Raw genomic sequence first — 57,215 nt, 5'->3', positions numbered from 1 at the left:
GTCGAACTGTATCTTCGGCGATTGGCCGATTCCATCTATGTGGCCGGCGCCGAAGTGCTGTTCTACCTGCAGATGGAGTTCGACAAGCTGCTGGTGCTGGCAATCGGCGGCCCGCATCTGGCCGGCATCTACGCCATCATCATGCGGCTGGTAGACCTGACGGCCATTCCGATCCGCACCTTCTCGATGATGCTGGTGCAGCGCATGATGCGCGCACCGGAACTGTTGTCACGGCTGGCGGTCAAGAGCGGCATCGAAGGCGGTGTGTTCGCGGTCTCCACGGCAGCGCTGCTGACGCTTGGCATCGTGCTGCACTTCTTCCCCAACGCACTCGGCAAGAATGTCGCCGAGGCTGCCCCGCTGGTGGTGCTGGCGATCTGCGTGCCGGGACTGCGCAATCTTGTCGAATACCAGGCCGAACTTTTGTTCGCGCGCGGCCAGACGCTGGTACGGGCGCTCAATCTCGGCCTGCTCGCCGCGCTGAAGGCACTGTTGCTGACCTATGTGCTGACGACCATCCTCGACACGCCTAGTCTGGTGCTATCGCTCAATGTCGTCTTCCTGCTTCTGTATCTCGCCTCGACGCTGCTCACCTATTCGGCGATGCGCAAGCCGGCGAAGGCGATTTAGCACTAAGAGCGGTCTAGCCCGATCAGACGGCGGATGCGGCCGATGTCGGTGCCGATGAAGGACTGCATGCCGATCGCCACCTGCTCCGGCGCCATGGCGGCAACGAAGCGGCGGAACTCGTCATCCGAAAGCGCTTCGCCGGCCCAGTGCACACGGCAGAACTCTTCGGAACCGTGGAAGTGGCCGGCTCCGTCCAGCAGATCATCGACATAGCGGCCGTAGATCATGCATTCGGAGAATTTGCGCGCCCAGCCGACGACCTCGACCCAGTCGCGGCCATGGACCTTCTCGATCTCGCCGCACATGGCCAGCACGCTGTCGCGCCGCCACGCGATCAGCGTCGAGATATAATCATGGATCGACGTCCGGGACGGGTCGATGCCGAGTGCCGAGCCCGCATTGCGCGACCAGATGCGATGCTCCTCATGACCTTCGTCCGCCAGCACACCGTCGCGGCGGAACAGGCGCACCTTGCCGTCGCGCCAGAAGGCGCCGCAATCGAAAGGTTTCAGGAAGGCGACATCGGAATCGCAGAAGATGAGCACGTCTTCCCCGGCATGCGCCGAGATGGCGATGCGACGCAACTGCTGCACATGCCAGCCGCGCAGCGGTTGGGTCTTAAGGCTGAGCCACACGCGCCGGCGAAACAGGCTGAGCGGATCGTCGAAAGCGTGCAGCCAGCGCGGCAGCAATTCACGCTCGTCGACGACCGTGCGGCGGCCGGTTTCCAATTGGCGAAACAGACTGACGTCGCGATGTTCGACCAGGATGTAATGGTGCGCCGCGCCCGAAACGTGGCGATCAAGTGTCTCGCACAGCAGACGGCAGCGCTCGAAGTCGGGTGCGTAGCTTGCCGTCACGATTGCCGCCGTCGGTGTCTGCCGCAGCGGGCTCGGCTCGGCAGCGGCACCTGGCACGAACCTGCTGTTCACTTGATATCCCTCGCTGCTTCGGGCGCAAGCGAGAATTTCTGCCTGACGACGCGCAGCAGGAACAGCGGGTTGCCGACCACATAGCGGCGCCACAGGCGGCTCGGTTCGACAGCCAACCGGAACAGCCATTCGAGCCGCAGCCGGCGCATCCACAAGGGCGCGCGGGGCACCGCGCCGCTCAGGAAATCAAGCAACGCGCCGACGGCGATCGGCAGCGTGCAATGGCGCGCGTCGATATGGCGTTCGATCCACAATTCCTGGCGTGGCACGCCCATGGCGACGAGCAGCACGTCGGGCCGAAGCGCGGCAATCCGGTCGACGATTTCCTGCTCCTGCGAAGCGGGGAAATAGCCGTCATGGATCACCACGAATTTGTGCTGCACGGCCAGAGCCGCCAGCTTGACCGACGCCGCTTCGGCATTGACGCGCGTCGCGCCGAGCAGCCCGACGGTCAGCGGCGTCGTCGAGGCCTGCAGGAAGGCCGGGACGAAATCGGTACCGTTGAGATTGTCGGGAAATGGCGCCCCATAGAGGAGTCTCGCCGCCAGATCGATACCGATGCCGTCGGGCAGGATGAGGAAATCATCGAGTGCCTCGGCGAACACCGGGTCGGTATAGGCGATGTTGGCGTTGTGGGCGTTGAGGAAACTGACCTTGGTGAAGCGCCGCTCGGCAATCAACCGGTTCAGCAGGGCGATGGCATCGTTCCAGCGGACCGCTACCACCGGGATGCCAAGGATCGTCTTCAGCGTGTCGAGCCCGAACGCGGCGCGGGCGGAATGCATGTTCATGCAAACGCCTCCTGCCTGACGGGTGCGAGCTTTTCGAGGCCGAGCCGGATGGCTGCGTCGAGCGCCTTGACCTGCGAGCCCCGGAACGCGCTGCCGTCAACATCGCGGATGTCGGCCGCCGCAGCCTCGAGTGCCCTGGCGAAGGCGACGGGATCGTCGGTGATGACGCAGTTGGCCGGACGGTGGTCGATGCCGCGCAGCGAACGGCTGGTGGCGACCGAAGGCAGGCCGAGCTCGAAGGTTTCGATTGTCTTCAACTGGACGCCGCTGCCGGCGGTGCTGATCAGCGGGATGACGGCAGCGCCACGCACGAAAGCCTGCGCGTCGGGCACGCGGCCGACAAATTCCACACCCGGATGCTTCGACGTGACGCCCGAAGGCATGTGGCCGGCGATGCGGATGCGAAAGTCGGGCCGCAGATGCGGCACGACTTTGCCCAGAAACCAGTCGAGGCCGATGCGGTTCGGCTGCCAGGTCCAGGTGCCGATCAGGGCGGCGTCGCAGTCGATGCGGCGCGGGCCTTTCAGGGTTGGCGCGAGGGCACCGGTCACCAGTGGCAGCACCGCCGAGCGGTCGTGCGAGGCGACACCGAGGGCGGCGCGGTCTTCTTCGGCCAGGGTGAAGACGAAGCGCGCCCGGCGGCAGAGACGGTCTTCGATGGTCTTGAGCAGCCTCGCCTCGCGGCGAAACAGCAGGCGCTGGAAGAGGCTGCCGGCGGCAGCGGCATTCTCCCGCGCCGAAAGATGCTCGACATTGTGGGCAACGAAGATCGAAGGCCGGTCGGTGAACAGTTTTTCGAAGGCACCGGCGAACTGCACGGAATTCAAGACATAGCCATCAACCGGTCCAGCGCGCTCAATGGCAGCGAGAACATCGCTGTCGGACACGGCGCGCAGCTTGGCCGAGGCGAAGGTGAGGCCCGAAAGCAGCGCCTTGCCGACCCAGGCCAGCTTTTGCCGCGCGGAGGCATTGTCCGTGCGCACGTCGATGGCACCCAGAACCACGGTGTTTTCGGGGTCGGCCGCGGGTTTTCCCGGCCAGGTGAAGCCGATGACGGTTACGCGCGCGCCAGCGCGCCGCAAGGCAGCGATGATCGCAGCGTTGGCGATCTCGTAGCCCGAGGCGAGAGCGCCGTCAGGCACGATCGATGTGGCGAACAGCAGATGCATCTCACCTATCCTGTGGTGTAGCCGGTAGCAAAGTGCGGTGAACCCTTGATTAAGCCAGCACATTCGACGGCCGAAAGTCCCTGTCTGGCGGGCTTCTCCGTGGAAGGTGATTAACGAAACCTTATCAACCGTGGTGCTACCAGAGCCCAACTCACCATGTGGCTGGACGCGGATGATCCCTTTGCCATCGGACGGTTCGGTATCGATCGCTGGACGCACGCCGCGGCTCGACGTCGAGGCCGTCGAAGCCGTCGTCACCTTGCCGACCTTCAAGCGCCCCGAGCAGGTGCTGGAAACGCTGGCGTCGCTGCGCGCGCAGCAAACCGGCAGGCGCTTTGCCGTGATCGTCATGGAAAACGAAGCCGAGGCGCGGGCCGGCGCCAAGGCAGCGCTGCCGCTGTTCGAGCGGGGCGAAATGTCGGGCTTAGCGATCATCGCGCATGAGCGCGGCAATTGCAGCGCCTACAATGCCGGCTGGCAGACGGCCATCCTGCAATTCCCGAACTTCAGGCATCTGCTGGTCATCGACGATGACGAGATCGCCGATCCGCAATGGCTGGAACGGATGTGCCAGGCTGCCGAAACGCTTGGCGCCGATATTGTCGGCGGCCCGCAGGTGCCCATGTTTGCCGACCCTGCCCATGCGCGATGGGCCGAGCATCCGGTGTTCGCGCCGCCTTATCGGGAAACCGGACGCGTGCCGGCGCTCTATTCGTCCGGCAATCTTCTGGTCGGGCGCAACGTGCTGATCGCCATGGGTCCGCCCTTTCTCGATCTCAGATTCAACTTCATGGGCGGCGGCGATTCCGACTTTCTCAGCCGGTCGGCGCAAAAGGGCTTTGTTCTGGGTTGGTGCGCCGAGGCCAAGGTGCTGGAAACCGTTCCGGCGCGGCGTATCGAAGCCGACTGGATCCGTGCCCGCAGCCTGCGCAACGGCGTGATCTCGACACTGGTCGAAAAGAAGAAGCGTGCCGGCACGCCAATGGCCGGCGCCAAAGTGTTGCTGAAGAGCCTGGCACTGCTTGCCGCTTCGCCCTTTCGCGGCCTGATCCGGCTGGCGCGGACCGGATCGCCTGATATCGCCATCTACCCCGTCCATGTGGCGCTGGGCCGCGTGCTGGCCGAATTCGGATATGCCAATGAGCAATACCGCCAGCCTGAGAAAAACTGAGCACGCGCCGCTCAGCGCCGCGTTCACGCGCGAAGGCGTGGCCACCGCCATTGCCGCGCTGCTGTTCACCGTCATCATGGTGTCCTTCCGGCCGTTCCAGCCGGGCGGCGCAGAACTTACCGGTCAAGGCGGCGACATCGTCAACCAGCTTGGCTTCGGCTCGCTCGGCGCCATGTCGATCTTCTCGCTGATGGCCTTTGCCGATCCGCGCGTCGTGCGCTCGCTGCTCAGCCCATCCTGGGTGCTGATGCTGGGCTTCTTTTTCCTGTCGGTGGTCCTGTCGACCGATCCGCCTTCGGCGATGCGCGCCGCCTCCTTCACCCTGATCGGCATCCTGACGATGGCGACGATCCTGGTGCTGCCGCGCGACGCCGAAGCCTTCTCGAAGGTGATCATCTTCACCGCCGTCGTGGTCATGGGCCTTTCCTATCTCGGCCTCATCGTCTTTCCGCACGAGGCGATGCACACCGCCGACTCGCAGGAGCCCGAGCATGCCGGCCTGTGGCGCGGCGTGTTTACCCACAAGAACATCGCCGGGCCGATCATGGCCTGCCTCAGCTTCGCAGGCCTCTATCTCTACCGGCGCGGACAGCGCTACTGGGGCGCCGGGATCTTCCTCGCAGCAATGATCTTCATGCTGCACACCGGCTCCAAGACGACCGCCGGCCTGGTGCCGTTCTCGATCCTGATCGTGATGTTCCCGAGCCTGATAGGCATGCGGCTCGGCACGCCGATCCTGTTTTCGCTGGCGATCGTCGCGACAGCGGTCGGCACGCTGGGCATCGTCTTCCTGCCGCCTGTAAAACATCTGGCGGCGATCTATTTCCCCGGCATGACCTATACCGGCCGCACGACGCTGTGGGAGTTCGCCGGCAGCATGCTGGCGAAGAAGCCATGGACCGGCTACGGCTATGAGAGCTTCTGGGGCACGCCGCTGCTGCTCAACCAGGATCAGCCTTTCGACCGGCCGTGGGACATCAGGACCATCGTGCACGGCCATGACGGCTATCTCGACATCGCCGTGCTGATGGGCATTCCGGCACTGTGCGTGGCGGTCTACACTTTCCTCATCGCGCCGCTGCGCGACTACATGCGCATTCCGTTGCGCAGGGAAAACATCTTTCTCGGCGACTTCTTCATGATGGTGGTGCTGTTCACGGCGCTGAACGCCTTCCTCGAAAGCTTCTTCTTCCATCGCGGCGACCCGGTCTGGCTGTTCTTCGTGCTCGGCGTGCTTGGCCTCAGGCAAGTGTCGCTGCGGCCAATCGCGGTACGCGATCCCGATCATGGCTCGCGATCCTGACAGGGCTTCCCCAGGGAAGCGCCAGCGTCTATGTGATGGCTTCCTTCGGAGGGCTTTCGATGACGATCAGACTTGTTCTCGCCGGCTGCGGCAATATGGGCTACGCCATGCTCTCGGGCTGGCTGAAATCCGGCAAGCTTGCGCCATCAGCGGTCTTCGTGGTCGAGCCCAATGCCGATCTGCGCAATCGCGCCGCAGCGTTGGGCTGCGGCACATCAGCCGATGCCGGCGATATTCCAGCAGACGCCGTGCCCGATCTCGTCGTCATCGCGGTGAAGCCGCAGGTGATCCGCGAGGTCACCGCCGCCTATAAGCGCTTCGGCGATAGCCGCACCACCTTCGTCAGCATCGCCGCCGGCACGCCTGCCGCCACCTTCGAGGAAATCCTGGGCAGCCGCGCGCCTGTTGTGCGCTGCATGCCCAACACGCCGGCAGCAATCGGCAAGGGCATGATGGTGGTGTTTTCCAACAGACTGGTATCCGACGACACCAAGCGTTTCGTCGCCGACCTTTTGTCGGCGAGCGGCGAAGTGACCACCATCGACGACGAGGGCCTGATGGATGCGGTGACCGCCGTGTCGGGATCGGGGCCGGCCTATATCTTCCATTTCATCGAAGCGCTGACCGTCGCCGCCGAGAAGGCCGGTCTGCCGACGGCGACCGCCAAGTTGCTCGCCATGCAGACCGTCTACGGCGCCGCCTCGCTCGCCGCCGAAAGCGGCGAGGAGCCGGGCGTGCTGCGCCAGCAGGTGACCAGCCCCAAAGGGACGACGGCCGCGGCGCTGGAGGTGCTGATGGGCGAGGACCGGCTGACAAATCTGCTGACGCAGGCGGTGGAGGCGGCGCGGTTGCGGTCTGTCGAGCTCGGGAAGTAAGCCGGTAACTCCTTGCGTTGACGCCTTGGCGGAAACGCCCATCGCTTCGTCATCCTATGGCGGAGCAAGGAGCGAAGCGACGCGGCGCAGACCATAGGATCCATGCCGTGACATCCGAGCGCCGCTACGGCGCAGAATTCTGCTCCGCTGCATTCCTCGATCAAGGTCGCGGCATGGATCCTCGGGTCTGCGCTGCGTCGCTCCGCTCCTTGCTCCACCCGTGGATGACGAAGGGGAAGGCCTCGGTCAATCCCGAATGTTTATGCTGATCAATCCAAACGAACGACGAAATCCGGGCCGCCAATAGGCTGTCCAACCCATCAGCCCCGTGTGCCCCTGGTCAGGCCTCGTTCTGGCTGCCGCCCCACATGTCGTCGATCTCGTTCTTGCTCACGACGCGACCGCCCTCGCCCGCCTTGGTCCTCAAATCGACGGCAATGTCGGCCAACCGCTCCGCCAGAGGCGCGCGGCCTTCAGCCCCGTACAGCATCTCGTCCTGCAGCCGGCGCAAGGCGAACAGCCTAGTCGACTGGTCGGGCGCGGCATTATTCGCCGTCAGCAACTCGCCTTTCCTGATCGGTTTCAGCACCTTGCCGCCCTCGAGCAGGCCGACCGGCACAGCGCGCTGGGCACGAGCGTCGCCGACGGTCATCGTCCAGGAGCGGTAGCAGGTCTCGCCGATCGCATCGAAGGTCTCGCCGGCGCCAAGGTCGCGCTTGGCGACGGCGCAGACTTCGGCGACCGGCCGCGGCAGCGGCACCATGTCGGGCTTGCCGAAAAGCACGATGCGGGCGGCGGTCAGCGGCACCTCCAGCGACGTCAGATGATAGGGCCGGAACAGGCTGTAATAGGGGCCGTGGCCGATATGCAGATCGTCCATGCGCTCAATGATGCGCGGATGCGTCGCCTCGACGATGACGAAGACGCCAGGCGCGACGCCTTTGCCGACCGTGTAGTCGACGACGCCTTTCTTCAACAGCAGACCGCCATCCTCGCGCGGGATCAGCACCTTGGCGAGATCATCGCGGTCGGCCTTGGGGCCGTGCATACCGGGCACGTCGGGCACCAGCCCGGTGGCGTTGGCGATGGCGCACATCTCGACCATGGTCTTGGAACCGTCGACGAACTCGACCAGCATGCGCGGGTTCATGTTGCGGCGGATCGCTTCGGCGCGATAGTCGTCCGGCACGGCATCGTGGTTGAGCGGGTTGTTCTTGCCCTTGCCTGCCGAGACGATGGTCAGCCCGAGCGCCGACGCGAATTCGATCAGTTCCATGCAGCTCGACGGCTCGTCGCCCGCACCTACCGAATAGACGACGCCAAGCCGGTCGGCCTGCTGCTTCAGATAGCAACCGATGGTGACGTCGGCCTCGACGTTCATCATCACCAGATGCTTGCCGTGCTCCATCGCCATGAGGTCGAAGTCGGCGGCGACACCCGGCTTGCCGGTGGCGTCGATGACGACGTCGATCAGCGGATTGGTGACCAGCATCTCGTTCGAGGTGATGGCGATCTTGCCGCTCTCGATGGCGCCGGTGACTTTCGACGCGGTGTCGGCTTCGACCGCCATGGCTTCATCGCCATAGGCGATGCGGATGGCATCGCGCGCGGTGTGCGGGCGGCGCGTCGAGACGGCGCAGATCGAAATGCCTGGCATCAGCATGCCTTGGGTGACCAGATCGGTGCCCATTTCGCCCGAGCCGATGACACCAATGCGCACCGGGCGGCCTTCGGCGGCACGCCTGGCGAGATCACGGGCAAGGCCGGTCAGGGCGACGTTGGTCATGCAGGAATGTCCACAGCTTCGTGATTTGGGATCGGATAGCAGGGAACGGGTTCTATTTGCCAACGAAACCCGGTCGCGACCGGCAATTTCCACGAAATCGCCTCGGAAGGGACGTCCTTCGGGGCTCGATTGGCCGAAGCGCAACCAATTGACATCGCAGCGAACAACCCCAATAAAACATTCGTTTGTCAACAAAGGCAAATGTTCACCGACGCGACAGTCGGGAAGCATTCGCCTCTGGGGCAAATTGGGGAGTGTCTTTGCGCCACGGCGTCAAAGGCTGGATGGAGCATCATTGCGAGGCGTCGAGCGAAGGCTCGCGGCTCCAGGGGAGGAAAAATGGATACTGTTCTCGCGGGCCTCAAAGGGGCCATCGATACGCTTGGCCCGACGATCCTGCTGCCGATCGTCATTTTCATCATCGCCGTGGTTCTGGGCGCCAAAGTGAGCAAGGCTTTTCGCGCCGCCGTCACCATCGGCGTCGCCTTCATCGGCATCAATCTGGTGCTTGGCCTGATGTTCACGTCGATTGGCGACGTCGCCAAGGCCATCGTCACCAACACCGGCATCCATCGCGACATCATCGATGTCGGCTGGCCCTCCGCGGCCGCGATCGCCTTCGGCTCATCGGTCGGCCTTTGGGTCATTCCGGTCGGCATCCTGGTCAATATCGTGCTGCTGCTGACACGCATGACGCGCACGCTCAATGTCGACGTCTGGAATTTCTGGCACTTCGCCTTTGTCGGCTCGCTGGTGGTCGCCGCAACCGACAATCTGGCCTATGGCATCGCCGTCGCGGCACTTGTCGCCGCACTCTCGCTGCTGTTCGCCGACTGGTCGGCGCGCGCGGTGCAGCAGTTCTACGGCGTGCCCGGCATTTCGGTGCCGCATCTCGCCTCGGCACAGATCCTGCCGATCGCCATTGTGCTCAACTGGATCATGGACCGCATTCCCGGGATCAACCGCATCAACATCAACACGGACACGATCGAGCGCAGGTTCGGCGTGTTCGGCGAACCTGTCGTGATGGGCCTCATCATCGGCCTCGTGCTTGGTGCGATCGCCTTCTACAATGCGGGTGATCTCAGCGTGGTGCTGGCAAAGGTTCTGGGCACCGGCATGACGCTGGCCGCGGTGATGCTGCTGCTGCCGCGCATGGTCAAGATCCTGATGGAGGGGCTGATCCCCGTCTCCGACGCCGCACAGGCGTTCGTGCGCAAGCGCACCGGTGACCGAGAGCTTCTCGTTGGTCTCGATTCGGCGATCCTGATCGGCCATCCGGCCGCGATCTCGTCGTCGCTGATCCTGGTGCCGATCGCAATCATCCTGTCCATCATCCTGCCGGGCAACCGCGTCATCCTGTTCGCCGACCTCGCGGTCATCCCCTTCATCGTCGCCATGACCGCGCCGCTGGTCAAAGGCAACGTGTTCCGCATGGTGGTGATCGGCACGGTGACGCTGGCCATCGGCTTCTACGTCGCCAACGCGCTGGCGCCGCTGTTCACAAGCGCTGCTGTCGCATCGGGCTTCAAGCTGCCGGCGGACGCGCTGCAGATCACCTCGGTGGTCGACGGCTTCCTGTGGGTGCCTTACGTGGTCATCGAGGCGATCCAGGGGATGGGGCTTGTCGGCATCATCGTGATCGCGGTGGTCATCGCGGCATTGTTTGTCCTCTACCGCCGCAATCCGCTCGGCTGGGAGCGGGCCGCAGGCGCCGAGGACGAGCCGGCCGAAGAGACGGCCTGACCTGATAGCGTCCACCCTTCAAACCGATCGTGCGCCCTTCCCGGGGCGCACGATTTCATCAACGGAGCAAAGAATGTCCGACGGCCTCATGCAGCTTCTGGACCCCGACGCGATCGTGCTCGGATCCGATGCCTCGACCAATGAGGAGATCATCCGCATCCTGGCGGGCCGGCTGGAGAGACTTGGCTATGTCAAAAGCAGCTATGCCGACGCGGTCGTGCGCCGCGAATTGACCATCCCGACCGGACTGCCGCTGGAACGCTCCGACAATGTCGCGGTGCCGCACACCGATCCGGAGCATGTGCTGAAGCCTGGCATCGCGATGGGCACATTGAAGCAACCAGTCACCTTCGCCAACATGGAGGATCCCGACGAGATGCTGCCGGTCGGCTTCGTCTTCCTGCTTGCCATCAACGACAAGGACAAGCAGATTGAGGCGCTGCAGGCCGTCATGGCCACCATCCAGAACCCGCAAGCCCTGGACGGCTTGAGGTCGGCCAGAACCCTCGAAGACGTGCGAGCCGTACTCGGCTGAAACAAGGAGAAGCAGAGATGTCCAGACAGAAAACCATTCTCTTTGCCTGCGGCACGGGCATCGCCACCTCGACCGCGGTCAATGTCGCCGTCACCGAGGAAATGAAGAAACGCGGCCTCACCTTCAACGCCCAGCAGGCAAAGGCCACCGAAGTGCCCGGACTGGCCGACAATGTCGACTTCATCGTCGCAACCACACCGATCTCCGCTTCGGTGACCAAGCCGGTGATCAAGGGCCTCGCCTTCCTCACCGGCATTGGCAAGGACAAGGTGCTGGACGAGATCGAGGCGCAGTTGCGCAAATGACGGCACAGACGCTACGCGCAGGCTGACGCGGCTTCACACCACCCTGACATAGCTCGTCATTCCCGATTTCTGGTGCTCGATGATATGGCAGTGCAGCAGCCAATCGCCGGGATTGTCGGCGACGAAGCCGAGCTGAACCTTCTCGTTGGGCTGGATGAGATAGGTGTCGGAAATCGCAGGCTGAACCTGGCGCGTCGAGGATGACAGCACCTTGAAGCTCATGCCGTGCAGATGCATCGGATGGGATTGCGGCGTCAGGTTCTCCATGTCGATGACGTAGCTTTGGCCAAGCTTCAGTTCGGCCAGAGGCGCGGTCGGATCCTTGGTGTCGCCGGGCCACGGCACTTTGTTGATGGCCCAGAAACTGTAGCCAAGCGAACCGCAGATGCCATCGCTCGGGACGTTTTCCGCCGTGGCGCTCATTGCCAGGGAAATATGCCTGGCGCTGGCGAGATCCACTTCCGCCACCGGATTGAGCTCCAGCGGCGCGAGATCGCGAATGTCCCGTTTGAGCGAGTTTCCAGTCGCACGCAGGGTCGCCAGGATTTTCGGCTTGGTGCCCCTGACGTCCCTCAGACTGACGATCGCGCCTTCCTCGTCGGGCATGCGTATGGCCAGTTCCATGCGCTGGCCGGGTCCAAGCAGCAAGGCATCGGGCGAAAAACGTTCAGGCACCGGATTGCCGTCGAGCGCCATGACACTCGCCTCCGCACCGTCGATGCGAAAAGCGTAGATACGCGTCACGTCGGTGATGGCGACGCGCAGCCGCGCCAATCCGCCGGCCGGCGCATCATATTGCGGCTGGTCGAGCCAATTGGCGGTGCGCACCGTGCCGTAAGTGCCGGTTCTCGCGGCATCGCGCGGCCGGAACTGGTCGATGAACCGACCGTCGTCGCCGAGGCGCCAGTCGCGCAAATTGAGGACGATTTCGGCATCGAATTTCGGATCGTTGGGATTCTCGACCACGATCACGCCGGTCAGGCCATGGCCCATCTGCTCCAGCGTGTTGCAATGCGGGTGGTACCAGAAGGTGCCGGCATCGGGCGGCGTGAAGGCGTAGTCGAAATGATCGCCGGTGTAGACGTAGGGCTGGACCAGGAACGGGACGCCATCCATCTTGTTGGGAACGCGAATGCCGTGCCAGTGGATCGTCGTCGGATCATCGATCGCGTTGACAAGGCGCGCAGCGAAGGGCTCGCCCTTTTTCATCCTGAGCACCGGCGGCATTCCGGCATTGCCATAGGTCAGCACATCCCTGGTCTGGCCGACATCCATCAGCTTCGCCTGGATCTTTGCCGTCTGCAAAACCACCGGCTCAGGCGTAGCAGCGGCCCAGCCGCCAAGCCGGCCCATGGCCGAAAGCCCGACCCCGCCTGCGCCGGCAATCGCTGCCGTTTTCAAAAGCCCGCGGCGTGTGAGTAAGGTCATTCGGCGCTCCAACTGCAAAGGCGACTGCCCGCGAAGGTGTAACCGCCACGCCATGGATCACAAGCCGGCAACCAGCGCAAATTCTGTGAGGGCATGCCGTCGCTATTCAGCCGCCTCGGCATAGTGTGCCGGCACGTAGTTGAGGATGGGGCCGAGCCAGCGCTCTACCTCGGCCAAGGGCATTGCCTTGCGGCGTGCATAATCCTCGACCTGGTCGCGTTCGACCTTGGCGACGCCGAAATAATAGCTTTCGGGATGCGCCAGATAGATGCCGGAGACCGACGAGCCCGGCCACATCGCATAGCTTTCGGTCAGGCTCACGCCTGCATTGCGCTCACCGTCGAGCAGCCGGAACAAAGTCGCCTTCTCAGTGTGATCCGGCTGCGCCGGATAGCCGGGCGCCGGACGGATGCCGCGATAAGGTTCGCCGATCAGCTCGTCCGGTGCCAGCGCTTCATCTGAAGCATAGCCCCAGAACTCCTTGCGCACCTTCTCATGCATCCGCTCGGCAAAGGCTTCGGCGAAGCGGTCGGCCAGCGCCTTGACCATGATCGAGGAATAATCATCATTCGCCCGCTCGAACCGTTCGGCGATAGCCACCTCCTCGATGCCGGCGGTGACGATAAAGCCGCCGATGTAGTCTGGCTTGCCGCTGTCCGCCGGCGCGACGAAATCCGACAGTGCGACGTTGGCCTTGCCGTCGCGCTTGGTTAGCTGCTGGCGCAAGGTGAAGAACGTCGCCAGTTCCTGCGACCGCTTTTCGTCCGTGAACAACCTGATGTCGTCGCCGACGGCATTGGCCGGCCAGAAGCCGATGACACCGCGCGGGGCGAACCATTTTTCGGCGATGATCTTTTTCAGCATCGCCTGCGCATCCTCGAACAGCTGGCGGGCGGCGGCGCCTTGCGCCCCGTCTTCGAGAATTTTGGGATAACGGCCCTTCAGCTCCCAGGTCTGGAAGAACGGCGTCCAATCGATGTAGCGCGCGAGTTCGGTGAGATCCCAGTTCTCGAAGATTTTCACGCCGGTAAAGGACGGCTTCGGTGGTTGATAGGCGGACCATTCGATCCGGTGCGCATTGGCCCTCGCCTTGGCCAGCGGCAGCCGCTGCTTGTCGGCTTCGGAGCGGGCATGCGCGTCGGCGACCTTCTTATATTCGGCGCGCACCGTATCGACATAGCCGCCCTTGGTCTCGTTCGACAGCAAGGACGAGACCACGCCGACCGACCGGCTGGCGTCGGTGACATAGACCGTCTGGCCCTTGCTGTATCGCGGGTGGATCTTCACCGCCGTGTGCACCCGGCTGGTCGTCGCGCCGCCGATCAGCAGCGGAATGTCGAAGCCTTCACGCTCCATCTCGGCGGCCATGTGCGCCATCTCGTCCAGCGACGGCGTGATCAGGCCTGACAGGCCGATGATGTCGACATTTTTCTCGCGTGCCGTCTGCAGGATCTTGGCCGCCGGCACCATGACGCCGAGGTCGATGATCTCGTAATTGTTGCAGGCCAGTACGACGCCGACAATGTTCTTGCCGATGTCGTGGACATCGCCCTTCACCGTCGCCATCAGGATCTTGCCCGCCGTCTGGCGCTCGCCATTGTCGATGCCATTGGCGGCGTTGGCCAGCTTCTCGGCCTCCATATGCGGCAATAATCCCGCGACAGCCTGCTTCATCACCCGCGCCGATTTCACCACTTGCGGCAGGAACATCTTGCCCGCGCCGAACAGGTCGCCGACGACGTTCATGCCGGCCATCAGCGGGCCTTCGATGACGTGCAGCGGGCGCTCGGCGGCAAGCCGCGCTTCCTCGGTGTCGGCGTCGATGAATTCGGTGATGCCGTTGACCAGCGCATGGCTGATCCGCTGTTCGACAGTCCATTCGCGCCAGGCGAGATCGCGCTCCTGCGCTTCCTTGCCCGCCGTGCCCTTGAAGCGTTCGGCGATCTCCAGCATGCGTTCGGTGGCGGTGCCGCCGGCCTTGGGCACGCGGTTGAGCACGACATCCTCGCAGGCCTCGCGCAGCGCCGGCTCAATCGTGTCGTAGACGGCAAGCTGGCCGGCATTGACGATCCCCATGTCCATGCCGCGCTGGATGGCATGGTAGAGGAACACCGCATGCATGGCCTCGCGCACCGGCTCGTTGCCACGGAACGAGAACGACAGGTTCGACACGCCGCCGGAAATATGGACATGCGGCAGCGTACCGGTGATCTCGCCCGTCGCCTCGATGAAGTCGACGCCATAATTGTCGTGCTCCTCGATGCCGGTAGCGATGGCGAACACGTTCGGATCGAAGACGATATCCTCGGGCGGGAAGCCGGCCTGCTCGGTCAGGAGCTTGTAGGCGCGGGTGCAGATCTCGACCTTGCGCGCCTTGGTGTCGGCCTGGCCGTCCTCGTCGAAGGCCATGACGACCACCGCCGCGCCATAGGCACGCACCAGCCTGGCATGATGCAGGAATGCCGCCTCGCCCTCCTTCATCGATATGGAGTTGACCAGCGGCTTGCCCTGCACGCATTTCAGCCCGGCCTCGATGATCTCCCATTTTGAACTGTCGACCATGACAGGAACGCGGGCGATGTCCGGCTCGGCGGCAATCAGGTTGAGGTATTCGACCATGACCTTCTTCGAATCGATCAGACCCTCATCCATGTTGATGTCGATGATCTGCGCGCCATTGGCGACCTGGTCGCGCGCGACGTCGAGTGCGGCGACATAGTCCCCTGCCGTGATCAGTTTTCGGAATTTGGCCGACCCGGTGACATTGGTGCGCTCGCCGACATTGACGAACGGAATCTCATCGGTCAGCGTGAACGGCTCCAGCCCGGACAGGCGCATCTTGCGCTCGATGTCCGGAATGACGCGCGGCGGATACTTTTTCACCGCCTCGGCGATGGCGCGGATGTGGTCCGGGGTCGAGCCGCAGCAGCCGCCGACGACATTGACCAGCCCTTCCCTGGCGAAATCCTCGATCTGCGCGGCCATGAAGTCCGGGCTCTCGTCATACCGGCCGAATTCATTGGGCAGGCCGGCATTCGGATAGGCGCAGGTGAAGGTGTTGGCGACACCGGATATCTCGGCCAGATGCGCGCGCATGGCGTTGGCACCGAGCGCGCAGTTGAGGCCGATGGTGAAGGGGCTGGCGTGGCGCACCGAATGCCAGAAGGCCGTCGGCGTCTGGCCCGACAGCGTGCGGCCGGAGAGGTCCGTGATGGTGCCCGAAATCATCACCGGCAGGCGCACGCCCTTCTCGATGAAGATCTCTTCCGCTGCGAAGATCGCCGCCTTGGCATTCAGCGTGTCGAAGATGGTCTCTATCAGGATGATGTCGGCGCCGCCGTCGATCAGGCCGCGCAGCTGCTCGCCATAGGCGAGGCGCAGATCGTCGAAGGTCACGGCGCGATAGCCGGGATTGTTGACGTCGGGCGACATCGAGGCGGTGCGGTTGGTCGGCCCGAGTGCACCGGCGACAAAGCGGCGCTTGCCGTCCTGCTGCTCGGCCCGAACAGCGGCGCGCCGCACCAGCCGCGCGCCATCGCGGTTCAGCGCGTAGACGGCATCCTCCATGCCGTAATCGGCCTGGGCGATCGAGGTCGAGGAGAAGGTGTTGGTTTCGAGGATATCGGCGCCTGCGATGGCGTATTGATAGTGAATCTCCTCGATCGCCTTCGGCTGCGTCAGGATCAGAAGATCGTTGTTGCCTTGCTGGTGGCAGGCGCAGCCGGCGAAGGCCTCGCCGCGAAACTGGTCCTCGTCAAAGCCGAGGCCCTGGATCTGCGTGCCCATGGCGCCATCGAGGATGAGGATGCGTTCGCGTGCTGCTGCCGTCAGCGCGGCAAGCACTTCCGAGCCGTCCGGTTTTGCCGCGACGGGGCCGAACAAATCGTCCAGCGATGCAGAATTCTGCGACATTTTTTATCCCTTTGGCGACAGGCCTTTTCATGTCACATAAGGATATCTTTATGTCAATATACGGTAGGTGCGCGTGATTGTCACCCACCTGTCTCGAAGGCGGGGTCTGTGGCGCCGGTTTTCCGACGGACCTACGCTCTGTCGAAGCTTGCCAGGAAGCGGGCGAAGACCGGATTGAAGCGATCCGGCGAATCCCAGAACGGCGCGTGGCCGGATTTGTCGAGCAGATGGGCCTTGCCTTCCCATAGATTGGAGAATTTCACAGCGGAGACGAAATCGATGTTGACGAATGGCTCGTCGATGCCGTTCAGAACGGCGATCGGCGGCGTCTTGCCGGCCACGATCTCGCGCTGGTTCCGCCCGGTGCCGGCCGCGAACTTTTCGAACATCAGGCGCCGCGCCCTTCCATCGGTGCGCGCCACCGTGTCGATGAGAAACGGCTCGAACGGCTCGCCGCAGGTGCTGCGCGCATAGGCCTGGACATCCGCGTCAGTGAAGGTTTCCTGCCCGGCAAGGTGCATATGCGGGCTCGGCTTGAAGCCGTTGCCGACCTCCTCGGGCGAGACGGGCGGCGTGCCGGTGATCATCAGGCCAAGCAGGCCGGGAAAGCGGTCGATCATCTCAAGCCCGATATGGCCGCCGAGCGACCAGCCGAAGACGATGGCCTTGTCGATGCCGAGCAGCCCGAGCACTTCGGTCATGGCGTCGGCATAGCCTTCCATGCTGTAGGAACGCTCCGGATCGATCGCATCGGCGGACGCTCCATGGCCGGGCAAGTCGGGAGCGATGAGATGGTAGCGCTCGCCCAACATGCTGTCCAACTGGTTGCGGAAAACGGCGCTGGAAGATGAATTGCCGTGGATCAGCATGACAGCGGTGCCTTCGCCACCGGTCTGGCGAACCGCGATCTTGCCGTGGCTGGTTTCAAGGGTCTTCTGCGAGATCGTCATTGTCCGCTCCGTCGGGGGAATTGCCCTGGTTTAATGCAGTTGCGCAGCAAAGCGCCACGGCTTCCAAACCTTTGCGGGAACCATCTTCCCGGCCAGGTTGCGTTGAAAAATCCTTTTCAAATAAGAACAATTATGCGTAGATTGTCAATTATCCAACTCCCGATGAACGGGAGGAAAACAGGGAACAGCACGATGAAGCCCAAATCCGCCGCAAGTCGAATCCGCCATATGCTGATGAGCACGACGCTGATCGGCATGTTTGCCGTATCAGGCGCACCCGCCTTTGCCGAAATCGTCAAGATCGGCCTGCTTGCGCCGCTGACCGGCCCTGCCGCGGCGGACGGCCAGGAATTCCAGCGCGGCGTGCAGATGGCCATCGACGAGGCCAACGCAGCCGGCGGCGTTGCCGGGGATACGTTCGAACTGGTGGTCGGCGACGTCAAGGATCAGTCCGCCGGCAACGTCACCAGCGCGGTCGAGCGCCTGCTTGGCGATCCGGGCGTGCACTTCATGCTGACCGGCTATGCCAGCCTGACCAATTTCGAGATCGACAACATGGCCGAAGCGGAAATGCCCTATATGCTCGCGGCCACCTCGCAGCAGACCAGGGACATCATCGCGCCGAGCCCCGATAAATACATGTGCTGCTGGTCGCTGACGCCTTCCTTCGACGCCTACAACACCGACGTCACCCTGTTCGTCGAAAAGCTCGCGGCCGACGGCAAGATCACCTTGCCGACCAAGAAGGTCGCCATCATCTCGTCCGACAACGCCTATTCGAAGACCATCTCCGAAGGCATGAAGAAGACCTTCAAGGAGAAGGGCTGGACCATCACCGTCGACGAGATCGTGCCCTTCGGCGAAGTGACCGACTGGCGTTCGATCCTCGCCAAGGTGCGCGAGAACGTTCCCGATGTCGTCATCAACACCGACTATCTGCCGGGCAATTCGGCGTCGTTCCTGAACCAGTTCCTCGAGCAGCCGACCAAGAGCCTCGTCTTCCTGCAATATGCGCCGAGCGTTCCGGAATTCGTCGAACTGACCGGCAAGAAATCGGATGGTGTCATCTACAATCTGCTCGGCGGCGCGTTGACGACGCCGAAGAACCCGCGCGCCGACGAGGTGGCGGCCAAGTTCAAGGCAAAATACGGCGTCGAGAGCGGCACCTATGGCGTCGGCCTCTACGAAATGACCAATGTCTATTTCGACGCGGTTAAGAAGGTCGGTGGCGCATCCGACCATGCGGCGATCATGAAGGCACTGTCGGAGACCGACAAGCAGGTCGCTGAAGGGCGGCTGAAATTCGATCCCGCCACCCACCTTGCCACACAGGGCGACGACTACATCCCGATCACCTTCTTCCAGATCTGGGACGGCAAGCGCACGCTGATCTCGCCGGAGAAATATGCCACCGGCGCCTTCAAGCTCCAGCCCTGGATGCAATAGGGAATGGCCCTGCTTGAACTGGACGACGTGTCGAAGGCCTTCGGTTCGCTGAAGGCCGTCGACGGTGTGTCGTTCAAGGTCGAGGCCGGCGAGATCTTCGGCATCGCCGGCCCGAACGGCAGCGGCAAGAGCACGCTGTTCAACATCATCACCGGCATACCGTTCGGCCCCGACCGGGGCCAGATCCGCTTTGACGGCATTGCCATAAACGGCAAATCGGGACACGCCATCGCGCGCCTCGGCCTCGCCCGCACGTTTCAGCGCGAGACCAGCTTCGACGGGCTGACCGTGTTCGAGAACGCGCTGATCGGCGCCAGTTATGGCAAGCAGGAAAAGACAGCGGCCACGGCCCGCAATGCCGCCGCCGAGGCGCTGGAGTTCGTCGGCCTGGGATCTCAGTCGTTCGGCCGGCTTGCCGGCGAATTGTCCGTGTTCGAGCGCAAATGCCTGATGCTTGCCACCGCGATTGCCATGCAGCCGCGCATGCTCTTGCTCGACGAGCCGGCATCGAGCCTGACCAAGCCCGAGATCGAGACGTCGATCGGCCTGATCCGCCGCACCGCCGAGCGCGGCATCACCATCCTTCTGATCGAGCACGTGCTGACCTTCCTGATGAGCCTTTCGCAGCATCTGCTGGTGCTCAACAATGGCCGTGTCCTGGCCGCCGGCGATCCGGCAGGCGTAATCGCCGATCCGCGCGTCATCGAAGCCTATCTCGGCACGAGGAGATCGGCGGCGTGAACCCGATTCTCAGCGTCGAAGGCGTCACCGCCGGCTATGGCCGCGTCACCGTGCTGCACGATATCTCGCTGGAGGCCGGCCGTTTCGGCAATGTCGGCCTGTTCGGCCCCAACGGCCATGGCAAGACGACGCTGCTGCGGGCGATCTCCGGGCTGCTGCAGCCGAAGAGCGGCCGCATCCTGTTCGACGGGCAGGACATTGCCGGCCGCAGCGCACGCGCCATCGTCGGCGCCGGCCTGATCCATGTGCCGCAAGGCAACCGGCTGTTTCCCGATCTCTCGATCGCCGACTGCATGGCGCTCGGAGCCTATTCGCCGCGGGCCCGGCCGCATGAGGCGGAGAACCGCGAGAAGGTGATCAAGCTGTTTCCGAAACTGGCGGAACGCTGGCGCCAGCGCGTGCGCACATTGTCGGGCGGCGAGCGCCAGATGGTGTCGATCGGCACCGCGCTGATGAGCCATCCGCGCCTGCTGATCCTCGACGAGCCGACGCTGGGGCTGGCACCCAAGATCAAGGACGAACTCTGCGCCTCCGTCATGGACATTTCGCGCGGCGGCGTGCCGCTGATCGTCGTCGAGCAGGACATCGAATTCCTGCTGGAGCTGACGCAGCAACTCTACCTCGTCAACCATGGCGCCGTGGCGACCGAGATCAAGCCGGGCGAAAGCCTCGACCACGGCGAGATCATGTCGATGTATTTTGGCCATTAGGAAAATCCGAAGATGAGCGCATTGGCGGAAATCCTGTTCGGCGGCCTGTTCCAGGGCTCGCTCTACGCCATGATGGCGGTCGGGCTGGCTCTGGTGTGGACGACGATCGGCGTGTTCAATTTCAGCCATGGCGTATTCATGATGCTGGGCGCCTACATCGCCTGGCAGTTGGTCGAACTCGGCCTGCCGGCGGCGGTCGCCTTTCCGATCGCCGTCGTCGTCATGGCCGGCGTCGGCTGGATCCTGCAGGCGAGCGTCGTGCGGCCGCTGATCGGCCGACCCAACATCGTGCTGGTCGTCGTCATCACCACGCTGGCGGCCGGATCGCTGATCGAGAACGGCGCCTTGACCATCTGGGGACCGCGCTCGAAGCAGATCCCTGCCCTGATCGCCGGCAACACCACCATCGGCGGCGTCGGCGTCTCCCTGCACCAGATCGCCATCATCGTCATCACGCCGCTGATCCTGGCCGCACTTTGGATGTTCCTCAACCGCACGCGGCTCGGGCTGGCGCTGCGCGCCGTGGCGCAAAACGAAGATGCCAGCCATCTTGTCGGGCTGAACGTCACCGCGCTCTATGGGCTGGCCTTCGCCATCGCCGCTTCGCTCGCCGGGCTCGCCGGCATCTTCATGGGCGGCTACCGTTTCATGTCGCCGGTGATGGGCAGCGACCCGCTGCTCAAGGCGCTGATCGTCGTCGTCTTCGGCGGCATATCGAGCATATCGGGCCCGATCTTCGCCGCCTATCTGATCGGCTTCTTCGAGGCCGCCTGCAGCTATTATTTCGGCTTGTACTGGACACCCGCGCTGCTGTTCGGCGTGCTCATCCTGACCCTGATGGTGCGCCCCGAGGGCATCTTCGCCAGCCGCTCCCGAGGCCTAGCATGACCAACACGACATCGCCGATCACCCTTGGCCATGCAGAGGCGGCAACCCCGATCGCTCCCGGCCGCACGCCGTGGGAGCAGGAGGCCATCGGCTTCGTGATCGGCTTCGCCTTGCTGGCATTGCTGCCGCTGATCTTCGGCGACACCTATGCCCGCCACATCCTGATCATGGCCTTCATCTATGCGATCGTCGCCTCGAACTGGGACCTCAGCCTCGGCTATGGCGGCGTCTTCAATTTCGGCCATCTGGCGCTGTTCGGCATCGGCGTCTATGCCTACAGCCTGCTGACCAAGCTGGCCGAATTCGACCCGTGGATCGCGCTGTTTGCCAGCGGTGTCATCGCAACCCTGGCGGCGATCCTGGTGACCATCCCGATCCTGCGGCTGAAGGGCATCTACATCATCCTGGTCACTTTCGGCTTCGCGCAGTTGGTCATGCAGGTGATCATCAGCCAGTCCGCCATCACCGGTGGCACGCAAGGGCTGGTGCGCATTCCCGGACTTTACGTGTTCGACCACAATATGGTCCGTGACGGCAAGTCAGCCTATTTCTACATCGCGCTGGCGCTGCTGGTGGCGAGCACGCTGTTCCTGCGCGTGTTCGTGCGCTCACGCGCCGGGGCCAGTATCGTCGCCTTGCGCGACAATGAGGAATACGCCGTCAGCCGCGGCGTCTCGATCGTCCGCCAGCGCATGCTGACGCTTGCCGCGAGCGCCTTCTTCACCGGCATCGCCGGCGCCTTCTACGCCGCCTACCAGCGCAATGCCTCGATCGACGTCTTCGGCATGAGCCTGGCGACCATCATCCTGTCGATGGTGCTGCTCGGCGGCACCAGCACCATTTACGGCGCCATCATCGCTTCGTTCGTGCTGACGATCTTCGCCGAATGGATGGCCGATTTCGGTGCGTGGCGGCCGATGATCACGGCGGTGCTGATCATCGGCGTGATGCTGGCCTACCCGAGCGGCCTGGTCGGCATGATCAAGGCTTCATGGGGCGCCGTCGCCGGACGCCTGAAACGCCCGGCCTGACCGTTTCGGAATAGCGGCTCCGCCTCAGCGGATGCCGCACCAGTCGATGACCGAAGCAGCGATCACCTTGGCGGTCTCGACCACCGATTCGACCTCGACATATTCGTCGGAACCGTGAAAACCGTCGCCCGACGGGCCGAAGATGACACCGTCGACGCCGGCGCCGGCATAGTGCGCGGCATCGCACACAGCGACGAAGCCGCGCGCCTGCGGCGCCTTGCCGACCATGGCCTTGCGCTTCATCAGCGAGGTCACCAGCGGATGATCGACCGGGGTGTTCATCGGCGGGAAATACAGCCCGCCGAGCTCCCATTGGATCGCAGGCGGGTTGTCGCGCAGCCACGCATCGGTCTGGGCGAAATGGTGGACGAACGTCTCGAAATCGCGGCGGTAGTCGGCCGAGTTCTCATCGGGCAGGAATTTCATGTCGAGATCGAGCACCGCGACGTCGGGAATGATGGCCGGGTTGGTCATGACGGTCGGCAGGCCGTGTTCGCCAAGGCCGGTGCCGCCATGCATGACGCCGATGTTGATGGTGTTCATACCGAGCGGCAGCAATGGATGCGATTTCGCCCGCGTCCGGTCCAGTTCATACTGGCGCACGGCGGCGATGAAGCGAGCGGCGATCTCGATGGCGTTGACGCCCGGCTCGAGCCGGTCCTTGTCGTGGCGCTGCGGATAAATCTCGTTGTAGCGCAGCGCCGAATGGGCGTTGCGGCCGCGGATCGTCACCCGCGCCCATTCGAGCCCGCCTTCGACGGGCAGGACATCGCCCCAGGTCGGCTCGGCGACCAGCACCGCCTTGGCGAGCTTGCCCTTCTTCACCGCGTCCATGGCGCCGAAGCCGCCGGCTTCCTCGTCGACGACCGAGTGGATGGCGAGCCGGCCCTGCAACGTGATGCCCGCCTTGCGGATCGCGCGCGCGGCGGCGATGCAAGCGGCGACGCCGCCCTTCATGTCGACGGCGCCGCGGCCATAGAGGCGGCCATTGGTGATCTCGCCGCCGAACGGATCGACCGACCAGTCCTTCATCGCGCCGACCGGCACGACGTCGATATGGCCGCACAGGATCAGGCTGCGGTCCTCGTCTCCCGCCCATTCGCCGACCAGATTGGGCCGGCCGGGCAAGGCATCCCATTGCTCGGTCTTGAACCCGTCCTGCTTGAGGATCGGTTCGAGCAGCGCCTGGACATCCGCCTCGCGGTTGATCGCCGGGTTGGGCTCGAATTTGGGATTGACCGAAGGGATGCGAACCATGTCGCGGGTCAGGCCGATCAACCAGTCGCGATCGGTCTCGATCTCAGCCTGCACGGCATCGATGATGGTCTGGTTGTCGGACATCGTCGCTTCCTTCTCTGCGTCGCGGCGCTTTGCAATCGCTGCACTGGGCGCAACGACACTATTTTCTTGTGGTTTTGGATTTGGCGGCGTCGTCGGCCGATGACGACAGGGCGGTATCGAGCGTGACCGCATTGGCGCTGCGGATCCTTTCGATGTCCTCGATGCGCTTGCGCACCCCGGCGCCGTGGCCCTCCAGCGCGTGGGCAAACACGGTTTCCATCTGGGCAACGGCCGTCGCCAGCGTGTCGAACGGCGAGTTGGCGTCGATCGCGGCGACCATGGTCAGGTCCGCTATGTCAGATATCGGCGACAGCCAGACATCGGTGAACAGCAGGATGGAGACGCCGCGCTCCTTGGCCTGCTGGGCAAAGCTCACCACGTCCGACTGGTAACGCCGGTAGTCGAACACGACGAGGAGGTCGCGCTTGCCAAGGTCGATCAACAGGTCGAAATCGGCGGGGCTCAACGAACCGATGTCGCGCACGCCGGAGCGGAACTGCAGGAGGTAGCCGGCCAGCATGGAGGCGATATGCCGGCTGAACCGGCCGCCCAGCAGCACGACTTGGCCCTTGCTCTCCAGCAGCATGTTGACGGCGCGCGTGTAGGCCTGCACCGGCACTGCCGTGCGCGTGCGCTCCAGGCTGTCGGAAACCGAATGGAAATAGGCAAGTGCGGTGCCTTCGCTGGAGCCGCCCGGACGCTTGGCCTCCATCATCAAAAGCGGCGAATGCAGCCTGGATTCGACTTCGGTGAGCAGGCGTGCCTGGAAGTCGGCAAAGCCGACATAGCCAAGCTTGGTCATCAGCCGCGTCACGCTCGGGTCGCTGACGCCGGCGCGCCGTGCCAGCCGGGTCGCGGTGCCCAGCCCCGACATCGGATAATCGGCGAGCAGGACCTGGACGATCTTCTCTTCCGCAGAGGTGAACGCCACGGTCGTATTGGCCAGTTCTTCGCGGATCGACATTGTCATCGCCTATCGTCGACGGAAAGACAATTATCTTACAATTTTGCACATGTTTGTCAAATTTGGAACTTCTCTTACAGAGCCAGCGAGAGTTCGGCATGACTTGCAATCCCATGACAGCCAAGCCAGTCGTGCAACACATCCACGTCGGCTCGAACGAGGGCTTGCGTCTATCTGAAGCTGGCGATGGGCAGGAACTTGACCGCTGAACCGGTGAAGCGTCGGTGATCGGAGGTCTGTCCTCGCGGCTGGAATCCATCGAGATAGATGTGCTCCGGCGCTGTGCGGATGAGATTGGCGGCGATGACGGGCGCCGCCGCAGGGCTGGCTCCGCCGGCGATGCCACGACCCGTCTCAATCAGCCGGCCGGACAACGCTGCCGGCACGATGACCGCGGTAGCTTCGGGATCGAGATTTGGCTGGACACGGTCGGCCTTCGGGCTGGTCCTGACGCGATCTTCGGGCTTCGATTGGGCAACCGAGACCCGCTGGCCGGCCAACCCATTGTGGCCGTCATCGGCATGGTTCAAGGCCAGCAAGGCAGCGACCGCATCGCCGGATTTGTCTGCGTCAGGCTGGCGCGTCGGCCTTGTCGGGCTTTCCGGCCGCCATGTCGGCAACGGGATGTTGAGCACCACTAGGTCCGGCGCGCCGCTCGCGGGGCCGGCATCCGACTTGCCCGAGGGAATTTCAGCATCGGTTGCTGCTGGATTGGCCAGCTCGGCCCGCGCCGTGGAAGCGTTGGCTGTTGCAAGTGGCGCGATTTGCGGGGTCGGAATGCTGGCCGTTGACCCGGTGCGCGGGGCGAAAGCTGGCAGCGGCACTGAGCCCGGCGCCATCGCCATGACGATCGCTTCAGGCGTCTTTCCCTCCGCTCCGATCGGCGATTCTTCGGCCCGATCGACGGAAGCCGTCTGGATGTCGGCGCGCTGGGCATCCTGTGGCGGCACGATTGCGATGCCGGCGGGCCTGGGTTCAACGGACTTGGCCGGCTTGCGTGGCGCCGGCACCGCTTCGGCGACATCATCGGTCTCGTCCGCGCCGCGCCCACCCAAAAGCGTCGCCAGCAGGCCGCGCGGCCTGCGTTGGCCGCCGTCGGCACTTGCCAGGTCGATGTTGGGCGTGCCGGCGCCCTTGCGCGATTTGTAGGCGGCAAACGCCTGCCCATAACCGGGCAGCGGTTTGCCGTCGCTCGGCACATGCAGCGTATTGCCGTTCGGGAATACCCTTGCGAGTTCCTGACGGCTGATGCCAGGCCAATGCCGCACATTGCCGACATCCATATGTATGAAAGGCGAACCGGAGGTCGGGTAATAGCCTACGCCGCCGCCCTGCATCTTGAGGCCGATGTCGCGCAGCTTCTTCAGCGGCACATCCGGCAGGAAGAAGTCCATTGCGCGGCCAACCATGTGTTGGCTTTCCCGAGCCACGCCCTTCGAGCGGCTGCGCAGCATGGCGTTCGTCGCTGGCGACCGATAGGCGCTGACCACGTGGATATAGGCTGTCGAGCCGCTGGCGCGATAGGCCTGCCAGACAAGATCGAGCAGGCGCGGATCCATCTTCGTCGGTTCGTTGCGACGCCAGTCGCGCAGCATCAAATTGATCTTCTTCAATCCCGCCGGATCATAGCGCCCATTGCGCTTGAACACGATTTCAGCCTTCTCGCCCGTATGGAGATGTTGAATCTTCAAAGCACGCGTCTCCGCGAACGCGCCGGTAACGAACAGACATAAGAACGCTGCCATGATGGCCGGCAGTGTCCAAAGACGGGAAGCACCGGGGGCGTTTTGCACGTTTTCGCTCACGTTCATGCCTTGCACGTTCTTTTGTTTCGGGCGGTTTTAGGTTCCGCCCAGATCAGGAGCCTTTCGGCCCTCTTCCTGACAAGCATGGACTTGACCGACGCAGACGGGCATCCATGCCACAATACGTCATGTCGATGAACAGCATCTTGGTTAACGAATCGTGTCTTGCCGGGAATGCGCTTCGGTTGGAGTTGCCTGTGGCAGCCATTTTCTGGAGCAATGCACCGCTGATGAGGTCCGCCAGCACGACGGCCGCGCCGTTCCCGTGTAGCCGCCTCGCCCTTGCAAATGCAGAGGACGAATGTACGGCAACAAGGATGTTGGAAACTGGTGCTGCGAGAGAGGATTGAACTCTCGACCTCTCCCTTACCAAGGGAGTGCTCTACCACTGAGCTACCGCAGCCGCTGATGGCGGGGCTTCTGCCATATCGAACCGGCAAGCGCAAGGCCAAGCGCAACGCTTCTGTGAAAGCCTTTGCCGGATAGCTTTTAATGACATGGGGGCGCCACAATGTTGGCTATCCCTGAATGGCGGGCTGGCTGCTCACGGGCCAGAGCGGGACAATGGATGACAAGGCAATTCCAGTGAAAAAGGATGGTCCACCGAATAACAGCGCAACAATCCGCAAGGATCGGCTGGCAGAGCAATTGCGCGCCAATCTGCAGAAGCGCAAGGCGCAGTCACGCTCGCGGCGCACCGGAGATGCAGATCAACGGCCGGACGGGCTCGCTGCATCGAAGGAAATACAAAAAGATTAACTCAAATCGGCCACTCTTGGCCCGGGGTGGGCGAAATCCCATTTCTTGAACCAGCGTAATTCTTGAACCAGATCGGCCAATGGTCTAGACGGGCCGCTACTCAAACGATTGAACCGGCCCTGTTTGGCCGAGAGGGACTTTCTTCCATGGATCGCATCAGAATTGTCGGGGGCAACCAGCTCTCCGGAAGCATTCCGATCTCGGGCGCGAAAAACGCGGCGTTGCCTTTGATGATCGCCTCGCTTTTGACCGACGACACGCTGACGCTGGAAAACGTGCCGCATCTGGCCGATGTCGAGCAACTGATCCGCATCCTGGGCAACCACGGCGTCGATTATTCGGTCAATGGCCGCCGCGAGAAGCAGAATGAGGGCTATTCGCGCACCATCAACTTCTCCGCCCGCAACATCGTCGACACCACAGCGCCCTACGAGCTGGTGTCGAAGATGCGCGCCTCGTTCTGGGTGATCGGCCCGCTGCTGGCCCGCATGGGCGAAGCCAAAGTGTCGCTGCCGGGCGGTTGCGCCATCGGTACGCGGCCGGTCGATCTGTTCCTCGAAGGCCTGCAGGCGCTGGGCGCCGATATCGATGTCGACACCGGCTATGTCATCGCCAAGACAAAGAATGGCCGCCTTGTCGGCAACCGCTACATCTTCCCGAAGGTCTCGGTCGGCGCCACCCATGTGCTGATGATGGCCGCGGCGCTCGCCAAAGGCGAGACGGTGCTGGAAAACGCGGCTTGCGAGCCTGAAATCGTCAACCTCGCCGAGTGCCTCAATGCCATGGGCGCGAAGATTTCCGGCGCCGGCACCCCGACAATCACCATCGACGGTGTCGAATCATTGTCGGGCGCGCGCGTGCGCGTCATTCCCGATCGCATCGAGACCGGCACCTATGCCATGGCCGTCGCCATGACCGGCGGCGACGTCGTGCTCGAAGGTGCGCGTCCGGATCTGCTGCAGACCGCGCTGGACGTGATCGCGCAGACGGGTGCGGAGATCACGCCGACCAATTCCGGCATCCGGGTGAGGCGCAACGGCGCCGGCATTTCGCCGGTCGACGTGACGACGGCGCCGTTCCCGGCCTTCCCGACCGATTTGCAGGCGCAGTTCATGGGCCTGATGACGATGGCCAAGGGCAAGTCGCGGATCACCGAGACGATCTTCGAGAACCGCTTCATGCATGTGCAGGAACTGGCGCGGCTCGGCGCTCACATCACCCTTTCGGGCCAGACGGCGATCGTCGACGGCGTGCCGAAACTGAAGGGCGCGCCGGTCATGGCGACCGATCTTCGCGCCTCTGTCTCGCTGGTCATCGCCGGCCTGGCGGCGGAAGGCGAGACCACGGTCAACCGCGTTTACCACCTCGACCGCGGCTTCGAGCGGCTGGAAGAAAAGCTGTCCAACTGCGGCGCGGTGATCGAGCGGATTTCCGCATAGGCCAATCGCTAGGCCTCGCGGTGCGGTTGCGCGGACGGGAAAGACCGCCTAACAGAAGGTTCAGTTATCAACCTTCAGGTGCGAAATCCGCATGACTGCCCTTAAGCTTATCGCGCTCGACGATCAGGATCTGAGCATCGTTTCGGCCCATGTCCAGGACGCCGTGATGAAGGTCTCAGACCTCGAATTCCTGCCCAGAGCCAAGCGTTTCCTGCTGACCATGAACCGTTTCGTCTGGGAGGCCAAATCCGGCCTGTTTCGCCAGCACAATGAGCGGCGGCAGGCGGTGCTGCATTTCGACCGGGTGCTTGGCGCCAAGACCAACGGCATCGCCCGCGACAAGCCCAATGAGGTCCTGTCGCTGCTGGCGATCAGCTTCATCGAGATCAGCAAGCCGGCCGGCATCGTCGAGCTGATCTTTGCCGGCGGCGGCACGATCATGCTCGACGTCGAGTGCATCGAGGCGCGCCTTGCCGATATTGGCGGGGCGTGGGAAGCCACCTCGCGCCCCATCCACAAGGCCTGAGCGTCCGATGGCCATCACGCTTCGTCAGTCCGACGCCGATTTCGAGCAGCGTTTCGCCGCCTTCCTGTTGACCAAGCGGGAAGTGTCCGCCGACGTTGATGCCGCGGTGCGCGCCATCATCGCGCGCGTGCGCGCCGAGGGCGACGCGGCGCTAATCGACTATTCACGGGAATTCGATCGCGCCGATCTGGCTGGACTGGGCATCGCCGTTTCGAAGGACGACATCGCCCAGGCCTACACGGCCGCCGATCCAAAGACGATCGAGGCGCTGGAATTCGCGCGCGACCGCATCCGCTCGCATCATGAGCGGCAGCGACCAAAGGATGACCGCTATACGGATGCCGCCGGCGTCGAGCTCGGCTGGCGCTGGACGGCGGTCGAGGCGGTCGGGCTCTATGTGCCGGGCGGCACGGCGAGCTATCCAAGCTCGGTGCTGATGAACGCCGTGCCGGCCAAGGTGGCCGGCGTCGAGCGCATCGTCATGGTCGTACCGGCGCCGGGCGGCATCATCAATCCGCTGGTGCTGGTGGCGGCCGACATATCAGGCGTGTCGGAAATCTACCGAGTCGGCGGCGCGCAGGCGATCGCCGCCCTTGCCTACGGCACCCGGACTATAAAGCCGGTCGCCAAGATCGTCGGCCCGGGCAATGCCTATGTCGCGGCGGCCAAGCGCCAGGTATTCGGCACCGTCGGCATCGACATGATCGCCGGTCCCTCGGAAGTGCTCGTCGTGGCCGACGGCAGCAATGATCCGGACTGGATCGCTGCCGACCTGCTCGCCCAGGCCGAGCACGACACATCGGCGCAGTCGATCCTGGTCACCGACGATCCGGCCTTCGGCATCGCTGTCGAACAAGCGGTCGAGCGCCAGTTGCAGAGCCTGCCGCGGGCCGAAACGGCTGCGGCGAGCTGGCGCGATTTTGGCGCCGTGATCCTGGTTCCAACCATTGAATCCGCGCTGCCGCTGGTCGACCGCATCGCCGCCGAACATGTCGAACTGGCCATCGACGATGCCGAGGGTTTCCTGGCGCGGATGCGCAATGCCGGTGCCGTCTTTCTCGGCCGCCACACGCCGGAAGCCATCGGCGACTATGTCGGTGGTTCCAATCATGTGCTGCCGACGGCCAGATCGGCGCGTTTCTCGTCGGGCCTTTCCGTGCTCGATTTCGTCAAGCGCACGTCGATCCTCAAGCTTGGACCGGAGCAGTTGCGTATCTTGGCGCCGGCGGCGATTGCGCTCGCCAAGGCGGAAGGCCTTGAGGCGCATGGACGCTCCGTCGCCATACGGTTGAACATGTAGGCGGCGATGTCTGGCCCCGATCAAACCCGCGCCAGGCTGATCGATGTCGAACTCGATGAATCGATCGGCCGGTCGACACCCGATGTCGAGCATGAACGCGCGGTGGCGATCTTCGACCTGATCGAGGAGAACAGTTTTCAGCCCGTCAATGACAGCGGCGACGGCCCTTACCGGCTGAAACTGTCGCTGGCCGAGCAGCGCCTGGTGTTTGCCGTGGCGCGCGAGGATGGCACCGCCGTCGTCACTCATATCCTGTCGCTGACGCCGCTCAGGCGCATCGTCAAGGATTACTATATGATCTGCGAAAGCTACTACGACGCCATCCGTTCCTCGACGCCGAGCCACATCGAGGCGATCGACATGGGCCGCCGCGGCCTGCACAATGAAGGTTCGCAGACGCTGATGGACCGGCTATCCGGCAAGATCGACATAGACTTCGATACGGCGCGCCGGCTGTTCACGCTGGTCTGCGTACTGCACTGGCGGGGCTAGCCCTGGCACCCGGCGCCCTGCCCCGTTCGATCCTGTTCCTGTGCGGCATGAATGCCGTGCGCTCGCCAATGGCAGAGCAGCTGGCGCGCCGCATGCTGCCCGCCGCCATCTTTGTCGCTTCGGCCGGCGTTCGCGCCGGCGAGCGCGATCCGTTCGTCGATGCGGTGCTTGCCGAGGAAGGCCTGTCGTTGGGCGAGCGTCACCCACGGACCATGGACGATCTCGAGGACGATTATTTCGACCTCATCGTCACGCTGGCGCCGGAAGCGCACCACGCCGCACTTGAACTCACCCGCTCGCTCGCTGTCGAGGTCGAATACTGGCCGACGCCGGACCCGACCGACGCCGCCGGCACGCGCGAACAGATCATGGCGGCCTACCGGGACGTGCGCGAGCGCCTGAAAGCGCGGATCGGGCGTCGATTCACACCTCCGGAGGCCGCCGATTAAGCGTGTTCACAAGCGGACGATTATCATATAGGTTCCGCCGAAATTCCGGCCAGGGCGCTGGAACTACCATCCAAGCAAAGGTATCGAATGCCGAAGGAAGAAGTCCTCGAGTTTCCGGGTGTCGTGACGGAATTGTTGCCGAACGCGATGTTCCGGGTAAAGCTCGAAAACGAACACGAAATCATCGCCCATACGGCCGGCCGCATGCGCAAGAACCGCATCCGCGTGCTGACCGGCGACAAGGTTCTGGTCGAGATGACGCCATACGACCTGACCAAGGGCCGCATCACCTATCGTTTCAAGTAAGCAAAGCCCGACTGGTCCGCGATGAGCATTTTGCAGAAGCTGGTGCTTGCCTCGGGTTCGCCGCGCCGAATCGAGCTCTTGCAGCAGGCCGGCATCGAGCCGGACCGCGTGCTGCCGGCCGATGTCGACGAAACGCCGCTGCGTGCAGAGCATCCGCGCTCGCTGGCCAAGCGGCTGTCGAAGGAAAAGGCCGAGAAGGCGTTCGCGTCGCTGAAAACCGAAGCCGACTACGCGCCGGGCTTCGTGCTGGCCGCGGATACGGTCGTCGCCGTCGGGCGGCGCATCCTGCCCAAGGCAGAAACCCTCGACGACGCCGCCAACTGCCTCGGGCTGTTGTCGGGCCGTTCGCACCGGGTCTATTCCGGCATCTGCCTGATCACCCCGGGCGGCAAGCTGCGTCAGCGGCTGGTCGAGACGCGGGTGCGCTTCAAGCGGCTGCCGCGCGAGGAGATCGACGCCTATGTCGCGTCGGGCGAATGGCGCGGCAAAGCGGGTGGTTACGCCGTCCAGGGCCTCGCTGGTGCCTTCGTCGTCAAGCTGGTCGGTTCCTACACCAATATCGTCGGGCTGCCGCTCTATGAGACCGTGGCGCTATTGAGCGGCGAGGGCTTCAAGGTGCATGGCGGCTGGCTGGCGGGACCCCGGCTGTGAATTCCGACTCCAAGGTCACACCCTTGCGCCCGAAGCGCCCCTGCCCCGAATGCGGCAAGCCCTCGGCGCGCGACACCTTTCCGTTCTGCTCGACGCGCTGCAAGGACATCGACCTCAACCGCTGGCTGAAGGGCGCCTATGTCATCAAGGCCCGCGACGACGAGGAAGAAACGGACCCCGACGATCCGAAATAGGTCGTCAGGCGGCTTCGATCTTGCGCCTCACACGCGCCCAGGCTGGCAGCCAGTCGCCGTGGGCGGCGAGGAGATCGTCGACCAGTGACCAGATCTGATCGAGATCGAGTTCGGCCGCAGTATGCGGATCCATCATCGCCGCATGGTAGATGTGCTCGCGGTTCTCCGTCATCAGCGCCCGCACCGTCAGTTCCTGCACGTTGATGTTGGTGCGGATCAGCGCGGTCAATTGCGGCGGCAGCTCGCCGATATAGGTCGGCTGGATGCCGGAGGCATCGACCAGGCACGGCACTTCGGCGGCACAGTCCCTGGGCAGCGAGGTGATGCAGCCATTGTTGCGGACGTTGCCGTAGATCACCGAAGGTTCGCCGGTCCAGACAGAATTCATGATCGAGGAGGCATATTCCCGGGACTGCTCGACCTCGATGCGGTCGGCCGAGCGATAGGCTTCCGCCTGCCCCTTCCAGCGCTCGATCTGCTCGATGCAGCGCTTGGGATATTCGTCCAGCGGGATGCCGTACTTCTCGATCAGGTCCGGGCGGCCTTCCTTGATGAAATAGGGCGTGTATTCGGCGAAATGTTCCGAGCTCTCGGTGACGAAATAGCCGAGCCTGGTCAGCATCTCGTAGCGCACCTTGTTGGGGCAGCGCGGGTTCCAGCCGGGCTTCGGCGCGCGGCCCTCGCGATAGGCGCGCACGAGATCGGGATAGAGGTCGCGGTAGGAACCGTCCGGCTGGCGATGCTCGAAGCTGAGATAGAAGGCCATGTGGTTGATGCCGGCCGAGCGATAGCGGATCTCTTCGTAGGGAAGGTCGAGATCGTGCGCCAGCTCCATTGCCGTGCCCTGCACGGAATGGCAGAGACCGACCTGCCTGATGTCAGGGTATTTCTCCGCTATCGCCCAGGTGTTGATCGCCATCGGGTTGACATATTGCAGCATGATCGCCTGCGGGCAGACGGCGAGCATGTCCTCGCAGATCTTCCACAGATGCGGCACGGTCCTCAAGCCGCGCATAATGCCGCCGACGCCGAGCGTGTCGGCGATCGTCTGGCGCAGGCCGTATTTCTTCGGCACTTCGAAGTCGGTGACCGTGCAGGGCTCGTAGCCGCCGATCTGGAAGGCGACGACGACGAAATCTGCGCCCGCCAGCGCCTTGCGCTGGTCCGAATGGGTCTCGGCCTTCGCCTTGACGCCGAGCGTCGCGATCAGCTTGTTGACGACGATGGCGCTCTCTTCCAGCCGCTGCGGATTGATGTCCATCAGCGCGATGGTCGCGCCGGAAAGCGACGGGCGCTGCAGCACGTCGCCGACAATGTTCTTCATGAACACCGTCGAGCCTGCGCCGATGAAAGTGATCTTGGGATTTCTTGCCATGCTAACCTCCGGCATATGTTCAGGCCACGTCGAAAGCGGCCCTGACGAGCCGTTCCGTGTAGGCGGTCTTGGGATTGGACAGGACGTCGTCGACGGGGCCCTGCTCGACGATCTTGCCGTTCTGCATGACGATCACGCGATGGCACAGTGCGCGCACCACCTTGAGGTCGTGCGAGATGAAGAGGTAGCTGAGGCCGCGCTCGTCCTGCAGCTTGCGCAACAGGTCGATGATCTGCGCCTGGACGGAGAGATCCAGCGCCGATGTCGGCTCGTCGAGCAGGATGAATTCGGGTTCGAGTGCGATGGCGCGGGCGATCGCGATGCGCTGGCGCTGGCCACCGGAGAATTCGTGCGGAAACCGTGACAGTATATCGCCCGGCATGCCGGCGCTGACCAGCGCGTCGCGCACCCGTTCGACCCGCTCGCGCCGCGTCGCCCCTATGCTGTTGACGATCAGCCCTTCCTCGATGATCTGGCCGATCGTCATGCGCGGGTTGAGCGAGGAGAACGGATCCTGGAAGACGATCTGCATGCGCGAGCGCAACGGCCGCATCTGCGCCCGCGACAGGCCGTGGATCGGCTTGCCGTCGAAACGGATCTCGCCGCGCTTGGCGTCGATCAACCTGAGCAGGGCCTGGCCGAAGGTGGTCTTGCCTGAACCGGACTCGCCGACCAGCCCCAGCGTCTCGTGGCGACAGAGTTTCAGGCCGAGATCGTCGACGGCGACCAGCTCTCGCCAGTCCGGTTTCAGGAAGGTGCCGTGGCGCAGCATGAATGAGACGCGCACGCCGCTGGCCTCCAGGATGGTGCCGCAGCCCTCCGGCAGCGGCTTCGGCTGCCCCTGCGGCTCGGAAGCCAGCAGCCGTCTCGTATAGGGGTGCTGTGGATTGGCGAACAGCCGTTCGGTGACGTTGTGCTCGCACATTTCGCCATGCTGCATGACATAAACGTAGTCGGAGAACTGGCGCACCACGGTCAGGTCGTGGGTGATCAGGATCACCGCCATGCGCAGTTCTTTTTGCAGGCTGCGGATCAGGTTCAGGATCTGCGCCTGGACGGTGACATCGAGCGCTGTGGTCGGCTCATCCGCGATCAGCACATCGGGATTGTTGGCCAGCGCCATGGCGATCATCACCCGCTGGCGTTGCCCGCCCGATAGCTGGTGCGGGTATTGCTTGAGCCGCGCGGCGGGATCGGGAATCTGCACATGCTGCAGAAGTTCCAGTGCGCGCGCCCAGGCCTGCTTGCGGCTGACTTTGCGATGCACCCGGATCGCCTCGACGATCTGGCTGCCGACCGTATAGATCGGGTTGAGCGAGCTCATCGGCTCCTGGAAGATCATCGAGATGCGGTTGCCGCGCAGCTTGCGCCGGGCGCTCTCGGGAAATTTCAGGATGTTTTGCCCGTCATAGCAGACGCTCGATCCGGGGGACACGGTGGCGCGCCGCGACAGAAGGCCCATGACGGTGCGCGCCGTCACCGACTTGCCCGAACCGGATTCGCCAACGATGGCGATCGTCTCGCCGCGATAGAGCTGAAACGAGATGTCCTTGACCGCGTCGACGACGCCATGCTCGACCTTGAAGGCCACGGCGACGTTGCGGGCGTCGATGATCGGCTGGCCCCGGCGTCCGTCATGGTCGTGACGGACGGTTGGTGCGAAGGATTCGGCGAGCGCGACGGACATCTCAGGCACCTCAATAAGGGTCGACGGCGTCGCGCAGGCCATCGCCCAGCGCGTTGAAGGCAAAGACGGTGACGAGCACGAAACCGACCGGCGACAGGATCCAGGGATAGGTGCCGATGACGGAATAGGTCGCGGTGTCCTGCAGCATCAGACCCCACGAGATCAGCGGCGGCTTGACGGCGAAGCCGAGGAAACCGAGGAAGGATTCGAGCAGCACCACCGTCGGGATCGCCAGCGTCACGGCGACAATCACATGGCTCATCACATTGGGGAAGATGTGCTGCATGATGATGCGACGGTCGGTGGCGCCGACCGCCATGGCGGCGCGCACATACTCGATCCGCGCCAGCGCCAAAGTCTTGCCGCGCACCTCGCGAGACATCTGCGCCCAACCCAAGGCCGACATGACGATGATGACGAAAGCGAGGAAGACGTTGGTGGGAGCGGTGACCGGGATCAGCGTCGTCAGCGCCAGATAGAGCGGCAGCTGCGGGAAGGCGAGCACCAGTTCGACGAAGCGCTGCATCCAGACATCGAACCTGCCGCCAAAATAGCCGGAGACCATGCCGACGGTGGTGCCGATGACGGTGATGATGAAGACGACCGTCAGCGCGATCATTAGCGAGACGCGCGAGCCATGGATGGCACGCGACAGCACGTCGCGGCCGAACTTGTCGGTGCCCAGGAAATGCACCGGCTGGCCGTCCAGCGAGCCGAACAGATGCCGGTCCGCCGGCAACAGCCCGAAGAGCTTGTAAGGCGCGCCATGCACGAAGAAACCAAGCAGCCTTGGATGATCGTAGTCGGGACCGACGACGGGCTGGAAAGTGACCGGATCGAGGTCCGCCGAATCGGCCAGCGCATAGACCCTCGGCCGCGCGACGAAACCGCCATCTCTGTCATGGAAAACAGGCACCTGCGGAGGCGCGAAGCCGACATCCGTCACCTTCGGGTCCATTGGCGCGATGAACTCGGCGAACACGGCCATCACCAGCAGCAGCACGACGAGCCAGAGCCCGGCCATGCCGGTCCAGGAGCGCTTCAGCCGGCGCCAGACAAGGGCGAGGTAGCTTTCGTTACCGCGCGCCGGTTTGGCTACGATGCGACCTTCGGCCGGCAGCGGTGGAGGGGATGGATCGCGCGCCAGCATCTCAGCGCTCCCCGAACTGGCGCACGCGCGGATCGAGCAGCACGAGCAGCATGTCGGCGATGATGTTGCCGACGATCAGCGTCGCCGACAGCACCATCATGAAGGTGGCGGTGACATAGACATCGCCGACAGCCATGGAGCCGACGATCGCCGGGCCGACAGTCGGCAGCGCGAAGATGATCGCCGTCTCGATTTCGCCGGTCAACATGTAAGGCAGCACCACACCCTGATACATGATGAGCGGGTGCAGTGCGTTAGGCACGGCGTGGCGCATGACGACGGCGGCGCCGGTCAGCCCCTTGGCCCTTGCCGTCTCGACATATTGCGCGTTCAGCGTATCGAGCAGATTGCCGCGCATGACGCGCATATTGTAGGCGAGCCCGCCGAAAGTCGCGATCGCCACCACCGGCCAGACATGCTTGACCAGATCGACGAATTTGGCCCACGACCACGGCGCGCCCCCATATTGCGGCGAGAAGAATGAGCCGATCTCCGACACGTTGAATTGGAAGACCAGGAGATAGACGATGATCAACGCCATCAGGAAGCGCGGCACCGTCATGCCGAGGAAGGAGATGGCCGACAGCGCCGAGTCGATCCAGGTGTATTGCCGGGTCGCCGCCCATATGCCGAATGTTATGCCCAGCACCGAAGCCAGCAGATGGCAGACCAGCGCCAGGAGAAGCGTGCGCGGCAGGCGCTCGCCGACCACGTCGGCGACCGGTTTGTTGTAATAGAGGCTGTAGCCGAAATCGCCTCGGGTGACGATGCCGCCGATCCAGTTGAGATACTGGAGGGGAAGCGGCTTATCGAGACCATGCTCGATGCGGTAGGCCTTTGCCTGCGCGTCGGCCTCGGCGAAGGAGGCTCCACCCTGGTTGATCGCCTGCGAGCGGATGTAGTCGGCATAATCGCCCGGCGGCGCCTGGATGATGGCAAATGTGGCCAGGCTCAAAATGGCGAGGACCGGGATTGCCGACGCTATTCGCGTGAGCAGGAATCGCAGCATGGACGGTTCGTTTCCTCGTCTCGCCGATCGCGCCCTTGGTTGCGTCCGGAGGTTGGTTTGTCCGGCCGCGCCAGCGGCGCGGCCGGAGGTCTCTCAGTCAGGGAGGTAAACCTAATTCATCGGCCCCTTCTCTCCGGGTTTGCCGGGCAGTTCTTGCGGGAACAATTCGTATTTCGCCTGCTTGTCGGCCGCGACAAAGACCCGTTCGCGGATGATCGAATCCTCGGCCCAGTTGAACATGAAGATCGGCGTGCCCTGTGGGATGTTCGAGAAACGCTTGTTGACGATCAGCGCGCCGGGATACTCCGTCAGGCCGACATTGTAGACGTGCTCCGTCGAGATCTTCTGGAATTGTTTCATCAGGCTGGCGCGCTGGTCATTGTCCTGGGTGGAGACGAACTTGTTGACGATGTCGACGAGGTCCTTTTCGAACGGCATCACATCGACCTCGCCGTTCTCCGGCGCACGATGGTCCCAGCTGGTGCGCGGACCGACCGGGGCAAGCTGCACGGTGTTCTGCACCACCGACGTCAGTTCCTGTTCGTTGCGACGGACCAGCCAATCGAAGCGGCCGGAATATTGCGAAGCGTCGCGTTGGGTCCCGTTGAGGCCGTTGAGCACGACCCGAAGCCCGAGCTTTTCCATCTGGGCGACGACGCCTTCGGCAAGGCTCTTGTCGGTCGTGTAGTCGTTGTTGACCAGCATCACGATCTCGACATTCTTGCCGCCGGCGGTGCCGGAAGGGAAATTCACGAAGCCGTCGCCGTCCGTATCCGTGAGGCCGGCCTTGGCGAGTTCGGCCTTGGCGCCCTCGAGGTCGAAGGGGTAGTAGACCGTCGAAGCGCGGTCGTAGAAGCTGGTTCCTGACGACAGGCCGCCGGGATAGATGGCGGTGAACGGTCCCTTGACCAGCGAGTCGCCGAGCGCCTTGCGGTCGAGCGCCATGGTGACGGCCTTGCGGAAATCCTCGTTGCGGTTCAACTCGCGGATCGCCTGGCCGCGTTCGTCCGGATTGCCCCAGCCATTGGCAGAAAAATTAAAGCGCAGATTGTAGCCGATGAGCCGCGGGCCGAAAGCAAGACGGGCCGGCGCGTTCGCCTCTGCCGCACGCTTCAGCGAGGCGACGAAGTTTTCCGGCTGCTCCAAATTGGAAAAATCGGCCGCGCCGGCCACCGCCTGGACATCGCGGTCGGCCCAGGTCGACAGCTTGTAGTGCAGTTCGTTGAGATAGGGCAGTTGATTGCCCTTTTCGTCGACCTTCCAGTAATAGGGATTGCGGCGCATGACGATGATGTCGTCCGGCCGGTATTCGACCGGCACCCAGCCACCCATCACCGGCATGTTCATGAATTCCGGCGGGAAGGCATTTTTGAACTGATCATAGGTATTCTTCGAGTATTTCGGATGCTGCGGCTTCAGGATGTGCGCGGGGCCCGGACAGAAGGTGCCGTAGGCCATGGCGTACAGGTACTGCTTCGGGAAGGCATCCTTGAAGGTCCATTCGATGGTGTAGTCGTCGATCTTCTTCAGCGTCGTGCCGACGCCGAAGGTTTCCGGCGTCGCACCGTTCAGCGGCGAGACGTTAGGATCGACCACCTCGTCGTCCCAGTAGAACATGACGTCGTCGGCATTGAAGGCACGCCGTCCGACCACTTCGCTCCTTCGATGAGGTGCATGGTCAGCCTGTGGCCATCGCTCGACCAATCCCAGCTCCTGGCCAGGTTCGGCAGCGGCTCGGTGTCCTTGGCCTCGACCTGGAACAGCGGGGCGGTGCGCGTCAGGCATTCGGAGAGGCCGATGTCGATGCCGCCCCAGCCTTGCGTCTGACCGGCGCCGTAGTTCCAGCCTTCCGGCCGCCCGCCGATGACGTGGCGCATCGTATCGCCATAGACGCCGATGCCGTCCTGCATGTTGCCCGTCTTGTAGACCAGCGGATCTTTCGGCAGCCTGTCTTTCACCGGCGGCAGCTTGCCGGTCTTGACGTATTTCTCGGTGACCCAGTCGGGCTCGTGATATTCGGGAAGCGCCTTGAACTCCAGGATCGAGTCTCGCGCGACATAGTTGATCTTGCCCTCGGCGGGAAACGGTGTCGGCGCCGGCGGAACCGTCGGCTCGGAAGCGTAAGCACTGAGTGCCGAGACCGAGACGCTCAGCGTCAGTCCGGCAGCAAGGCCGATATTGCGTAAATTCCTCACGGTCTCTCTCCCTCTTGTTTGTCCGGAGCGTTTGCACCCGCTCCGCCTCTCCTCGAATTCAAACGGCTTCGTGGCAATGAATCCGCCTCCCATGGATCCACCATCACCGCATGAATTTTCAGCCGGCCCGCCTCAGCCGGCTTGCTTCAGCGCGGCTTTTTCGGCGCGCAATTCCTCGATCGAGCGAACGCTGCGCCGTGCGGCGCCCGCCCACTCGCGGGTCTTCACCTGAGATGTCGACAGCCGCTCCCTGGCGGCCGGAACCGCATGGGCATATTGCGGCAGCCAGGCTGCCTGGGCGACGACCATTTCGTCGACCATCTGCCAGACCTCCTCCGGCGTCGAAACCGCGCCGACCAATGGGTCATGCAGCACGGCGAGCTTCAGAAGATCGATCTCGCCTGATATCGCGGCATGCACCGACATGCGCTGGACGTTGATCGAAGCGATGCAGGTGGCGGCGCAGGCTTCCGGCAACGTGATGCCGGCGGCCATGTTGATGCCAAAACGGTCGACGAAGCCCGGCGACTCGATGATGGCGTCCTGCGGCAGGTTGGTAATCACGCCATTGTTCTTGACGTTGAAGTGGCCGCGATAGACCCGGTTGGTCTCCAGCGCCTCCAATATGTGGCTGGCATGCTCGTTGGAGCGCTTCTCCCGGTCGATCGGCTTGGACGCCGCTTCGAGGAACTGCGGATATTCCGTCTCGAACCAGTTGCGGGTTTCGGTGGAGTAACGGAGATAGCCGCCAGTCTCGCCATGGATCCAGTCGGACATATCGATCCAGCGCGTGATCTCGTCGGGACGTTTGCGGTACCAGGGCAGATATTCGGAAAGATGGCCGTTGCTTTCGGTCGAATAGACGCCGAAGCGCTTCAGGACATCGATGCGCAGTTTCTCCTGCCTGGAATAGACGGGATGCGCCTCGAAGGCAGCCACCAGTTCGTCCTTGCCGATGGAGCGGCCGTTCAGGCGCAGGCCGATGAACCAGGTCTGGTGGTTGATGCCGGAACAGACATAGTCGAGCTCCTGCGTGGACTTGGCGCCAAGCACCTCGGCGATCTGCTCGGCGCCGTGCTGGACGCCGTGGCAGAGCCCAACAGTGTCGACCTTGCCGTATTCGATCGCCGCCCAGGTGTTCATCGCCATCGGGTTGGCGTAGTTCAGGAACTTGACGTTCGTCTCGGCGACCTCGCGCATGTCCTTGCAGAAATCCAGGATCACCGGGATGTTGCGCTGGCCATAGAGAATGCCGCCGGCACAGATCGTGTCGCCGACGCATTGGTCGATGCCATATTTCAGGGGAATGCGGATATCGTCGGCATAGGCTTCGAGACCGCCGACCCGCACGCAGCTGATGACGTAGCGAGCGCCTTCGAGAGCCTGGCGGCGGTCGGTCGTCGCCGTCACCCTGGTCGGCAATCTGTTTGCCTCGACGATCTTGTCGAGGATCGCCTTGATCATCTGAAGGTTGTGCTCGCTGACATCGGTCAGCGCGAATTCGATGTCCTCGAATTCGGGCACGCACAGGATGTCGGTGAACAATTTCTTGGTGAAGCCGACGCTGCCCGCGCCGATGATAGCGATTTTGAAACTCATCAGCCGCACCTCATTCCACTTCGAATTGCAGGCAAGGAATGACAATGGGAAGCTGTAGCCACATGCCGACATGTATGCAGGACAAGCCGGAATCGGGCTCGCCAACCTCCCCGTCCGCTCCTCGACTGCGGATCTCTCTCGCTTTTCGACGGGGATTATGCGCTTATTCGCGAGCGCGACCAGAGAAGGATTATGCTTTCGGGGGTAATTTTGTGCTGCAGGATTTGATACAAAACGGACAGTCCATGCGCACGATCTCGCTGCCGCGCGGCCGCCAGCGCCTGCATGCCATGCCGACGAGCACGGGCTATGAAGTGCGCGAGGACGAGATCTACGACTGGGATGGGCGAAAGCGCGGCCAGACGCCGTTCACCGTGCTCCAGCACACGATCAGCGGGACTGGCCGGCTGCGCTACGAGAACCGCAATTACCGCCTGCAGAAGAACGACACATTGCTGGTGCTGGTGCCGCACAACCACCGCTACTGGCTGGCTGAGGACGAGCGCTGGGAGTATTTCTGGATTTCGATGAACGGCGAGGAGGCGTTGCGCATTCACAAGTCGATCCTCAGCGTCTCGGGTCCTGTATTTCGGCTGCAGCCGGCGACGATCGATCATCTTGCCGATTGCAGCCTGCGCCTGATCAAAGGCGCCGCTTCGCCGGGTGCTGCTTCGGCGGTCGCCTACGAGGCTGCGATGGCGCTCTATGACGATGTCTTCGGCTCCCATGCCTTTGCCGAAAAACAGAGCGCCATGCAGCCGGTCATCGATCACATCAACGCAAATCTCGACAAGCCGCTGCCGGTGGCGGACCTTGTCCAGATCAGCGGCCTCAGCCGGGCCCATTTCTCACGCTGTTTTGCTGAAAGCGAAGGCTTGCCGCCTGCCGAGTTCGTGCTGCAGCAGCGTCTGCAACGCGCGGCGAAGCTGCTGACCAAGGCGGATTTTCTGCCGGTGAAGGAGGTCGCCATCCTGTGCGGCTTCGAGGACGCGAACTATTTTTCGAAGGTCTTCCGCCGCTGCTACGGCATCACGCCGAGCCAATTCCGCACCACAGGCATGTACGCCAATTTGCGGACTCCGGCCAGGCGTGGCGTCAGGGCGCCTGATGACGAGACCTGACGCCGCGACCGTTAAGCCGGCAGCCAGCTAGGCAGCGCGCAGACTGCCGCCATCCAGCCATTCGAGATCGGCTTGCGAAAGCGTGATGTCGAGAGCGCGCAGGCTGTCGTCCAACTCATCCAGCGTGCGTGGCCCGATCAGCGGGATGGATGGGAAGGGCTGAGCGAGCACATAGGCCAGCGCAATATGGATCGGGCTCTTGCCCAGTCTCGCGGCAAGTTCGATCGCCCGGTCGCGGCGGCCGAAATTCCGCTCGGAGTACCAGACCCGCACCAGCTCCTCATTGTCTTGCTTGTCCCGACCTGCGCGATCGGTGAAGAAGCCGCGCCCCTGGCTCGACCAGGCGAAATTCGGCATCTGCCTGGATGTCAGCCAGGCCTTCCATGCATCCGTGGAGGACGTGACGCAGCCTGCCCAGATCGGCTCCAGCATTTCAGCCAGCGAGAAATTGTTGGACAGCGCGCCGGGCTTTTGCTTGCCGGTGCGTTCGGCATAGGCAATCGCCTCATCCATGCGTTCCATCGTCCAGTTCGAGCCGCCGAACGGGCCGCGGATGCGGCTTGCCTTCACCTCACGATCCATCGCATCGACGAATTCGCCGACCGGCACATCCGGATTGTCGCGGTGCATGAAGTAGACATCGACATGGTCGGTCTGCAGGCGTTCGAGCGACTGGTCGAGCTGCTTGCCGATCACATCGGGATAGCACAGCGGCGAGTGCGCGCCCTTGGCGATGACCACCGATTGCGCGCGTACGCCACGGTTTTTCAACCACTCGCCAAGCAGCTTCTCGGTATAGCCGCCGCCATAGACATAGCCGGTATCGAAAAGATTGCCGCCGGCCTCGAAAAAGGCATCGAGCAGGATCGAGCCTGAGGAAAAGGTACGGAAATCCTCGAAGCCGAGCGCCACCACCGATGCCGGCTTCGACAGGCCAGGAATGGTGCGCTTGGCGATCGCCGTGCCGCCGGACCGCAAAGGCCGGCCGGAGATGGTATTGATGCGTTGCTGGGCCTTCTCGATCCCGTATTCGAGGCCGGCGGCCGCCCGCCATTTGTCCAGTACACGCAAGGTGCCGAGGCTTTCCGCCCATGCCATGCCGGGCCAGGCGAATTCTTGGCCGCCGGCGCGGATGGCCTCACCGGCTGCGTCGACCTCGAAGGAATAGACATGACGCTTCTCGTTGACGCTGATGGTCTCGCGCGTGCCATCGGATGCGATGACGTCGATCCGGCCGAGACCAACGTCGCGGTTGCCGCCGGCGAACCAGAAGTCCGGCACCTCGATGCGGCCTTTGGTGCCGAGGATGCGCAGAACATTGTCCTGGTTAAGCGAGATGCTGCAGGAGACTTCGGCGACAATGCCACCCGGGAAATGCAGCAGCGCCGAGGCCCATTCGTCGACGCCGGACTGGCCAAGATGGGCAGTACCGACCACCTTGTCAGGCTCGGCGAAGGGTTTTCCGGCCGCGGCGCCGGCAATCAACCGCACCATCGAGACGGGATAGCCGCCGACGTCAAGAATGCCGCCGCCGGCGAGATCGTTGGCGTAGAGCCGGTGCTCCGGCATGAAGCGCGGCATCGCAAAACCAAAGCTCGACTTGATCATTCTGATCTCGCCGATGACGCCCGATCTGATCAGTTCCACCAGCTTCAGCGTCTGCGGATGCAGCCGGTACATGAAGGCTTCGCCGAGAAACGTGCCGGCCTTGCGCGCGGCATGCATCATGGCGTCGGCCTCGAAGGCGGTCAGCGCCAGCGGCTTTTCGCACAGCACATGCTTTCCTGCCTCGGCCGCCTTGATCGCCCATTGCGCATGGCCGGGATGCGGTATCGAAATGTAGACGGCATCGATTTCGGGATCAGCAAGCAGCGCATCGTAGCCATCGACGATGCGGGCGCCGGGGAAACTCTCGGCGAGGCCGGGCTTGGCGGGATTGCGGGCACCGATGGCGACCAGCTTTCCGGTGCGCGAATCGGCCACGCCACCGGCAAAGGACTGGGCGATGCTGCCCGGTCCGAGGATGCCCCAGCGAATGGGCGTGGTTGCGGTCATTGTCATTCTCCTTGAAGGCTGGAAACGGCGGCCGGTCAGCGCAGCCGCAGTCCTTTTTCGTCGAACAGGTAGGATTTGCGGATGGAAACGGTGATCTCTGATGTGTCGGGGACCTTTGTCGCGTCGCGCTGGATCACCACGTCGTCACCATTGGCCGTTCTTGCGTAGAGGAAACTTGTGCCGCCCAGGTGCTCGACCACGTCGATGGCAACCACAAGGTCGGCGTCGCCCTCTCCGGCATTGCCGAAATGTTCGGGCCGCACGCCGACAATGACCTTGCTGCCGATTTTTGGGCTGCCCATTTCGGGTGCAGCGCCGGTCAGCGGTTGCGTGATGCGGGTCTTCTCCTGACCCGCCAGATCGACCACCACGCCACCCGCATCGTGCCCGACAACCCGGCCCTTGATGAAGTTCATCTTCGGCGACCCGACAAAGCCCGCAACGAACTGATTGTCGGGGTTGTCATAGAGATCGAGCGGCCGGCCGATCTGCTCGATATGGCCGGCGCGCATCACGACGATCCTGTCGGCGAGCGTCATCGCCTCGGTCTGGTCGTGCGTGACATAGATCATTGTCGTGCCGAGTTCCTTGTGCAGCCGGGAGATCTCGACGCGCATCTGGACGCGCAATTCGGCGTCGAGGTTGGAGAGCGGCTCGTCGAACAGGAACACCTGCGGTTCGCGCACGATGGCGCGGCCGATGGCGACGCGCTGGCGCTGTCCGCCGGAGAGTTTTTTCGGGCGCCTGTCCATCAATTCGCTGATGCGCAGGATCTCGGCCGCCCGCTTCACCCGCCGTTCGGTGTCGGCCTTTGGATTGCCGGTCATGCGCAAGCCGAAAGAGAGGTTCTGTTCGACGCTCATATGCGGATAGAGCGCGTAGGACTGGAAGACCATGGCGATGCCGCGGTCGGCCGGCTCGACATCGTTGACCACCTTGCCGCCGATGGCGATCTCGCCGCCGCTAATGTCCTCGAGCCCGGCGATCATCCTGAGCAGCGTCGATTTTCCGCAGCCGGAGGGGCCGACGAAGACGACGAACTCGCCGTCCTTGATGTCGATGCTCGCGCCATGGACGACCTCGAAGACGCCGAAGCGCTTGACGACACTGTTAAGCGTGACCGTTGCCATGCTGCCCCTTACTTGACCGCGCCGGCGGCGATGCCGGCGATGAAATGGCGCTGCAGCAGCACGAAGACGACGAGCATCGGCACCGTCAGCATCACCGCACCCGCCATGATGCCGCCCCATGACACCTTGGTGAGGCCGATCAGCGTGCCGAGCGCTACGGGTGCTGTCATCGAACCCGGCTGGCTGTTGATCAAAAGCGGCCACAGATAATTGTTCCAGGAGGCGAGGAACAGGATGATGGCGAGTGCGGCCAGCATCGGCCGCGCCAAAGGCAGCGCGACGAAGAGGAAGATGCGCCATTCCTTGACGCCCTCGACGCGCGCCGCATCGAAGAGATCGTCCGGCATCATCGAAAAACTCTGCCGCATGAACAGCACGCCGAGCGAATTGAACAGCGGCGGGACGATCAGCGCCACCCAGGTGTTGGCGAGCTTGAAGTCGCGCGCCACCATGATGAATTGCGGGATCAGCACGACCGCATAGGGCAGCGTTATGGTGCCGAGGATGATGGCGACAACCACGCCCTTGCCGAAGAACTGGTAGCGGGCCAGCGCCCAGCCGGCCATCGACGTCAGCAGCACCGACAGGAATGTGTAGGTCACCGCCACCGAGACCGAAATGCCTATGGCGCCGACGAAGTTCGTGTCACGCTGCAGATTGTTGAAATTGTCGATGAAATTGCCGTGCGGCAAAAGCTCGATGCCGGGGCTGAAGATGCCGTTGTCCGGCATGGTCGAGAACACGACCATCATCCACAGCGGAAACAGCCAGATCAGCGCCAGCGGCGTCAGGAACAGATGCAGAGCGATGCTGCGTCCCAATCTGGCTGCGGAGCGCGAACTCATTTCGGTTCCCTCGTCAGCCACAGCTGCGCCAGCGTGATGGCGATCGCCAGCCCGGCCATGGTGTAGGCGACGGCCGAGGCGTAGCCGAAATTGAGCGACCGAAAGCCCTGGCGGTAAAGCAGCAGGCCAAGCGTCTCGGTGCCGCCGCCCGGCCCGCCGCGCTCGGTGATCAGGAAGGGCTCGGTGAACAGCTGCATGGTGCCGATGATCGACAGCACGAGGCAGAACACGATGACCGGCTTGAGCAACGGCAGGGTGATGTAGAAGAACTGCTTGAGCTTGCTGACGCGGTCGAGCGTCGCCGCCTCGTAGACATCTTCGGGAATGGACTGCATGCCGGCGAGCAGGATGATGGCGTTGTAACCGGCCCAGCGCCAGGTCACCGCGATCATGATCAGCGCCATCGCCGGAGTGACGTTGGAAAACCAGTCGACCTTGGGCAGGCCGATGCTGTTCAGGAGCTTGTTGATGATGCCGAAATCGAGGTTGAACATCAGCCGGAACACCGCCGAATAGGCAACTTCGCCGACCACCACGGGGGCGAAGAAGGCAAAGCGGTAGAGGCCGCGCGCCTTCAAGAGCGGCGAGTTCAAAAGCACCGCCATGACGAGCGCCAGCGAGATCATCACCGGCACCTGGATGACCAGGATGAGCAGCGTGTTCTTCAGGGCGTTGAAGAAGGCCGGATCGCCGATCAACCGGCCCCAGTTGAAGCCGGGCGCGAACCGCCACGGCACGGTACGCGTCGCCTGGAAGGAAATCATGAAGGAGCTGATGATCGGCCATACCCAGAAGATCGCGAAGATCAGCAGATAGGGCGTGAGGAAGCGATAGGCCGTGGCGTTGCGATTGCGCATCTTCCTCCTCCTTCATTTCGTTGCCGCTTCGGCCATGGCCCGCAGCAGCGGAGCCGGTTTGCCAGCAAATACAGGTCCCGTGGGAGAACCCCACAGGCCGCGACCAGGTCCGGGCGGCGCAAACGCCTGTCCCGGACCCGGCTTGGGAGGTTATGACTTGACGGGCAGTCCGGTTGCCGCCGCGATCTGGCTTGCGGCATCGTCGAGTGCCGTCTTGGCGTCGGGGTAGCCGCCGGCCAGATACTTGGTCTGCACGGCGCGGACGATGATTTCGGCGTCGCTCTGGAACTGCGTGCCGCGGCTCGGAACAACCTTCGGCAAGGTGCCGAGAATGTCCTTCCACACCGCCTGGCCGCCCCAATAAGGCAGGCCTTGCGCGACATAGGGATCGTCAAGCGCCGAGATCAGGGACGGCACCAGGCCGAACTCCTTCAGCATCGTGATCTGGCCTTCATTGGTTCCGAGCGTGTATTTCAGATAGGCGTAGGCGGCCTCCTTGTTCTTCGACGCCGAGGTGATAGCCAGTGAGGAACCGCCGAGATTGGCGGCGCGCGGCCCGTCGGCGGTGAGGCTCGGCATCAGATAGACGCCCCATTTGCCGTTTTCACCGGCAGATTCGGTGCGAATGGTGCCCTCATACCAGCCGCCATAGATCTGGGTGGCGACGGTGCCGGCGGTGTTGTTGGTGATCTTGGTGCCCCAGTCGGCCGACGAGATGATGCCGGCGTCCTTCATCTCCTTGACCTTGGTCATGGCATCGACGCATTTGGGCTGGTTGACCGTGATCGATTGTCCGTCCTCGGAGAAATAGGCGCAGCCCTGTTCGTTGGAGATCATGCGGAAGAATTCCGAGTCACCGTTGAAATCGGCATTGGTCATCGAGACGCCTGGGTTGGCGGCCTGGATTTTCTTGCCGGCGGCGATGAAATCATCCCAGGTCTTGATCGAAGTCGGATCGACGCCGGCCTTTTCGTAGAAGTCGCGGCGATAAAAGGCGGCCACCGGGCCGGAATCCCACGGCATTGCGTAGGCCTTGTCGCCCACTTCCAGCTCGGTGCGCTTGAAATCGGGGAACTTTTTCTGGTCGTCGGCTGTGTAGCCCAGCGTATGCAGGTCGACGAAGCAGTCGGGGAACTGGCTCCAGTAATTCTCGGCCTCACCGTTCTCGACGGTGACGATGTCGGGCAGGCCTACGCCGCCGGCGGCGCAGCCGGCGATCGACTTGTCGTAGGTTGGCTGGTTGCCGAGATCCTGGACCGTGACCTTGACGTCGGGAAATTGCTTGTTAAAGCCGGCAATGGTCGCCTTCAGCGATGAAGCCGCGACATTCCAGCTCCAGATGGTGATTTCGCCGGATTGCGCGAAGGCCGGGGCTGAGCCCAGGGCAAGCGCGAGCGCGGCGCAGGTCATTGTGATGCGCATTGAAATCCTCCCATTCATTTGCTCTCTCACTGTGAGCGTGGCTAGACTATGCAGTGGGCAAGGCCTGTCGCCGTCAAAGGGAATATGAAATTGGCGGAAAGTAAGATGCCTGAACGGCCGTTCTACCAGCCTGGGGCCAGCAGCGTGGAAGGCCTGCCGCTGCTCCTGCAGATGTTTCACACCAATCCGCTGGTGATGCTCAAGCCGCACTGGCACGCCCAGGTCGAGGTTAATTTCATCGTGCGCGGCAGCGTGCATTACCTCATGAACGACCACGAGATTTCGCTTTCGGCCGGCGAGATGTGCCTGTTCTGGGGTGGCCTGCCGCACCAGATGGACGATTTGTCCGACGACGCCATCTATGCCGGGGCGCATCTGCCACTGGTGCACTTCTTCCGGCTGCACCTGCCCACCGATATAAGGCACCGGCTGATGACCGGCGCGACACTGGTGACATCAGCCACCGACCAGTCCGACAACCATAATTTCGAGCGCTGGAACCGCTACGCCCGGTCCGGCGACCAGGCCAAGGCCGAACATGCCGTCAACGAATTGCTGCTGCGGCTGGAGCGGGTGCGGTTCGAGCCCTACCGGCTGGTATCCGCAACTCCGACCGACCAGGAAACAGGCAGCCCCTTCGACCAGCAATCGTCGCGCAATGTCGGACGCATGTGCGATTTCATCGCCGAAAACTTCCTCTACGACATCGATTGCGTGAACATCGCGGCGGCCGCCGACATCCATCCCAAATATGCCATGAGCCTGTTCAAGAAATCCACCGGCATGACGCTCAACGAGTATGTGAATCTGTTGCGGCTGAGCTATGCGCAGGCGCTTTTGATGCATCAGGACGCCAATGTGCTGCGCGTCGCCATGGATTCAGGCTTCGGCTCGCTCAGCGCCTTCAACAAGTCGTTCCGCAAGCTCGCCGGCATGTCGCCCTCCGATTTTCGCCGCGGCGTGACCGGCGTCAGATAGGCGGCGGCGACCAGTGGCGCGTCTGAGCCGCAAATGCATTGGTGCGCCTCGATCGCCGGCTAAAGGCAGTGCCACGGCATGTCAGCCGGCAATAGCGGCACGGACAGGGATGGCGAAGGCCGCATCGTGCCATGCCGTGCCCGATTCCGGCCTGCAAGCGGCATGGAAACCGGGGCACCGCACGGCATCGCTTTTCCTGCCCGAAATCGCCCACTAGGCGCTGGACAGGCCGAATTCCCGTGCTATAACCCACGCGCTTTCAAGGGGCGCCCACGGCGCCTCGATGAAATCCGGTCAACGCGTTTTCGTTTGCCGGAACAGGCCCAGATAGCTCAGTTGGTAGAGCAGCGGACTGAAAATCCGCGTGTCGGTGGTTCGAATCCGCCTCTGGGCACCATCCCCTCTTCTCCCGACACTCCGTTAAGCCGAACCTTCTACGCTGCAGCTTCTGCAAGCCACTGGAATTGTTGATCTTTTTCCGTCGCATTGCGCAATTAAGCGGGACAGAGAGCGCTTCGGGCGCATTTGGTCCAACGAGGCGGGGGGATGGTATTTCCGTTGGTATTCGACATCCTGATGGTATCGAAACAGCCAAGGGAGACCTGACGAATGGCCCTATCCGACGTGAAATGTCGAAACGCCCGCCCTGCTTCCAAACTCGTGAAATTGTCTGACGGGGGCGGGCTGCAGCTATGGGTACAGCCCACGGGCTCTCGCCTCTGGCGGCTCGCCTACCGCTTTGACGGCAAGCAGAAACTGCTCGCGCTGGGGAGCTATCCGCTTATCTCTCTCGCCGAGGCACGGGAGGCGCGCGATGATGCTAAAAGGCTCCTGCTAGCTGGCGTCGACCCTGGAAAGGAACGCAGCTTGCGGAAGGCCGATTCGGCAAAAGACTCCTTTCGCTCAATCGCGGACGAATATGTTGACAAGCTGAAGAAGGAGGGACGTGCCGTCCGGACGATCAGCAAGGTCAAATGGCTGCTCGACTTTGCCTATCCGATAATCGGCGATAAGTGCATTCGGAAGATCGATCCGGCTATCATCCTTACCGCCCTCCGTCGCGTCGAGGTTCGCGGTCGATACGAGTCGGCCAGGCGACTGCGCTCCACCATCGGCAGCGTGTTTCGATACGCAATCGCGACCGCACGCGCCGAGACAGATCCGACCTTCGCCCTCAGAGGCGCACTCATCAGTCCGAAGGTAACGTCTCGCGCCGCGATTACCGATCCGAAGGCCTTGGGCGGTTTGCTGAGGGGGATCGATGCATTTGATGGACAGCCTACAACCCGAGCCGGTCTAAAGCTGATAGCGCTGCTGTTTCCCCGCCCCGGCGAGCTTCGCGCCGCTGAATGGGAAGAGTTCGATTTTGAAAGCTCGGTGTGGACGATCCCTGAAGCACGCATGAAAATGCGACGGCCGCACCGCGTACCCCTATCAAAGCAAGCGATCAGCGTCCTGACTTCACTGAGAGAAATCTCTGGTGATGGATCGCTGCTGTTTCCTAGTGTTCGGTCGGCTTCGCGTCCGATTTCCGACAATACGCTTAACGCCGCACTGCGTCGTATGGGTTACGGCAAGGAAGAAGCTACCGCGCATGGTTTTCGAGCAACGGCATCAACTCTGCTGAACGAATGCGGCAAGTGGCATCCGGACGCCATAGAGCGGCAGCTGGCCCACATTGAGAATAACGACGTTCGGCGCGCCTACGCCCGGGCAGAGCACTGGGACGAGCGCGTCGAGATGATGCAGTGGTGGGCCGATTATCTGGATGAACTCAAGAGCAAAAACCCGCGGGTGATCTCAATCGATGGACGCCGCAAGCCTGCTGTCCATACACCAACGCGACCATCCACTTTGAACCCAACAGCGGTCGTTCATCAAACGCCGATACAAATCTCCAACCGCCGGAAATCATACTGACCGTCGAAAACCGCCGCAACTCGAATTCAATAAGGATGACGGTGTTCGGGCCGAGAAGACTGGCCGCTCTTGGGCAGCAGTTCGGCGGGAAGCTGCCGTTCTGCAGCCGACCCCATTCCCGTTATTCAAGATGCCGATGGCCGGTTCCGAAACCGGCCATCTACCCGGCCCGGGGCCCCGCTATTAGAGCGAGAATCCCGTGGGCAGTGTGTGGTCCGTCCGTTTCGCCGGCATTTAGTTCGTGGATCCGCTATCCCCGCCCGACTTTCACATCCACAACCTCCAGTGGCTCCGCGGCGGCTTCCTCTCCATAGATCCGGGACAGCCCCTCGATGCGCGTCGCGATCGCGTCGACGAGGCGACCAACGATCTCATGGAAGATCCCCTCCTGGCGAAGCTCTTGGGCGCACTCCGATGCCATGTCGGGCATCACTGCGAGCTGATGGCGGATCGTCCGCACCGTATACTCGCCGCCAACCTTTGCTGAGGACGCACAGCGCGCCCAGTGGCGTGGCATGATCTCGTCGATCGGGTAGACTCTGTCGATCTTCATCGCCAGCTTAAGGTCGCGCATCTCAGCTTCGATCTCTCCCTCGCCGAGATGCGGCAGAATGGAGGAGATGTCGTAGAGCGGAGCTAGGCGGGCCTCGCCCTGGGCACCGAGCAACATCGAGTAGTTCTTTGCATGCGCATCCGTGCCGGCGATGATCCAGTTGAAGACGTTCGCGGCCAAGAAGGTCTGACGGTCTCGGATGGGGTCGAGGGAGGCCGACAGCACCGTTTTGGAGATCGTCGTGATACCTGGACCGCCCTGGTTCTCGTATTTGAGCGTCGGCATCACCGATAGGGCCTGGCACATGTCCTCCTGATGGATGCGGATGGTCTTGCCGTCGATGCTGCGGCGGTCGAAGCGCTCGAGAACGATCGCCTTTTCGCCTGCGAAGTCGAGAACCTGGCTGTGTGCAGCGTCCATGCCGAGCTTGCATGCAAGCTTCAGGCAGAAATGCTCGTTCTCTGTATGCCCGTGCAAGTGCGGCAAAGGCGGCTTGAAGATGTGTGTCGTGGGCGTGTCGCCGAGAGGGATCCCCCAGCTTTTGCTGCCCTTGTCGAAATGGAACGCCGTCTTTGCCTGCGCACCAGCGAGACTGAACTGACCAGGATCGCCGATTCGGCGGGTCGCTGCACCATCCTTGCGCAGGTCGCGCAGGCGGTCGCCGATCTGTGCCTCGGTGAGCAACTCCACGTTCTCGCCGCGGGAAACCTGGTGGCCAGGCGGAAGGAACTGGACGGCGCCGGCGCAGTCGCGGCCGACATTCTTGAGCAGGGCAAACGGGTTTCGGGCGGAGACCTGGAACCTCTGCGCCCATCTGCCGAGGGTCTGCTCATTATCCGGCAGCAGGCCCCAGAGGAATGCCTCGACGACCTTGCCCTCGTAGGTCCTGGTGATCGTCGGCATGGACAGGGAGAGCGGGATCCTCACCCGTCCCTCCATCCATGCCTCGTCATAGGAGAACGAAAGCTTGCCGCCCTGCAGGTGGTGGAGCCGCCCAACCGGTCTGCCAGCGATATAGACGTCGAGGGCGTCGATCGGGTTCACCATGATCATCATCACCTTAGAGCTTGTAGGGAATCTCGTCGTCGTAATCCTCGACATGCCGTTCATCGGCATTATGATGATTAGCAGCCGACGTCGGGTCCGGCGTGATCTGAAAGTCCAGCTCCACACCAAGCGTGGTCAGCGCCAGGAGCACGTTGCCGATCTCGGCGCCGGGCTTGCCGTTCTCGATCCACGACACCCACGTCTGGGTGGTGTTGATCATCTTGGCCAAGGCAGCCTGTGAGAGGCCGCGCCGGGTGCGGGCCTCCTTGATCAGGATACCAATGTCGCGAGCTGTTCTGATCTTCATGGCGTATGCGACTCTGAGATGAGCTAGCCTGATATAGGTTGGTATATCGCAACTGTCAATATACGCTGGTATATCAGCCGGCTGCTATATAGGTGCCTGTATCGCAAGTCCCAATTTACGAACCTATGTGAGTTCGCAAACATTTGGCGCGGGACCATCGAGAATGACTGCGCGATGGTCGAGAACTGGAATGACGTAGCCAGAGCAACGGACTGGCCCTTCCCGAGAGGAGCCCAGGAAAGCAGACATCCGTTGCGTTGGAAACAGAAAGTAGTGCCGAGCTTTACACGGAAATGGCGCTCCTGCCGGGGACGATCCTCCGCCAACGGCCGGCCCTTCCAACACATTGCGCCGAGTGCCGTCGTGTCTGCCGATGAAACAGCATGCGAGCGTATTTTGTTGACAATGCTATACGGCTCATCTCTGAATAAGGAACAAATACTTACGTTCGCGGGTGCCGGGGAAATATGGCGAAAAGCAGGGGATTTTCGATCTACCTTCTGAAGGAAGGCTACGACGCAACGAACGCACTGCGGGAGGATCATGTTCTCGACGATGATGTCGGCGCGCAGGGGTTGCCAGAGAATGCGTCTCTTTTTGTATTGGACAGCGCGCCGCGCCCGCCTTGGTGGAAGGGGTACTTCAATATCGAGAAGGAGCTGACGCAGGTCACAAAGGGCGCGCTCATTTTTATCCCGGTCGGCGACAGGTGTATCGCGCTGTCCTTTGGTCATGTCGCTCACAACCTGATCGATTCCAGTTATGAGTATGATTTCGGACTGCGGGTCACGCTCAACAGCCTCGACCCGCGCAAGCTGAAAAGCACCGATACGCTGGATCCCGGCGCCGCCAAGCGCCAGCGCACACAGCTGCCGATCGAATCCGAATTGACGCTGTTCGATTTCGACCGGGACAGCACGATCCTGCGCAGCCTTACCGGGAAGGTGCGCGACGAGCACAAGGACCTGTTCCGACACGCCACGGGCGCAAGCAACCTGCGCATAAGCACCGATGTAGAGGCGGGCGAGCTGCCGGACCTGTGCGAGAAATTGCTGGCCCTATACCAGAGCGATGCCTACAAGGCGGCGTTCCCTGAGATCCAGAACATCGTGCCGGTGCGCGACCCGGCGCAGATCGAGGCGCTGAACGGCCGTGTGTTGGCCGCGTTCCGCGCGCGCGATCCCGACCTCAACATCACCGTGCCCGAAATCATCAACTACAGCGACAATCTTTATGTGGCTTTCGCCGGCGCCGGGCGCGGCCTCGTCTATGACGATGTCTATATCGGGCGGTACTTTGCGTATCTAGATGAGCACGAGGTCGACTTTGATAGGATGGGCGTTGAGGATTTGCGGCGGCACGTGCTGGTCCTGACGGACGAGAACGGGAACGACCGCGACCGCTACAGCATCTACAAAAGCCTTGTCTTCGACACTACCCTGGAAGGTGCCGACGGCGATACCTACCATCTCTGCGAAGGCAATTGGTACCGTGTCGAGAACACCTATATCGCGCGCCTCAGCACCTATCTCGACCCGCTGTTCGCCGCCAGCGACTTGCCGGCTTACGCCCATGCCAGCGAAGGCGAATACAATGCGGCGGTCGCCGCCGGCGATGCCGCCATCGCCTGCCTCGATATGCAAAATATCAGCCCGGACGGGCAGAGCGCGGTGGAGCCGTGCGACTTGCTGGCGGTGCGCGATGGCGTCGCAACTTTCTATCACGTGAAGGTGTCAACGCTGTCTGCGCAGCTGAGCCATCTGTTCAATCAGGGCGTGAACGCAATCGAACTGATCCGCCTTGAGCCGCAGGCGGTCGACAAGCTAGAGGCGCTTGTCCGCGACCTGATGGCGGGCGGCGACGCGGATGCGCTTGTTGGTCTTGTGCGGGACCGCAAGTACCGCATCGTCTTTGGCATCGTCACCCGGAAGGACTCTGCCGGAAGGTCTCTAAACCTTCCGCTGTTTTCCCGTATCAGCCTTATGCGCGGGATGAAGGCGCTGCAGCTCATGGATGTTCCGGGGAGCGTCATTTTCGTCACGGACCAAGCTGTTGCCGCCGAGGGCCGGAAGAAGAAGCGGAAGAAGAAGGAAGTGCCCGAGCAGCCGCACGAAATACAGGCCGAGGCGGCAGAGTAGCCGGGCAGAGAAGCAGTCTAGCCCACCCTTTGGGCCGGGCTCTAGGCAGCGCCCCAAGCCGCTCTGCGTCTCGGCCGATGCGGGTGACGACCCCCTTGCGCTAAAGGGGCTCGGGAACGCACCACCAAAGCAGCGGCTTCGCCTGTAGCGCCGTCGCCCTCGTCGGGTGAGGTGAGGGACGATCCAGACGAAGTAGGGGACCGTTTTTTTCAAACCGTGCAGGATAGCGAAGGCGGTCCGCTGCAATTTTGAGAGAGGCTGATTTTGATGAAGAAGGCTTTATTGCGTACCCGCAAGGCGTGGCTCGACGAGCTTGGGCGTTTGGGTCACGGTTTTCTCGCGGCTCAACACTCGTCTTTGACGTGTCACCTCAAGAGAGGCCATTAGAGCGGGATCACTATCAGGGTGCTGCTTCAACCACAGCAGCATTTGCGCTCAGGAAACTTCCTGGTGCTGCAATTTCATCAGCTGTATCTCTACTCGGACAAGCCGAGCCGCCCACGCTACGCATTGTCCAATGTTGAAGCTGAGTGCCTTGATGGTTTCTCCGACGCGCCGGCGCCCGGCAGACCTTCCTTTCTGGCCTTGGCAAATGCCCGGTCGCCTTCCAGGAACCCGACCAGCATAAAGGGGATCAGTTCCGCCACCGTTTCGGACTCGCCATAGGTCTCACGGTAAAGTGCGGCATAGTCGTTGAGTGCTTGGCTCAAGTCGGCGCCAACGGTGATGGTGATCTTCGAAGGTGTCCGGTCCGGAAGTTTTCCGAGTTTCAGGTTAGCCATGAAGTCCTCCTGTTCACCCCGTGTATGGCCGCAACACGAGGTCCTTGTGCACGATGACGCGCAACGGCCAACCAGGGCGCACGGTGATCGTGGGTTGGACGTTCAGGTTCTTTTCAGTGATCCGTTGGCCCGCTTGACTGACGTTCTGCTGGGTGGATTCACGAATTGCCTTGACCAAGTCGCTTTCATTTTCCCCAAAGCTCAACTCGGTACCAACCCCCAGCAATGTGGCCACCGCGACGCCCTTGATCAACTGCCAAGTATGGAAATCCACCTTGTCCTCGAGCCCGGCATAGCCGGCCGCGTCGGTCACGGGCAGATTGTCGATTTCGGTAGAGGAGCCGTCCGGCATCACGATGCGTTGCCACACCAACAGAGCGCGCCTTTGCCCAAAGGCTACAACGCTGTCGTAGGTGCCGATCAGCCGTGAGCCCTGCGGGATGAGCAGGATGCTGCCGGTGACGCTGTCG

49 protein-coding genes, 2 tRNA genes and 1 pseudogene (2 of these 52 running past the window's edge) are annotated in these 57,215 nt (G+C 62.7%); 26 read left to right on the top strand and 26 right to left on the bottom strand.

The window, feature by feature from the left end; all coding sequences use genetic code 11:
* On the top strand, positions 1-630 hold the 3' portion of the coding sequence (locus NKJ04_RS16220; RefSeq protein ID WP_352676291.1) for a lipopolysaccharide biosynthesis protein. It extends 666 nt beyond the left edge of the window; only the last 630 of its 1,296 coding nucleotides appear in the window; the start codon falls outside the window, past its left edge; it ends in the stop codon at positions 628-630.
* 2 nt (positions 631-632) lie between these two features.
* Here the strand turns inward: NKJ04_RS16220 and NKJ04_RS16215 are convergent, their stop codons facing one another.
* From NKJ04_RS16215 to NKJ04_RS16205, 3 genes are read right to left on the bottom strand one after another with little or no spacing between them, the layout of a single operon-like run.
* Positions 633-1,562: a DUF6492 family protein gene (locus NKJ04_RS16215; protein ID WP_352676288.1), complete on the bottom strand. Its 930-nt coding sequence runs from the start codon at positions 1,560-1,562 to the stop codon at positions 633-635.
* Positions 1,559-2,353 carry a WecB/TagA/CpsF family glycosyltransferase gene (locus tag NKJ04_RS16210; protein ID WP_352676285.1) on the bottom strand — a complete coding sequence of 265 codons (795 nt, stop codon included), beginning with the start codon at positions 2,351-2,353 and terminating at the stop codon, positions 1,559-1,561. Before NKJ04_RS16210 ends, NKJ04_RS16215 begins: the two co-directional genes overlap by 4 nt.
* Positions 2,350-3,522 (bottom strand): glycosyltransferase family 4 protein, encoded by a 1,173-nt coding sequence (locus tag NKJ04_RS16205; RefSeq protein WP_352676282.1) that lies wholly within the window; start codon positions 3,520-3,522, stop codon positions 2,350-2,352. Before NKJ04_RS16205 ends, NKJ04_RS16210 begins: the two co-directional genes overlap by 4 nt.
* 172 nt (positions 3,523-3,694) lie before the next feature.
* On the opposite strand from NKJ04_RS16205, the gene NKJ04_RS16200 reads away from it, so the two are divergent.
* The 3 genes from NKJ04_RS16200 to proC are packed head-to-tail and all read left to right on the top strand — an operon-like array spanning position 3,695 to position 6,871.
* A complete protein-coding gene (locus NKJ04_RS16200) occupies positions 3,695-4,693 on the top strand; it encodes a glycosyltransferase family 2 protein (protein ID WP_352441054.1) in 999 nt (332 codons plus the stop codon).
* Positions 4,662-5,996, top strand: a complete 1,335-nt coding sequence (locus NKJ04_RS16195) for an O-antigen ligase family protein (protein ID WP_352676279.1) — start codon at positions 4,662-4,664, stop codon at positions 5,994-5,996. The genes NKJ04_RS16200 and NKJ04_RS16195 overlap by 32 nt, the downstream gene beginning before the upstream one ends.
* Before the next feature lie 59 nt (positions 5,997-6,055).
* A complete protein-coding gene (gene proC / locus NKJ04_RS16190) occupies positions 6,056-6,871 on the top strand; it encodes a pyrroline-5-carboxylate reductase (RefSeq protein ID WP_352676276.1) in 816 nt (271 codons plus the stop codon).
* Positions 6,872-7,211: 340 nt separating this feature from the next.
* Here the strand turns inward: proC and NKJ04_RS16185 are convergent, their stop codons facing one another.
* A complete protein-coding gene (locus NKJ04_RS16185) occupies positions 7,212-8,657 on the bottom strand; it encodes an NAD(P)H-dependent oxidoreductase (RefSeq protein ID WP_352676273.1) in 1,446 nt (481 codons plus the stop codon).
* Between the two features lie 339 nt (positions 8,658-8,996).
* Here NKJ04_RS16185 and NKJ04_RS16180 point away from each other — a divergent pair, with 339 nt between their 5' ends.
* The 3 genes from NKJ04_RS16180 to NKJ04_RS16170 all read left to right on the top strand — a co-directional run bounded on the left by NKJ04_RS16180 (position 8,997) and on the right by NKJ04_RS16170 (position 11,243).
* Positions 8,997-10,403, top strand: a complete 1,407-nt coding sequence (locus NKJ04_RS16180) for a PTS galactitol transporter subunit IIC (RefSeq protein ID WP_352553700.1) — start codon at positions 8,997-8,999, stop codon at positions 10,401-10,403.
* A 73-nt stretch (positions 10,404-10,476) separates the two neighbouring features.
* Complete coding sequence (locus NKJ04_RS16175) at positions 10,477-10,938, top strand: PTS sugar transporter subunit IIA (protein ID WP_352676270.1); 462 nt, start codon at positions 10,477-10,479, stop codon at positions 10,936-10,938.
* Between the two features lie 17 nt (positions 10,939-10,955).
* Positions 10,956-11,243, top strand: coding sequence for a PTS sugar transporter subunit IIB (locus NKJ04_RS16170; RefSeq protein WP_023809203.1), 288 nt, complete (start codon positions 10,956-10,958; stop codon positions 11,241-11,243).
* 33 nt (positions 11,244-11,276) lie between these two features.
* On the opposite strand, the gene NKJ04_RS16165 is transcribed toward NKJ04_RS16170, so the two are convergent.
* From NKJ04_RS16165 to NKJ04_RS16155, 3 genes are all read right to left on the bottom strand, one after another.
* Complete coding sequence (locus tag NKJ04_RS16165; RefSeq protein WP_352676267.1) at positions 11,277-12,671, bottom strand: multicopper oxidase family protein; 1,395 nt, start codon at positions 12,669-12,671, stop codon at positions 11,277-11,279.
* Between the two features lie 102 nt (positions 12,672-12,773).
* Positions 12,774-16,583 (bottom strand): methionine synthase, encoded by a 3,810-nt coding sequence (gene metH, locus NKJ04_RS16160; RefSeq protein WP_352676264.1) that lies wholly within the window; start codon positions 16,581-16,583, stop codon positions 12,774-12,776.
* 131 nt (positions 16,584-16,714) lie between these two features.
* Entirely contained in the window at positions 16,715-17,533 is an 819-nt protein-coding gene (locus tag NKJ04_RS16155) for an alpha/beta fold hydrolase (RefSeq protein WP_352676261.1), read from the bottom strand.
* 192 nt (positions 17,534-17,725) lie between these two features.
* Here NKJ04_RS16155 and NKJ04_RS16150 point away from each other — a divergent pair, with 192 nt between their 5' ends.
* From NKJ04_RS16150 to NKJ04_RS16130, 5 genes are read left to right on the top strand one after another with little or no spacing between them, the layout of a single operon-like run.
* A complete protein-coding gene (locus tag NKJ04_RS16150; RefSeq protein WP_352676258.1) occupies positions 17,726-18,979 on the top strand; it encodes an ABC transporter substrate-binding protein in 1,254 nt (417 codons plus the stop codon).
* 3 nt (positions 18,980-18,982) lie between these two features.
* Positions 18,983-19,720, top strand: coding sequence for an ABC transporter ATP-binding protein (locus NKJ04_RS16145; protein ID WP_352611469.1), 738 nt, complete (start codon positions 18,983-18,985; stop codon positions 19,718-19,720).
* Positions 19,717-20,430, top strand: coding sequence for an ABC transporter ATP-binding protein (locus NKJ04_RS16140; protein WP_352676255.1), 714 nt, complete (start codon positions 19,717-19,719; stop codon positions 20,428-20,430). The genes NKJ04_RS16145 and NKJ04_RS16140 overlap by 4 nt, the downstream gene beginning before the upstream one ends.
* Positions 20,431-20,442: 12 nt before the next feature.
* Positions 20,443-21,318 carry a branched-chain amino acid ABC transporter permease gene (locus tag NKJ04_RS16135; RefSeq protein ID WP_126067682.1) on the top strand — a complete coding sequence of 292 codons (876 nt, stop codon included), beginning with the start codon at positions 20,443-20,445 and terminating at the stop codon, positions 21,316-21,318.
* The gene (locus NKJ04_RS16130) at positions 21,315-22,349 is read left to right on the top strand and encodes a branched-chain amino acid ABC transporter permease (protein WP_023809212.1); all 1,035 of its coding nucleotides are present in this window, start codon (positions 21,315-21,317) and stop codon (positions 22,347-22,349) included. The genes NKJ04_RS16135 and NKJ04_RS16130 overlap by 4 nt, the downstream gene beginning before the upstream one ends.
* A 24-nt stretch (positions 22,350-22,373) precedes the next feature.
* On the opposite strand, the gene NKJ04_RS16125 is transcribed toward NKJ04_RS16130, so the two are convergent.
* From NKJ04_RS16125 to NKJ04_RS16110, 4 genes are all read right to left on the bottom strand, one after another.
* On the bottom strand, positions 22,374-23,690 hold the full coding sequence (locus NKJ04_RS16125; RefSeq protein ID WP_352676250.1) for a M20 family metallopeptidase: 1,317 nt from the start codon (positions 23,688-23,690) through the stop codon (positions 22,374-22,376).
* A gap of 58 nt (positions 23,691-23,748) precedes the next feature.
* Positions 23,749-24,654: a MurR/RpiR family transcriptional regulator gene (locus tag NKJ04_RS16120; protein WP_352553715.1), complete on the bottom strand. Its 906-nt coding sequence runs from the start codon at positions 24,652-24,654 to the stop codon at positions 23,749-23,751.
* Between the two features lie 170 nt (positions 24,655-24,824).
* Positions 24,825-26,465, bottom strand: coding sequence for a peptidoglycan L,D-endopeptidase MepK (locus NKJ04_RS16115; protein ID WP_502897933.1), 1,641 nt, complete (start codon positions 26,463-26,465; stop codon positions 24,825-24,827).
* Between the two features lie 322 nt (positions 26,466-26,787).
* Positions 26,788-26,862, bottom strand: a tRNA-Thr gene (locus NKJ04_RS16110).
* 161 nt (positions 26,863-27,023) lie between these two features.
* Between NKJ04_RS16110 and NKJ04_RS16105 the strand changes: the two genes are divergently transcribed.
* The 9 genes from NKJ04_RS16105 to yacG all read left to right on the top strand — a co-directional run bounded on the left by NKJ04_RS16105 (position 27,024) and on the right by yacG (position 32,575).
* Positions 27,024-27,218, top strand: a complete 195-nt coding sequence (locus tag NKJ04_RS16105) for a hypothetical protein (protein ID WP_023809256.1) — start codon at positions 27,024-27,026, stop codon at positions 27,216-27,218.
* A 146-nt stretch (positions 27,219-27,364) separates the two neighbouring features.
* Positions 27,365-28,657, top strand: a complete 1,293-nt coding sequence (gene murA, locus NKJ04_RS16100; protein WP_352676245.1) for a UDP-N-acetylglucosamine 1-carboxyvinyltransferase — start codon at positions 27,365-27,367, stop codon at positions 28,655-28,657.
* A gap of 91 nt (positions 28,658-28,748) precedes the next feature.
* Positions 28,749-29,183: a DUF2948 family protein gene (locus NKJ04_RS16095; RefSeq protein WP_352676242.1), complete on the top strand. Its 435-nt coding sequence runs from the start codon at positions 28,749-28,751 to the stop codon at positions 29,181-29,183.
* A gap of 7 nt (positions 29,184-29,190) precedes the next feature.
* A complete protein-coding gene (gene hisD, locus NKJ04_RS16090) occupies positions 29,191-30,483 on the top strand; it encodes a histidinol dehydrogenase (protein ID WP_352553752.1) in 1,293 nt (430 codons plus the stop codon).
* A 6-nt stretch (positions 30,484-30,489) separates the two neighbouring features.
* Positions 30,490-30,975, top strand: coding sequence for a UPF0262 family protein (locus tag NKJ04_RS16085; RefSeq protein ID WP_013530198.1), 486 nt, complete (start codon positions 30,490-30,492; stop codon positions 30,973-30,975).
* On the top strand, positions 30,963-31,424 hold the full coding sequence (locus NKJ04_RS16080) for an arsenate-mycothiol transferase ArsC (RefSeq protein WP_081734750.1): 462 nt from the start codon (positions 30,963-30,965) through the stop codon (positions 31,422-31,424). The genes NKJ04_RS16085 and NKJ04_RS16080 overlap by 13 nt, the downstream gene beginning before the upstream one ends.
* Positions 31,425-31,511: 87 nt before the next feature.
* Positions 31,512-31,730, top strand: coding sequence for a translation initiation factor IF-1 (gene infA, locus NKJ04_RS16075; protein ID WP_006200926.1), 219 nt, complete (start codon positions 31,512-31,514; stop codon positions 31,728-31,730).
* Positions 31,731-31,751: 21 nt separating this feature from the next.
* Positions 31,752-32,381, top strand: coding sequence for a Maf-like protein (locus NKJ04_RS16070; protein WP_128302679.1), 630 nt, complete (start codon positions 31,752-31,754; stop codon positions 32,379-32,381).
* Positions 32,378-32,575 carry a DNA gyrase inhibitor YacG gene (yacG, locus tag NKJ04_RS16065; protein WP_128302680.1) on the top strand — a complete coding sequence of 66 codons (198 nt, stop codon included), beginning with the start codon at positions 32,378-32,380 and terminating at the stop codon, positions 32,573-32,575. Before NKJ04_RS16070 ends, yacG begins: the two co-directional genes overlap by 4 nt.
* 4 nt (positions 32,576-32,579) lie before the next feature.
* Here yacG and NKJ04_RS16060 read toward each other — a convergent pair whose 3' ends face one another.
* The 6 genes and pseudogenes from NKJ04_RS16060 to NKJ04_RS16035 form a co-directional block, all read right to left on the bottom strand.
* Positions 32,580-33,950, bottom strand: a complete 1,371-nt coding sequence (locus NKJ04_RS16060; protein WP_352676236.1) for an alpha-glucosidase/alpha-galactosidase — start codon at positions 33,948-33,950, stop codon at positions 32,580-32,582.
* A 19-nt stretch (positions 33,951-33,969) separates the two neighbouring features.
* Positions 33,970-35,637, bottom strand: a complete 1,668-nt coding sequence (locus tag NKJ04_RS16055; RefSeq protein WP_352676233.1) for an ABC transporter ATP-binding protein — start codon at positions 35,635-35,637, stop codon at positions 33,970-33,972.
* A gap of 10 nt (positions 35,638-35,647) precedes the next feature.
* Positions 35,648-36,787, bottom strand: coding sequence for an ABC transporter permease (locus NKJ04_RS16050; RefSeq protein WP_128302683.1), 1,140 nt, complete (start codon positions 36,785-36,787; stop codon positions 35,648-35,650).
* A 1-nt stretch (position 36,788) separates the two neighbouring features.
* A complete protein-coding gene (locus NKJ04_RS16045) occupies positions 36,789-37,796 on the bottom strand; it encodes an ABC transporter permease (RefSeq protein ID WP_127296635.1) in 1,008 nt (335 codons plus the stop codon).
* 111 nt (positions 37,797-37,907) lie between these two features.
* Positions 37,908-39,991 (bottom strand): annotated as a pseudogene (locus NKJ04_RS16040) (ABC transporter substrate-binding protein).
* Between the two features lie 132 nt (positions 39,992-40,123).
* Entirely contained in the window at positions 40,124-41,590 is a 1,467-nt protein-coding gene (locus tag NKJ04_RS16035; RefSeq protein WP_352676229.1) for an alpha-glucosidase/alpha-galactosidase, read from the bottom strand.
* A gap of 245 nt (positions 41,591-41,835) precedes the next feature.
* Between NKJ04_RS16035 and NKJ04_RS16030 the strand changes: the two genes are divergently transcribed.
* Positions 41,836-42,711 carry an AraC family transcriptional regulator gene (locus tag NKJ04_RS16030; protein ID WP_352676227.1) on the top strand — a complete coding sequence of 292 codons (876 nt, stop codon included), beginning with the start codon at positions 41,836-41,838 and terminating at the stop codon, positions 42,709-42,711.
* 27 nt (positions 42,712-42,738) lie between these two features.
* Here NKJ04_RS16030 and NKJ04_RS16025 read toward each other — a convergent pair whose 3' ends face one another.
* The 5 genes from NKJ04_RS16025 to NKJ04_RS16005 all read right to left on the bottom strand — a co-directional run bounded on the left by NKJ04_RS16025 (position 42,739) and on the right by NKJ04_RS16005 (position 49,020).
* Entirely contained in the window at positions 42,739-44,766 is a 2,028-nt protein-coding gene (locus NKJ04_RS16025) for an aldo/keto reductase (RefSeq protein WP_352676224.1), read from the bottom strand.
* 35 nt (positions 44,767-44,801) lie between these two features.
* On the bottom strand, positions 44,802-45,896 hold the full coding sequence (locus NKJ04_RS16020; protein ID WP_023809270.1) for an ABC transporter ATP-binding protein: 1,095 nt from the start codon (positions 45,894-45,896) through the stop codon (positions 44,802-44,804).
* A gap of 8 nt (positions 45,897-45,904) precedes the next feature.
* Positions 45,905-46,741, bottom strand: a complete 837-nt coding sequence (locus NKJ04_RS16015) for a carbohydrate ABC transporter permease (RefSeq protein WP_352553766.1) — start codon at positions 46,739-46,741, stop codon at positions 45,905-45,907.
* Positions 46,738-47,598 carry a carbohydrate ABC transporter permease gene (locus NKJ04_RS16010; RefSeq protein WP_352441091.1) on the bottom strand — a complete coding sequence of 287 codons (861 nt, stop codon included), beginning with the start codon at positions 47,596-47,598 and terminating at the stop codon, positions 46,738-46,740. Before NKJ04_RS16010 ends, NKJ04_RS16015 begins: the two co-directional genes overlap by 4 nt.
* A 150-nt stretch (positions 47,599-47,748) precedes the next feature.
* Positions 47,749-49,020, bottom strand: a complete 1,272-nt coding sequence (locus NKJ04_RS16005; RefSeq protein ID WP_023809274.1) for an extracellular solute-binding protein — start codon at positions 49,018-49,020, stop codon at positions 47,749-47,751.
* 84 nt (positions 49,021-49,104) lie between these two features.
* On the opposite strand from NKJ04_RS16005, the gene NKJ04_RS16000 reads away from it, so the two are divergent.
* From NKJ04_RS16000 to NKJ04_RS15990, 3 genes are all read left to right on the top strand, one after another.
* Positions 49,105-49,998: a helix-turn-helix domain-containing protein gene (locus tag NKJ04_RS16000; protein ID WP_196815295.1), complete on the top strand. Its 894-nt coding sequence runs from the start codon at positions 49,105-49,107 to the stop codon at positions 49,996-49,998.
* 321 nt (positions 49,999-50,319) lie between these two features.
* Positions 50,320-50,395, top strand: a tRNA-Phe gene (locus NKJ04_RS15995).
* A 212-nt stretch (positions 50,396-50,607) separates the two neighbouring features.
* Complete coding sequence (locus NKJ04_RS15990; RefSeq protein WP_352487258.1) at positions 50,608-51,918, top strand: tyrosine-type recombinase/integrase; 1,311 nt, start codon at positions 50,608-50,610, stop codon at positions 51,916-51,918.
* Between the two features lie 250 nt (positions 51,919-52,168).
* On the opposite strand, the gene NKJ04_RS15985 is transcribed toward NKJ04_RS15990, so the two are convergent.
* Both NKJ04_RS15985 and NKJ04_RS15980 read right to left on the bottom strand, forming a co-directional pair.
* The gene (locus tag NKJ04_RS15985) at positions 52,169-53,518 is read right to left on the bottom strand and encodes a type II toxin-antitoxin system HipA family toxin (RefSeq protein ID WP_352676217.1); all 1,350 of its coding nucleotides are present in this window, start codon (positions 53,516-53,518) and stop codon (positions 52,169-52,171) included.
* A gap of 13 nt (positions 53,519-53,531) precedes the next feature.
* Positions 53,532-53,825 (bottom strand): helix-turn-helix domain-containing protein, encoded by a 294-nt coding sequence (locus NKJ04_RS15980; protein WP_023697324.1) that lies wholly within the window; start codon positions 53,823-53,825, stop codon positions 53,532-53,534.
* Positions 53,826-54,292: 467 nt separating this feature from the next.
* Between NKJ04_RS15980 and NKJ04_RS15975 the strand changes: the two genes are divergently transcribed.
* Positions 54,293-55,963: a DUF6119 family protein gene (locus NKJ04_RS15975; protein WP_352487259.1), complete on the top strand. Its 1,671-nt coding sequence runs from the start codon at positions 54,293-54,295 to the stop codon at positions 55,961-55,963.
* A gap of 503 nt (positions 55,964-56,466) precedes the next feature.
* Here NKJ04_RS15975 and NKJ04_RS15970 read toward each other — a convergent pair.
* Together NKJ04_RS15970 and NKJ04_RS15965 are read right to left on the bottom strand one after the other, a co-directional pair.
* Positions 56,467-56,745 (bottom strand): DUF2274 domain-containing protein, encoded by a 279-nt coding sequence (locus NKJ04_RS15970; protein ID WP_352487261.1) that lies wholly within the window; start codon positions 56,743-56,745, stop codon positions 56,467-56,469.
* A 13-nt stretch (positions 56,746-56,758) separates the two neighbouring features.
* A protein-coding gene (locus tag NKJ04_RS15965) for a TraB/TrbI/VirB10 family type IV secretion system protein (RefSeq protein WP_023729046.1) crosses the window boundary here: on the bottom strand, positions 56,759-57,215 show its end. Its footprint extends 761 nt past the window's final position; only the last 457 of its 1,218 coding nucleotides appear in the window; the start codon falls outside the window, past its right edge; its stop codon occupies positions 56,759-56,761.

It is taken from the genome of Mesorhizobium sp. M0618 (assembly GCF_040320765.1).
Classification (GTDB): Bacteria; Pseudomonadota; Alphaproteobacteria; order Rhizobiales; family Rhizobiaceae; genus Mesorhizobium.
This window is presented reverse-complemented; position numbering and strand designations above follow the sequence as displayed.

Coding starts and splice junctions, on each gene's coding strand:
- NKJ04_RS16085 (WP_013530198.1), top strand. CDS start 30,490: ATGTCTGGCCCCGATCAAACCCGCGCCAGGCTGATCGATGTCGAACTC.
- NKJ04_RS16005 (WP_023809274.1), bottom strand. CDS start 49,020: ATGCGCATCACAATGACCTGCGCCGCGCTCGCGCTTGCCCTGGGCTCA.
- NKJ04_RS15970 (WP_352487261.1), bottom strand. CDS start 56,745: ATGGCTAACCTGAAACTCGGAAAACTTCCGGACCGGACACCTTCGAAG.
- NKJ04_RS16015 (WP_352553766.1), bottom strand. CDS start 46,741: ATGAGTTCGCGCTCCGCAGCCAGATTGGGACGCAGCATCGCTCTGCAT.
- NKJ04_RS16175 (WP_352676270.1), top strand. CDS start 10,477: ATGTCCGACGGCCTCATGCAGCTTCTGGACCCCGACGCGATCGTGCTC.
- NKJ04_RS16105 (WP_023809256.1), top strand. CDS start 27,024: ATGGATGACAAGGCAATTCCAGTGAAAAAGGATGGTCCACCGAATAAC.
- NKJ04_RS16030 (WP_352676227.1), top strand. CDS start 41,836: ATGCGCACGATCTCGCTGCCGCGCGGCCGCCAGCGCCTGCATGCCATG.
- murA (WP_352676245.1), top strand. CDS start 27,365: ATGGATCGCATCAGAATTGTCGGGGGCAACCAGCTCTCCGGAAGCATT.
- NKJ04_RS16025 (WP_352676224.1), bottom strand. CDS start 44,766: ATGACCGCAACCACGCCCATTCGCTGGGGCATCCTCGGACCGGGCAGC.
- NKJ04_RS16195 (WP_352676279.1), top strand. CDS start 4,662: ATGAGCAATACCGCCAGCCTGAGAAAAACTGAGCACGCGCCGCTCAGC.
- NKJ04_RS16155 (WP_352676261.1), bottom strand. CDS start 17,533: ATGACGATCTCGCAGAAGACCCTTGAAACCAGCCACGGCAAGATCGCG.
- NKJ04_RS16180 (WP_352553700.1), top strand. CDS start 8,997: ATGGATACTGTTCTCGCGGGCCTCAAAGGGGCCATCGATACGCTTGGC.
- NKJ04_RS15990 (WP_352487258.1), top strand. CDS start 50,608: ATGGCCCTATCCGACGTGAAATGTCGAAACGCCCGCCCTGCTTCCAAA.
- NKJ04_RS16115 (WP_502897933.1), bottom strand. CDS start 26,465: ATGAACGTGAGCGAAAACGTGCAAAACGCCCCCGGTGCTTCCCGTCTT.
- proC (WP_352676276.1), top strand. CDS start 6,056: ATGACGATCAGACTTGTTCTCGCCGGCTGCGGCAATATGGGCTACGCC.
- NKJ04_RS16170 (WP_023809203.1), top strand. CDS start 10,956: ATGTCCAGACAGAAAACCATTCTCTTTGCCTGCGGCACGGGCATCGCC.
- NKJ04_RS16050 (WP_128302683.1), bottom strand. CDS start 36,787: ATGCTGGCGCGCGATCCATCCCCTCCACCGCTGCCGGCCGAAGGTCGC.
- NKJ04_RS16010 (WP_352441091.1), bottom strand. CDS start 47,598: ATGCGCAATCGCAACGCCACGGCCTATCGCTTCCTCACGCCCTATCTG.
- hisD (WP_352553752.1), top strand. CDS start 29,191: ATGGCCATCACGCTTCGTCAGTCCGACGCCGATTTCGAGCAGCGTTTC.
- NKJ04_RS16120 (WP_352553715.1), bottom strand. CDS start 24,654: ATGTCGATCCGCGAAGAACTGGCCAATACGACCGTGGCGTTCACCTCT.
- NKJ04_RS16125 (WP_352676250.1), bottom strand. CDS start 23,690: ATGTCCGACAACCAGACCATCATCGATGCCGTGCAGGCTGAGATCGAG.
- NKJ04_RS16210 (WP_352676285.1), bottom strand. CDS start 2,353: ATGAACATGCATTCCGCCCGCGCCGCGTTCGGGCTCGACACGCTGAAG.
- NKJ04_RS16000 (WP_196815295.1), top strand. CDS start 49,105: ATGAAATTGGCGGAAAGTAAGATGCCTGAACGGCCGTTCTACCAGCCT.
- NKJ04_RS16145 (WP_352611469.1), top strand. CDS start 18,983: ATGGCCCTGCTTGAACTGGACGACGTGTCGAAGGCCTTCGGTTCGCTG.
- NKJ04_RS15975 (WP_352487259.1), top strand. CDS start 54,293: ATGGCGAAAAGCAGGGGATTTTCGATCTACCTTCTGAAGGAAGGCTAC.
- NKJ04_RS16185 (WP_352676273.1), bottom strand. CDS start 8,657: ATGACCAACGTCGCCCTGACCGGCCTTGCCCGTGATCTCGCCAGGCGT.
- NKJ04_RS16055 (WP_352676233.1), bottom strand. CDS start 35,637: ATGTCCGTCGCGCTCGCCGAATCCTTCGCACCAACCGTCCGTCACGAC.
- NKJ04_RS16070 (WP_128302679.1), top strand. CDS start 31,752: ATGAGCATTTTGCAGAAGCTGGTGCTTGCCTCGGGTTCGCCGCGCCGA.
- NKJ04_RS16060 (WP_352676236.1), bottom strand. CDS start 33,950: ATGGCAAGAAATCCCAAGATCACTTTCATCGGCGCAGGCTCGACGGTG.
- NKJ04_RS16045 (WP_127296635.1), bottom strand. CDS start 37,796: ATGCTGCGATTCCTGCTCACGCGAATAGCGTCGGCAATCCCGGTCCTC.
- NKJ04_RS16095 (WP_352676242.1), top strand. CDS start 28,749: ATGACTGCCCTTAAGCTTATCGCGCTCGACGATCAGGATCTGAGCATC.
- NKJ04_RS16135 (WP_126067682.1), top strand. CDS start 20,443: ATGAGCGCATTGGCGGAAATCCTGTTCGGCGGCCTGTTCCAGGGCTCG.
- NKJ04_RS16200 (WP_352441054.1), top strand. CDS start 3,695: ATGATCCCTTTGCCATCGGACGGTTCGGTATCGATCGCTGGACGCACG.
- metH (WP_352676264.1), bottom strand. CDS start 16,583: ATGTCGCAGAATTCTGCATCGCTGGACGATTTGTTCGGCCCCGTCGCG.
- NKJ04_RS16035 (WP_352676229.1), bottom strand. CDS start 41,590: ATGAGTTTCAAAATCGCTATCATCGGCGCGGGCAGCGTCGGCTTCACC.
- NKJ04_RS16150 (WP_352676258.1), top strand. CDS start 17,726: ATGAAGCCCAAATCCGCCGCAAGTCGAATCCGCCATATGCTGATGAGC.
- infA (WP_006200926.1), top strand. CDS start 31,512: ATGCCGAAGGAAGAAGTCCTCGAGTTTCCGGGTGTCGTGACGGAATTG.
- NKJ04_RS16165 (WP_352676267.1), bottom strand. CDS start 12,671: ATGACCTTACTCACACGCCGCGGGCTTTTGAAAACGGCAGCGATTGCC.
- NKJ04_RS15980 (WP_023697324.1), bottom strand. CDS start 53,825: ATGAAGATCAGAACAGCTCGCGACATTGGTATCCTGATCAAGGAGGCC.
- NKJ04_RS16130 (WP_023809212.1), top strand. CDS start 21,315: ATGACCAACACGACATCGCCGATCACCCTTGGCCATGCAGAGGCGGCA.
- NKJ04_RS15985 (WP_352676217.1), bottom strand. CDS start 53,518: ATGGTGAACCCGATCGACGCCCTCGACGTCTATATCGCTGGCAGACCG.
- NKJ04_RS16205 (WP_352676282.1), bottom strand. CDS start 3,522: ATGCATCTGCTGTTCGCCACATCGATCGTGCCTGACGGCGCTCTCGCC.
- NKJ04_RS16020 (WP_023809270.1), bottom strand. CDS start 45,896: ATGGCAACGGTCACGCTTAACAGTGTCGTCAAGCGCTTCGGCGTCTTC.